The 52,637-nt window shown below is 45.6% G+C and carries 45 protein-coding genes and 1 other annotated feature; of the genes, 36 read left to right on the plus strand and 9 right to left on the minus strand.

Annotated elements, in window-relative coordinates; translation table 11 throughout:
• Positions 1-218: 218 nt before the first annotated feature.
• From HMPREF0240_RS24570 to HMPREF0240_RS01470, 3 genes are all read right to left on the minus strand, one after another.
• Positions 219-365 carry a hypothetical protein gene (locus HMPREF0240_RS24570; protein ID WP_198137759.1) on the minus strand — a complete coding sequence of 49 codons (147 nt, stop codon included), beginning with the start codon at positions 363-365 and terminating at the stop codon, positions 219-221.
• Between the two features lie 133 nt (positions 366-498).
• Entirely contained in the window at positions 499-1,233 is a 735-nt protein-coding gene (locus HMPREF0240_RS01465) for a response regulator (RefSeq protein WP_009001687.1), read from the minus strand.
• Positions 1,223-2,293 carry a DUF4118 domain-containing protein gene (locus tag HMPREF0240_RS01470; RefSeq protein WP_035312224.1) on the minus strand — a complete coding sequence of 357 codons (1,071 nt, stop codon included), beginning with the start codon at positions 2,291-2,293 and terminating at the stop codon, positions 1,223-1,225. Before HMPREF0240_RS01470 ends, HMPREF0240_RS01465 begins: the two co-directional genes overlap by 11 nt.
• A 282-nt stretch (positions 2,294-2,575) precedes the next feature.
• Between HMPREF0240_RS01470 and HMPREF0240_RS01475 the strand changes: the two genes are divergently transcribed.
• Complete coding sequence (locus HMPREF0240_RS01475) at positions 2,576-3,661, plus strand: aminopeptidase P family protein (protein ID WP_009001689.1); 1,086 nt, start codon at positions 2,576-2,578, stop codon at positions 3,659-3,661.
• A 1,178-nt stretch (positions 3,662-4,839) separates the two neighbouring features.
• On the plus strand, positions 4,840-6,822 hold the full coding sequence (locus HMPREF0240_RS01485) for a sodium-translocating pyrophosphatase (protein WP_009001690.1): 1,983 nt from the start codon (positions 4,840-4,842) through the stop codon (positions 6,820-6,822).
• A gap of 779 nt (positions 6,823-7,601) precedes the next feature.
• On the opposite strand, the gene HMPREF0240_RS01495 is transcribed toward HMPREF0240_RS01485, so the two are convergent.
• From HMPREF0240_RS01495 to murC, 4 genes are all read right to left on the minus strand, one after another.
• The gene (locus tag HMPREF0240_RS01495; protein ID WP_009001692.1) at positions 7,602-8,786 is read right to left on the minus strand and encodes a ribose-phosphate pyrophosphokinase; all 1,185 of its coding nucleotides are present in this window, start codon (positions 8,784-8,786) and stop codon (positions 7,602-7,604) included.
• Positions 8,759-9,787, minus strand: coding sequence for an ATP-binding protein (locus HMPREF0240_RS01500; protein WP_035312227.1), 1,029 nt, complete (start codon positions 9,785-9,787; stop codon positions 8,759-8,761). The genes HMPREF0240_RS01495 and HMPREF0240_RS01500 overlap by 28 nt, the downstream gene beginning before the upstream one ends.
• A 13-nt stretch (positions 9,788-9,800) precedes the next feature.
• On the minus strand, positions 9,801-10,898 hold the full coding sequence (locus tag HMPREF0240_RS01505; RefSeq protein WP_009001694.1) for a DnaD domain protein: 1,098 nt from the start codon (positions 10,896-10,898) through the stop codon (positions 9,801-9,803).
• Between the two features lie 313 nt (positions 10,899-11,211).
• The gene (murC, locus tag HMPREF0240_RS01510) at positions 11,212-12,588 is read right to left on the minus strand and encodes a UDP-N-acetylmuramate--L-alanine ligase (RefSeq protein ID WP_009001695.1); all 1,377 of its coding nucleotides are present in this window, start codon (positions 12,586-12,588) and stop codon (positions 11,212-11,214) included.
• A 214-nt stretch (positions 12,589-12,802) separates the two neighbouring features.
• Between murC and HMPREF0240_RS01515 the strand changes: the two genes are divergently transcribed.
• The 3 genes from HMPREF0240_RS01515 to spoVG all read left to right on the plus strand — a co-directional run bounded on the left by HMPREF0240_RS01515 (position 12,803) and on the right by spoVG (position 15,553).
• Positions 12,803-14,077, plus strand: coding sequence for a glucose-1-phosphate adenylyltransferase (locus tag HMPREF0240_RS01515; protein ID WP_009001696.1), 1,275 nt, complete (start codon positions 12,803-12,805; stop codon positions 14,075-14,077).
• Positions 14,074-15,192 carry a glucose-1-phosphate adenylyltransferase subunit GlgD gene (gene glgD / locus HMPREF0240_RS01520; protein WP_009001697.1) on the plus strand — a complete coding sequence of 373 codons (1,119 nt, stop codon included), beginning with the start codon at positions 14,074-14,076 and terminating at the stop codon, positions 15,190-15,192. The genes HMPREF0240_RS01515 and glgD overlap by 4 nt, the downstream gene beginning before the upstream one ends.
• A 73-nt stretch (positions 15,193-15,265) precedes the next feature.
• A complete protein-coding gene (gene spoVG, locus HMPREF0240_RS01525; protein ID WP_009001698.1) occupies positions 15,266-15,553 on the plus strand; it encodes a septation regulator SpoVG in 288 nt (95 codons plus the stop codon).
• 104 nt (positions 15,554-15,657) lie between these two features.
• On the opposite strand, the gene HMPREF0240_RS01530 is transcribed toward spoVG, so the two are convergent.
• The gene (locus HMPREF0240_RS01530; protein ID WP_009001699.1) at positions 15,658-16,338 is read right to left on the minus strand and encodes an RluA family pseudouridine synthase; all 681 of its coding nucleotides are present in this window, start codon (positions 16,336-16,338) and stop codon (positions 15,658-15,660) included.
• Positions 16,339-16,426: 88 nt separating this feature from the next.
• On the opposite strand from HMPREF0240_RS01530, the gene HMPREF0240_RS01535 reads away from it, so the two are divergent.
• The 8 genes from HMPREF0240_RS01535 (at position 16,427) to tuf (ending at position 26,876) form a co-directional block, all read left to right on the plus strand.
• Entirely contained in the window at positions 16,427-17,404 is a 978-nt protein-coding gene (locus HMPREF0240_RS01535; RefSeq protein WP_009001700.1) for a calcium/sodium antiporter, read from the plus strand.
• A gap of 9 nt (positions 17,405-17,413) precedes the next feature.
• On the plus strand, positions 17,414-18,790 hold the full coding sequence (locus HMPREF0240_RS01540) for a 5-bromo-4-chloroindolyl phosphate hydrolysis family protein (RefSeq protein WP_009001701.1): 1,377 nt from the start codon (positions 17,414-17,416) through the stop codon (positions 18,788-18,790).
• Between the two features lie 132 nt (positions 18,791-18,922).
• Complete coding sequence (locus HMPREF0240_RS01545) at positions 18,923-20,056, plus strand: toxic anion resistance protein (RefSeq protein ID WP_009001702.1); 1,134 nt, start codon at positions 18,923-18,925, stop codon at positions 20,054-20,056.
• A 140-nt stretch (positions 20,057-20,196) separates the two neighbouring features.
• Positions 20,197-20,405: a binding site (T-box leader), on the plus strand.
• 151 nt (positions 20,406-20,556) lie between these two features.
• Complete coding sequence (gene proS, locus HMPREF0240_RS01550; RefSeq protein WP_009001704.1) at positions 20,557-21,999, plus strand: proline--tRNA ligase; 1,443 nt, start codon at positions 20,557-20,559, stop codon at positions 21,997-21,999.
• A 275-nt stretch (positions 22,000-22,274) separates the two neighbouring features.
• Positions 22,275-22,694, plus strand: a complete 420-nt coding sequence (rpsL, locus tag HMPREF0240_RS01555) for a 30S ribosomal protein S12 (protein WP_009001705.1) — start codon at positions 22,275-22,277, stop codon at positions 22,692-22,694.
• 264 nt (positions 22,695-22,958) lie between these two features.
• A complete protein-coding gene (gene rpsG / locus HMPREF0240_RS01560) occupies positions 22,959-23,429 on the plus strand; it encodes a 30S ribosomal protein S7 (protein ID WP_035312228.1) in 471 nt (156 codons plus the stop codon).
• A 16-nt stretch (positions 23,430-23,445) separates the two neighbouring features.
• Entirely contained in the window at positions 23,446-25,563 is a 2,118-nt protein-coding gene (gene fusA, locus HMPREF0240_RS01565; RefSeq protein ID WP_009001707.1) for an elongation factor G, read from the plus strand.
• A 119-nt stretch (positions 25,564-25,682) separates the two neighbouring features.
• Positions 25,683-26,876, plus strand: a complete 1,194-nt coding sequence (gene tuf / locus HMPREF0240_RS01570; RefSeq protein WP_009001708.1) for an elongation factor Tu — start codon at positions 25,683-25,685, stop codon at positions 26,874-26,876.
• Between the two features lie 108 nt (positions 26,877-26,984).
• Here the strand turns inward: tuf and HMPREF0240_RS01575 are convergent, their stop codons facing one another.
• Positions 26,985-27,461, minus strand: coding sequence for a hypothetical protein (locus HMPREF0240_RS01575; protein WP_009001709.1), 477 nt, complete (start codon positions 27,459-27,461; stop codon positions 26,985-26,987).
• A 204-nt stretch (positions 27,462-27,665) separates the two neighbouring features.
• On the opposite strand from HMPREF0240_RS01575, the gene HMPREF0240_RS01580 reads away from it, so the two are divergent.
• The 23 genes from HMPREF0240_RS01580 (at position 27,666) to hxlB (HMPREF0240_RS01690) (ending at position 52,427) form a co-directional block, all read left to right on the plus strand.
• Positions 27,666-29,165 carry an alpha-N-arabinofuranosidase gene (locus HMPREF0240_RS01580; RefSeq protein WP_009001710.1) on the plus strand — a complete coding sequence of 500 codons (1,500 nt, stop codon included), beginning with the start codon at positions 27,666-27,668 and terminating at the stop codon, positions 29,163-29,165.
• A gap of 84 nt (positions 29,166-29,249) precedes the next feature.
• Positions 29,250-30,218 (plus strand): family 43 glycosylhydrolase, encoded by a 969-nt coding sequence (locus HMPREF0240_RS01585; RefSeq protein ID WP_009001711.1) that lies wholly within the window; start codon positions 29,250-29,252, stop codon positions 30,216-30,218.
• 22 nt (positions 30,219-30,240) lie between these two features.
• Positions 30,241-31,551 carry an ABC transporter substrate-binding protein gene (locus HMPREF0240_RS01590; protein WP_035312229.1) on the plus strand — a complete coding sequence of 437 codons (1,311 nt, stop codon included), beginning with the start codon at positions 30,241-30,243 and terminating at the stop codon, positions 31,549-31,551.
• 66 nt (positions 31,552-31,617) lie between these two features.
• The gene (locus tag HMPREF0240_RS01595) at positions 31,618-32,496 is read left to right on the plus strand and encodes a sugar ABC transporter permease (RefSeq protein WP_009001713.1); all 879 of its coding nucleotides are present in this window, start codon (positions 31,618-31,620) and stop codon (positions 32,494-32,496) included.
• The gene (locus HMPREF0240_RS01600; protein WP_009001714.1) at positions 32,496-33,311 is read left to right on the plus strand and encodes a carbohydrate ABC transporter permease; all 816 of its coding nucleotides are present in this window, start codon (positions 32,496-32,498) and stop codon (positions 33,309-33,311) included. Before HMPREF0240_RS01595 ends, HMPREF0240_RS01600 begins: the two co-directional genes overlap by 1 nt.
• Before the next feature lie 77 nt (positions 33,312-33,388).
• On the plus strand, positions 33,389-34,843 hold the full coding sequence (locus HMPREF0240_RS01605) for an alpha-L-fucosidase (RefSeq protein ID WP_035312230.1): 1,455 nt from the start codon (positions 33,389-33,391) through the stop codon (positions 34,841-34,843).
• Between the two features lie 166 nt (positions 34,844-35,009).
• A complete protein-coding gene (locus HMPREF0240_RS01610) occupies positions 35,010-36,743 on the plus strand; it encodes a histidine kinase (RefSeq protein WP_035312231.1) in 1,734 nt (577 codons plus the stop codon).
• Positions 36,740-38,212: a response regulator gene (locus HMPREF0240_RS01615; RefSeq protein WP_009001717.1), complete on the plus strand. Its 1,473-nt coding sequence runs from the start codon at positions 36,740-36,742 to the stop codon at positions 38,210-38,212. The genes HMPREF0240_RS01610 and HMPREF0240_RS01615 overlap by 4 nt, the downstream gene beginning before the upstream one ends.
• A gap of 287 nt (positions 38,213-38,499) precedes the next feature.
• Positions 38,500-39,228 (plus strand): DUF554 domain-containing protein, encoded by a 729-nt coding sequence (locus tag HMPREF0240_RS01620; RefSeq protein WP_009001718.1) that lies wholly within the window; start codon positions 38,500-38,502, stop codon positions 39,226-39,228.
• 104 nt (positions 39,229-39,332) lie between these two features.
• Positions 39,333-40,370 carry a LacI family DNA-binding transcriptional regulator gene (locus tag HMPREF0240_RS01625; RefSeq protein WP_242833284.1) on the plus strand — a complete coding sequence of 346 codons (1,038 nt, stop codon included), beginning with the start codon at positions 39,333-39,335 and terminating at the stop codon, positions 40,368-40,370.
• A gap of 306 nt (positions 40,371-40,676) precedes the next feature.
• Positions 40,677-41,159 (plus strand): RpiB/LacA/LacB family sugar-phosphate isomerase, encoded by a 483-nt coding sequence (locus HMPREF0240_RS01630; RefSeq protein ID WP_035312232.1) that lies wholly within the window; start codon positions 40,677-40,679, stop codon positions 41,157-41,159.
• Entirely contained in the window at positions 41,156-41,824 is a 669-nt protein-coding gene (locus HMPREF0240_RS01635; protein WP_009001721.1) for a ribulose-phosphate 3-epimerase, read from the plus strand. The genes HMPREF0240_RS01630 and HMPREF0240_RS01635 overlap by 4 nt, the downstream gene beginning before the upstream one ends.
• Positions 41,825-42,460: 636 nt before the next feature.
• Positions 42,461-43,477, plus strand: coding sequence for a LacI family DNA-binding transcriptional regulator (locus HMPREF0240_RS01640; RefSeq protein WP_009001722.1), 1,017 nt, complete (start codon positions 42,461-42,463; stop codon positions 43,475-43,477).
• A 14-nt stretch (positions 43,478-43,491) separates the two neighbouring features.
• Positions 43,492-44,055, plus strand: a complete 564-nt coding sequence (locus tag HMPREF0240_RS01645) for an SIS domain-containing protein (RefSeq protein WP_035312487.1) — start codon at positions 43,492-43,494, stop codon at positions 44,053-44,055.
• 92 nt (positions 44,056-44,147) lie between these two features.
• Positions 44,148-45,260, plus strand: a complete 1,113-nt coding sequence (locus HMPREF0240_RS01650) for an autoinducer 2 ABC transporter substrate-binding protein (protein ID WP_009001724.1) — start codon at positions 44,148-44,150, stop codon at positions 45,258-45,260.
• Between the two features lie 236 nt (positions 45,261-45,496).
• Positions 45,497-46,990 carry an ATP-binding cassette domain-containing protein gene (locus HMPREF0240_RS01655; RefSeq protein WP_009001725.1) on the plus strand — a complete coding sequence of 498 codons (1,494 nt, stop codon included), beginning with the start codon at positions 45,497-45,499 and terminating at the stop codon, positions 46,988-46,990.
• 18 nt (positions 46,991-47,008) lie between these two features.
• On the plus strand, positions 47,009-48,031 hold the full coding sequence (locus HMPREF0240_RS01660; RefSeq protein WP_035312234.1) for an ABC transporter permease: 1,023 nt from the start codon (positions 47,009-47,011) through the stop codon (positions 48,029-48,031).
• Position 48,032: 1 nt separating this feature from the next.
• Positions 48,033-48,995: an ABC transporter permease gene (locus tag HMPREF0240_RS01665; RefSeq protein WP_009001727.1), complete on the plus strand. Its 963-nt coding sequence runs from the start codon at positions 48,033-48,035 to the stop codon at positions 48,993-48,995.
• Positions 48,996-49,131: 136 nt separating this feature from the next.
• Entirely contained in the window at positions 49,132-50,085 is a 954-nt protein-coding gene (locus tag HMPREF0240_RS01670) for a ribokinase (RefSeq protein WP_009001728.1), read from the plus strand.
• Entirely contained in the window at positions 50,066-50,632 is a 567-nt protein-coding gene (gene hxlB, locus HMPREF0240_RS01675; RefSeq protein WP_009001729.1) for a 6-phospho-3-hexuloisomerase, read from the plus strand. Before HMPREF0240_RS01670 ends, hxlB (HMPREF0240_RS01675) begins: the two co-directional genes overlap by 20 nt.
• A gap of 54 nt (positions 50,633-50,686) precedes the next feature.
• A complete protein-coding gene (locus HMPREF0240_RS01680; RefSeq protein WP_009001730.1) occupies positions 50,687-51,172 on the plus strand; it encodes a VOC family protein in 486 nt (161 codons plus the stop codon).
• Between the two features lie 57 nt (positions 51,173-51,229).
• Entirely contained in the window at positions 51,230-51,865 is a 636-nt protein-coding gene (gene hxlA, locus HMPREF0240_RS01685; RefSeq protein ID WP_035312235.1) for a 3-hexulose-6-phosphate synthase, read from the plus strand.
• Position 51,866: 1 nt separating this feature from the next.
• A complete protein-coding gene (gene hxlB, locus HMPREF0240_RS01690; protein ID WP_035312236.1) occupies positions 51,867-52,427 on the plus strand; it encodes a 6-phospho-3-hexuloisomerase in 561 nt (186 codons plus the stop codon).
• Positions 52,428-52,637 lie beyond the last annotated feature (210 nt).

Below are 52,637 nucleotides of genomic sequence, written 5' to 3' on the forward strand. Positions count from 1 at the left end.
ATGGAAAGTGATTTTCCAAAATCACTTTCCAGGACAACTAAAGCCAGAAAGCATCAAGCTTTCTGGCTGAATGTTGTCTGTGCCCTCATGGACCTCTCTTTTTGTGTTAGTACTTCTCCGTAAGCGGGTTACTTCCAGCCCACCTCTTCCTTTGTCCCGCGGCGTCCCTCTCCCCGTCTCAGGCAGGCGTCCTTTTTCAAAACTCACTTCCCCGCCAATCAGTCCACAAGCTTATATCCAAAACGGATTCTGCGGTATATTTTCCATACGATTACTGCCGGAAAACTGACTGCGATATACAATGAGGTAAAGATTCCCACAGCTCCTCCTACTACCATTAATATAACCATTCCTATATTGCCCATATCTCTGTCGACTCCCTTTCCTTTATGAGTTATAATAAATTTTATGAACTCATTGTAAATGAAAAGGGGGCGTACAAAAAGAGTTTGGGCAATTTCTTAGCGGTTCTTTAACGTTGGTAATATGCAGTGCGGATCACTCGGCAGAAGGGGATGATGTAATATCAAATTCATCTTCTTTCATACGATAGCCAACCCCGACCTCGGTGTAAATATACTGTGGCTGGGCGGGATCCTTTTCCAGCTTTCGGCGGATATTTGCCATATTGACACGCAGTATTTTGTTGTCGCTGTCCGCGTAGGGGCCCCATACATTTGACAGAATGGCGGCATATGTTATGACCTTGCCTGAGTTCTGCGCGAGGTAGGCTACTATTTTGTATTCAATTGGGGTCAGATGGATCTCTTCCCCGTCTATGGTAAGTATGCGTTTTGAGAAATCCAGCAGCATGCTGCCGCATTGATATGGCCGGATGTACAGAGAACTTTCTGTATACAGGCGGTTGCTGTGGCGCAGGGAAGTGCGGATGCGGGCCAGAAGCTCCGATGTACCAAATGGTTTCGTGATATAATCATCCGCGCCCAGATCCAGAGCGGCTACTTTTTCTTTTTCTGCAGAGCGGGCTGAGATTACGATAATGGGGGTACTGGACCATGCCCGTACTTCTCGAATAATGGAACTGCCGTCAATATCAGGCAGGCCGAGGTCCAGCAGAATAATGTCCGGACATTGAGAGCCAATCAGGCTGAGTGCTTCTTTCCCGGTGTCCGCACACAGAACTTTATACTCGTGCTTTTTCAGAACTTTACTGACAAATGTCAGGATATTCTTTTCATCTTCAATAATCAGTACTGTAAATTTATGCGTCATATTCATACTCCCTCTCTTTTGGCAGTGTAAATGTAAATTCGGCACCATTTTCATGGTTGGAGGCAGTAATAGTACCGCTGTGCGCCGTAATGATAGTCTTACAGATGGACAGGCCGATACCGATCCCTCTGTAACTGTCGACTGTATTACAGGTATATTTTCCTTCAAATATGTAAGGAAGCTGCATTTCATCTAGTCCAATACCATAATCACGGATTTTGAAGCAGACAAAGTCCTCCTCGCTGGCTACGGTCAGATCTACTGGTTTCACGCTTTGCGAATGAACACAGGCGTTCTCCAGCAGGTTAATCAGCACCTGTTCAATCAGGGTTGCATCCATGGGAACCATAAGAAAATCCTGGGGCATACTCACGTGAATCTTTATGTCGGGATTCCGCTTCCGCATCCTGGTGATTGCCTCGGAAATGACCTCCTCTACAACCTCCGGCGATTTTTTTACTTTGCCCGAATCATCCTGGATCCGGGTAACAGTCAGCAGATTTTCCACCATGTTTAAAAGCCAGCCGGCATCCTCATTGATATTGGTAATAAGCTCAAGTTTTTCCTCATCGGCCAGGGTTTCATAATCCTCCATACATGAGGCTGAGGATCCTATAATGCTGGTGAGCGGAGTGCGCAGGTCATGGGAAACGGCACGCAGCAGGTTCGCACGGATTCTTTCTTTTTCTGTTTCTGCCAGCTTACGTTCCCTTTCGTCCAGAATTTCCTTTTGTTTCTTAATGCGGGTAGTGGTTGTGCTCGTTATAATGCTGACTGCAAGCATAACCAGAAATGTGACAGGATATCCGTCCAGGGTAAAGTCCATCTTAAAAAACGGATAAGTAAAAAATATATTAACCGCGGCTACACAGAAAATAGACGCACATATTCCATATACATAGCCATCCGTATTAAGTGCGATAAGAATCAGCGCAAGGATGTAGAACAAAGCAATATTTGCAGGATTTTTATTCCCGAGATGGAAGAATAAAAACGATAAAACACTCGAAACGGCCAGAAACATCAGTGTTGTCCCCAGGTTTTTTAATAAATTTTTCATCAATCTAAATCACCTCATTATCAAGCATATCATAATACAGAAAAAAATCCACAATAAATTTAAGAAGCGCGTGCGAAAACGGGGGCTGAAAGTATATACAGGTGGAAATACTGTCCGTACAGTAAACATATTGATACTGTTCAGACCGTACTGTGGACTATTACAAAATATTCCGGATATATTCGGCCCCGGACTTATTGACATGCCGTATAAATAGCCTTACAATTACAGTGGTATGTTAAAAAATTGCATAAAATATGCAGGAAAAAGGAGGATTTACTAATGGATACAGGTAAATTAAACAGAATACTTGGAGCTATGAAAGAAAAGGACATGCCGCAGATGATTATTGCGGATCCTTTAACTATTTTCTGGCTGACAGGAAAGATGATTGTTCCGGGGGAAAGATTATTAGCACTGTATTTGAATGTGAACGGGAACCACAAGTTGGTTATCAACGAGCTGTTCCCGCAGGAAAAAGATCTTGGGGTAGAACTGGTATGGTATAACGACGTGCAGGATGCTGTTGAGATTCTGTCACAGTTCGTAGAAAAAGATAAACCGATCGGCATCGATAAGATCTGGCCGGCAAGATTCCTGCTCAGATTACAGGAATTAGGCGCAGGAAGCAAGTTTATGAATGGTTCCATGATTGTCGATTACATCAGAATGATCAAAGATGAAAAAGAGCAGGAACTGATGCGTGAATCTTCCAGATTAAATGACATCGCTGTAGAAAGACTGATTCCGTGGGTTGGAAAAGGCATGACAGAAAAAGAGCTGAATGCCAAGATCCGTGAGATTTACAAAGAGCTGGGATGCGAAGATGTTTCCTTCGACCCGATCACAGCTTATGCAAAAGGAGCAGCCGATCCACATCATGTAACAGACGATTCCAAAGGAAAACGCGGAGACTGCGTAATCCTGGATATCGGCGCTTTCAAAGACAACTATGCATCTGACCTTACAAGAACCGTATTTATCGGTGAAGTATCCGACAGAGCTAAAGAGATCTATGATATCGTAGTAGAAGCAAACAGAAGAGGGATAGAGGCCGCTAAGCCGGGCAACAGAATGTGCGATGTAGACGCGGCATGCCGTGATTACATCACAGAAAAAGGCTTTGGACCTTACTTTACACACAGAACAGGCCATTCAATCGGACTCGAAGATCACGAGTTCGGCGATGTATCATCAGTAAACGAAGACATCATCAAACCAGGCCAGTGCTTTTCAGTAGAACCGGGCATCTATCTGCCTGACGAGGGAATCGGAGTACGTATCGAAGATCTCGTACTGATCACAGAAGACGGATGCGAAGTACTCAACCACTTCACAAAAGACCTGATCATCGTTCCAGAAGAGTAGAATCTTTGGGGAGCGGGGATATTGGAGAAGAGTCCGCCTGCCTGTGATGGGGAGAGGGATGTCTCCGGGACAGAAGGGATGATTTCTGGAAGTAACCCGCTTGCGGAGAAGTACAGACGTAAAATGAGCCGTCCATGAGGGCACGGACAACATCCGGCGGGAAAGCTTTATGCTTTCCCGCCTAAGTCGTCCTGGGAAGCGATTTTGGAAAATCACTTCCCATCCCTCATGGACGGCTCATTTTACGCCAGTACTTCTAAACCCGCGCGCTCTAAACTTCCAGAAATCATCCCTTCTGTCCCGGAGACATCCCTCTCCTCATCACAGGCAGGCTGTGCGCATCCGGACAGGAGTAAACCCTGCTCCGTCGGGGGGATTCGGAGAGGCAGCGGATTAAGTCGCGGATGCAGAACAAGTATCTGTGGGGAAGTTATAGAATAGGTCTTTATAATGTGTAGTTAACGAAATAGCATTTACAGTAAGAACTAACATTGTATAGCTATACAGAATTTCTATCCTAACTCAGGCGATGCAAGCAGACCTGCCTGTTCCAGGCCAGGTCCGCGCAGCCAGGACAAATCCGCTGCTCCCGTCCATGCGGCACACCCTTCAAACTCCAGATACACCTTCCGCCTTGAATGCCGAAGCTGTATGGAATCGTAAAGCGCCGGAAGGCGCCGGAAACGGAAAGGGGGTGGCTGGAAGCGTCTTGGGGCTGTTAGCTGGAGTTAAGCAAAAACGAAGGGAAACAAGGACAAAAAGTGTGATCACAAATCACACTTTTTCCTGACCCCAGCGTGCGAAGCCATCAGGGCTTCGGGCGATGTGGTCAGGTTGTCCTTGTTTCCCTTCGTTTTTGCTTTACTCCAGCTTACAGTCCCATCCCGTTTCCAGCCACCCCCTTCCCGTTTCCGGCGCCTTCCGGCGCTTTACAATTCCATACAGCGTCTCTCCACCACGATAATCTGATAATTGAAGGATCCAATAGAACTGTATTCATATAATTGTGGGAATTTACAGATTTTACAGAAAACAATATTAATTTTGCAAAACACATTGTTAATTCCTGCATTATTTGCTAGAATGAGGTCAGTAGTCCCGGTAAAGGAGGAGGTGTTGGAATTATAAATGCATACCGGGAAATTATTAGAAAAGGGATTGGTTTTAAGGAGGATGTTATGGAAACGTTATTGTATTTGGTTCCGGCAGTTGGAATCCTGACGCTGCTCTTTGCCGCATATCTGGCGGCTAAAGTTAGCAGAGAGGATGCCGGGAATGACAAAATGAAGGAAATTGCAGGCGCTATCAGTGAAGGCGCACAGGCTTTCCTAAAATCAGAATATAAAATTCTGGTTATTTTCGTTGTGGTGCTATTCATACTGATAGGCGTGGGCATCGGCAACTGGGTTACGGCAGTTTGTTTTGTGGTGGGTGCGCTTTTTTCTACACTTGCCGGTTATTTTGGAATGAATGTGGCAACAAAAGCAAATGTAAGGACAGCGAATGCCGCAAAAGAAAGTGGTATGAATAAAGCACTGTCTATTGCATTTTCAGGCGGAGCGGTTATGGGAATGTGTGTTGCGGGGCTTGGTGCACTGGGAGTGAGCCTGGTCTATATAATCACCCGCAATGTAGATATCTTATCCGGATTCAGCCTGGGTGCTTCTTCGATCGCGTTGTTTGCCCGTGTGGGCGGCGGTATTTATACCAAGGCAGCTGACGTGGGAGCCGATCTGGTAGGGAAGGTCGAGGCCGGAATTCCGGAAGATGACCCTCGCAACCCGGCAGTTATTGCGGATAATGTTGGCGATAATGTTGGTGATGTGGCAGGTATGGGTGCGGATTTATTTGAATCCTATGTAGGATCTCTCGTATCAGCACTGACTCTCGGAGCAGTAGGTGCTGCTGTATCAGGCGTAGTATATCCGCTTGTGATAGCGGCATGCGGACTGATTGCATCGATCATTGGCACATTTTTCGTAAAAGGAGATGATCATTCCAGTCCACAGAAGGCACTGACAAGAGGCAGCTATGTTTCTGCGATTCTTGTTATCATTGCAGCCATCGTGTTAAGTAAAGTGTTATTTGGCAGTTTCCATGCAGCTATTGCAGTTATCGCAGGGCTTGTCGTGGGAGTTATTATTGGAAATGTAACAGAGTATTATACCTCTGCTGATTATAAACCGGTTCAGAAGATCGGCGAGCAGTCAGAGACCGGACCTGCAACCACAATTATCAGTGGTATGGCGGTTGGCATGCAGTCCACTGCAATTCCGCTTCTCCTGATCTGTGTAGGTATTTTCGTGGCATTTAAAGCGGACGGTCTGTACGGAATTGCACTTGCAGCCGTAGGTATGCTGTCAACAACCGGGATCACAGTCGCAGTAGACGCATACGGCCCGATTGCAGACAATGCGGGTGGCATTGCAGAGATGTCCGGGCTGGATGAATCGGTACGTGAGATTACAGATAAACTGGATTCTGTAGGCAATACAACTGCGGCAATGGGAAAAGGTTTTGCAATCGGTTCGGCTGCACTGACAGCACTGGCGCTGTTTGTATCTTACGCCGAGGCCGTAAAACTAGAAGCCATCAACCTGCTGGATTATAAAGTAATCATCGGTGTCTTTATCGGAGGCATGCTGACATTTTTATTCTCCGCATTCACGATGGATTCCGTATCAAAAGCCGCATATAAGATGATTGAAGAAGTAAGGCGTCAGTTCCGTGAGAAACCAGGCATTATGAAAGGAACAGAAAAACCTGACTACACATCATGCGTAGCAATCTCTACAAAAGCGGCGCTGCGTGAGATGCTCCTTCCAGGAGTAATGGCAGTTGCAGCTCCGGTACTGGTCGGAGTTGTATTAGGCACCGATGCACTGGGAGGCCTTCTCGCAGGAGCACTGGTAACAGGTGTGCTCATGGCGATTTTTATGGCCAATTCAGGAGGCGCATGGGATAACGCAAAGAAATACATAGAGGAGGGACACCACGGCGGTAAAGGCAGTGAAGCCCACAAAGCAGCAGTTGTAGGAGATACAGTCGGGGATCCGTTTAAAGATACCTCTGGACCGTCTATCAACATATTAATAAAACTCATGACTATTGTGGCACTCGTATTCGCCCCCCTCTTCCTCTCCGTAGGAGGGCTCTTGTAGGGGAGTGGGGGTTTGGTTGTTTGGTGGACGCTGTGCGGAATTGGAATATGCCTCTTCTGGATGCGGAATTAGGGCATAAGTGCCGCTAATCAAAATCGGAGCCGGCATGTTGAACACCGCCGACACTCACGAGAATTCTGATGAATTCTCGCTGCGGGTCGGCTTGCATCCAGGCCTTGTGGGCCTGGATGCAGTTCACATGCCGGCTCCGATTTTGATGAAGCGGCACTAATGCCCTAAAAGACGCATCCAGAAGAGGCATATTCCAATTCCGCACAGCTGGTGCATCCAATAAAAAGTCAAAAACCCCCTTCCCTGGGGGAGGGAGCCTCGGGGGCAGTGGATCATCTTTGCTATGCGTCTGACCACTATCCCCAGCCGTTTTCCTACGCGTAGCCGTTTCCATCCGCCTCTCCGGCCGAAATCCCCCAGGAGGAAATATCGTCCGCCTTGATGCACGCAGCCTGCGGTAAGGAGAGCACAGGGCACCGGTTCGGAAGCATATGACGGTTTGCAGGGCGTAGAATAAGCTTACTGACACTTAAGAAAAAACAGCCTGATTTTATGGATGAAATTTGTTTACCAAAACAAATTTCAAGGAGAGCTGAGCTGCACAATCATCAAGATTGTGCAGTGAATCTCTCCGGTTCCATAAAATCAGGCTGTTTTTTCTTTAGTGTCAGTTAGCGAATGGATTGCCCAGCAAACCGTCATATGCTTCCGAACCGGTGTCCTGAGCTCTCCTTACCGCAGGCGCCCCCACACCAGCCACATTCCCCCTATATTTCCAACTTGGAACGATACTTATTGAGGACGTGCTGGATCCTTTCATTCGGATTGAGCAGTGTGCTGATAGATCCGTCATGGTTCAGTGTATCGATCAGCAATGCGATATATTTACTCATGTCGCAGTTGATATAGTAAGGGCGGGATAAGAGTTCCGGTGACTGATAGATTAAATTTGTCGTCAGAATTCCAGTGAGGATCCCGTCCTGGTGTGCTTTGTCAAACTTGTCCATTCCGCTGGTGAACAGTCCGAATGTTGCAGCAGCAAAGATCCGTCTTGCTTTTCGGCGCTTTAACTCGGTCGCTACTTCGATGATGCTGTCGCCGGAAGAGATCATATCATCGATGATGATAACATCTTTGCCTTCCACGGAGCTTCCAAGGAATTCGTGTGCTACGATGGGGTTGCGTCCGTTGACTATCTTTGTGTAATCCCGGCGCTTATAGAACATACCCATGTCAAGGCCCAGTACATTGGCCAGGTAAATGGCGCGGTTGGTACCGCCTTCATCGGGGCTGATGACCATCATGTGTTCATTATCAATCTGAAGGTCTTTTACGTTGCGCAGAAGGCCTTTTATAAACTGATAAGTGGGTGGAACGGTCTCAAATCCATTCAGGGGAATTGCATTCTGAACCCGGGGGTCATGTGCATCGAAGGTGATTATATTATCCACACCCATGCGCACAAGTTCCTGGAGTGCCAGAGCACAGTCCAGAGACTCACGGCCGTTTCTCTTGTGCTGCCGGCTCTCATATAAAAATGGCATAATGACGTTAATACGGCGGCCTTTTCCTCCGATCGCGGCAATGACGCGCTTCAGGTTCTGGAAATGGTCGTCCGGTGACATGTGGTTGATATTGCCCGTCAGGGAGTAGGTGATGTTATAATTGCATACGTCAACCATAAGATAGAGGTCCATCCCGCGAACGGATTCATTAATAATGCCTTTCGCTTCGCCTGAACCGAATCTCGGCACTGCGCTGTCTACAATGTAAGTTTCCTTTTCATAACCTGAAAATGCTACATCATCCTTGTGCTCAATGGCACTTTCTTTCCTCCACTTTACCAGATAATCATTGACCTTCTGGCCGAGTTCCTCGCAGCCTACGACCGGTATCAGGCCGAGTGCGCCTACTGGAATGTTTTCTAGAGTTCTTTCTGTGCGGTGTAACATGAGTGTTCCTCCCTGTTTTTGATTAATTTCTTTTTGATTCTGATATCGTCGCCAATCAGTTTTAGCATTGTATAATTACTGGTAATTCTGGAAAATGACCTCTCTGTGTATAGATCGGCCAGAGTGTCCAGAGACAGATTGGTTGATATAATGGTTGATTTGCGGCTGAGCAGCCGCTCATTAATGCAGGTAAAAAACTGTGACGCGACAAATGAGTTCGTGAATTCGGTTCCAAGATCATCTACGATCAGGAGATCGCAGTCAAATATATACTCATACATATTTTGCGCATCAATATTGTTTTTGTCAAATGTATTTTTTGCCAGAATAGAAAAAAACTTTGAAGATGAAAAATAGAGGACGGAATATTCTCTGTCCATCAGTTCTTTGGCAATGCAGTTAGAAAGAAAAGTTTTGCCTACTCCTACGTCGCCGTAAAGGAACAGGTTGTTGAATTCTTTTCCGAAGGTATCGGCGAAATGATGGCATAGCTGAAGGGCATCCTGTATCACCTGCATGGAAGAACGCCCCGTTTTACTGTCTATATAATTGTTAGAATAGTAATCAAGAGAAAAGGTTTTGAAGTTCTCCTGCTTTAGAACCTGCTTCAGATTCGACTGTTCATAAAGGATGCCGATGACTGCCTTTTTGAAACAGTGACACTTCTGGTTGCCGATATATCCGGTATCCTTGCAGTCTTTACAATCATAGATCGGTTCAAGGTAATCCTCTGAAAAACCTCCGGATTGCAGGAGCTCTTTTTTACTGCTTCTCAGAATTGCCAGTTCCTCTTTCAGAGAATCTATGGCCTTCTCATCTCCGTTCAGAAGCTTCCGTCCATATTGGACGGAGAGTATGGAAATGGAATCGTCAATAGACTTGAATTCAGGAAGCTTTTTATAAACTTCTTCATAATGCCTGGTCAATATATCGTGATTACGGAGCTGGCGCTGTTCGTAATCACGCATAATTGCCTGATATTGTGATTTTTTAAGTCCCACAATTATGCTCCTTCTAATTACTGTTTAATAGTTGCTCTTCCAGCGACTCCATGTCGTAAGAACGCCTTTCGAAGTTGTTGAGATTCTTGGAGACGGGCTTCTGTCTGGTGTCTGCAGACTTTTTGGAAGACTTGTCTTTCTGGAACGCCGCATCCAGGACTGCGATATCTTTCAGATGGCATACCTGATTTTCATTCCACTTTGTAAGGATTGAGTCAGCATATTCAAAACTGGGCTGATGTGTGGCTGTAATAGTTCGGCCGCAGGCCTCCTGAATAATATCAAGGGAAAATCCAAATTCTTCCGTCCATTTTTTAATGTAAGAAAGCTCAGATGCTGCCGGGCCTCTGTTCTTAATGCCGAATGCATTCAGAACGGTGTAGCAGTTCTTATTGTAAGCTGACGAATGCTGCCGGGCCTGTTCGATTGAAGTGATGCCGTTATCTGACCAGGAGAGGGCAACTTTCTGAATGTAGTGAATACTTTTATGGCCGTTCTCGACGCAGGACTCAATCAGATATTCGATCAAATCAGCAGACATACCCAGTGTCTCATAAAAATATGTAATCGCGTCCACATCGGTGCCGGACAAAGTTTTACCAAGATACTGCTCCGCTATGAACAGAAGAGACTTCAGCTCTTTCTGGGCTTTAAATGAAGTCAGCGGAATTGCCTTTGATTTCGGTGCAGCCTTGGGCACAGCAACGGGCTGTGGCGCAGGCGGGGCAGATGGTTTCGGTTCTTTGACTGCTGGCTTTGGAGCGGCAGCAGAACTTTTGAGGGCAGTTACTTTCCTGGATGCTGATGCTATGGAAGGTGTACGTTCCAGCTCAATTCCGATGATCTTGCCGTCCTCATCTTTTTCCAGACTTAAAAGCCCTTCAGATTCCCAAAATCTGAAGGCCCTGAGTATATCGTTCTCCGTATTGTTCAAACAATCAGCAATCGTTGAGATTGTGAGAGAAGAACAAGGATCATCGAGATGCCTCAGAAGGAACAGATATACTTTAACAAACTCACCGTTTGCCTGAATCATATAGTTATCAATGAAGTCGTTGGTGACCAGTGTCACATTTGTCTGAAATTTATTTTTCAATGTCAGTGTTTTCATAATTTATGTTTCCCCACCCTTCGGTTATCGTACCTGAGTATATCGGATAATCTGCGTGGCCGGCCGATGTTCCGCTTAGTGGGATGGTTAAGTCGGATTTGTGAGGCACAGCAGAGTATGCTGTGCTGGTTAAATCAGGCTTAATCAGGCCGCAGAGCGGGGCGGTCAGACGGTTGGCAGTGCATAATTAAATATACTCTAACTCTCATGCGTAAAGGTATTATAACACCTTATTGTTAAGGTACAAAGCACTTTTTCGTGGGTAAAACAGGGTTTTTTGTAGATAACTGTGTGGGGAAAATGTGGATAAGTTTTATTTTAGGAGTGCTTCCCCAATGTTTACAACATCTCCTGCCCCCATAGTTATCAACAGGTCACCAGGTTTACAGTTCTTTTTTAAGAAGTTTTCAATCTCCTCGAAACAGGGAAAATAGTGAGAATCGGTTCCGAGGTTTAAAAGTTCCTGTGCCAGATCGCTGGAGGAGATTCCCAGTGTGTCGGTTTCTCTTGCAGCATAGATATCCGCTAAGACAACGTGGTCTGCGTGGGACAGTGCTTCTGCAAATTCATGGAAAAATGCCTTTGTTCTGGTATAAGTGTGTGGCTGGAAAACACACCACAGGCCCTGGTGCGGATAGTGCTGTGCGGCTTTTAAAGTGGCGGCTATTTCCGTCGGATGGTGTGCATAATCATCCACGATTGTTGTGCCGTTTAAGGTTCCTTTATATTCGAAACGCCGGTCTGTTCCTGAAAAGGAGATCAGTCCCTTCTGTATCATGTCGGATGGGATATCAAGCAGCTCCGCAACTGCAATAGAAGCAAGCGCATTGGAAACGTTATGGTCGCCGGTGACAGAAAGGACAACATGTTCTGCCGGGATCCCTTTCCTGAGCAGGTCAAAAGAGACGCAGCCTTTATCATCGTAACTGATATTCTGAGCACTGTAGTCGGACTTGGGCGAACTGCCATAGGTAATGATACCACAGTTCAGACCACTGCAGATTTCTTCATAATTTTGTATATTTGAATTGATGACAAGCGTTCCGTCAGGCGGGAGCAGGGATGCAAACTGGTGAAAGGAATGACGGATATCCTCCAGGTCTTTAAAGAAGTCCAGGTGATCTTCTTCTATATTGAGAATGACGCTTATTCTTGGGTAGAAATCCAGAAAGCTGTTAGTATATTCACATGCCTCGGTGATAAAGGTTTCAGAATTTCCAACTCGTATATTGCCGCCGATGGCCTGTAATATACCGCCGACAGAGATCGTGGGATCCAGGTTTCCTTCCAGGAGAATGTGGGAAATCATGGAGGTTGTTGTGGTTTTTCCGTGTGTTCCGGAGACTGCAATGGGGTTTTTATAGTTTTTCATCAGCTGTCCGAGCAGTTCCGCTCTTGTAAGCATCGGTATCTTACGTGCAACAGCTTCTATCAGCTCAGGATTATCCCTGCTGATGGCCGCAGTGTAGACCACGCACTCAATACCATCTATAATATTGCCGGCCTTCTGTCCGTAAAATACCCGGGCACCTTTGTCTTCCAGCTGCTGAGTTAGTGGTGACTTTCTGGAATCTGAACCAGATACTGTAAATTCTTCCTTTAAAAGAATCTCAGCCAGACCACTCATGCTGATGCCGCCAATCCCTATAAAATGGATATGAATTGGTTTTTTGAAATTGATCTTATACATAAATTTATTCCTTCTCCTTTAAAAAAAATCAAATATTTGTCATAAACATTAACTGCTTTTTATATTATACTATATATGGGGAAATTTTAAAGATGTTCTTTTTGTGCAAAATTAACAAAAAGGAAAAACGTTCCGCTAAAAAATTGTAAAAAATGTGTGCGGAAGATAAAAGTATGCTATAATAAACCCAACTAACTAGAAATGAGGTGACGACATGATTAAAAAGGAAATGATTGCTATGCTGTTAGCAGGAGGACAGGGCAGTCGATTGGGGGTTCTTACCGCAAAAGTGGCCAAGCCGGCAGTGGCTTTCGGCGGAAAGTACCGTATCATCGATTTCCCACTCAGTAACTGTATTAATTCAGGTGTTGATACCGTGGGCGTTTTAACGCAGTATCAGCCTTTACGATTGAATACTCATATCGGGATTGGAATTCCGTGGGACTTGGACCGTAATGTCGGAGGGGTGACGATTCTTCCGCCGTACGAGAAGAGTACAAGCAGTGAGTGGTATACAGGAACAGCGAATGCGATTTACCAGAACCTCGACTACATGGAGACTTACAACCCGGACTATGTGCTGATTCTTTCAGGAGATCATATTTATAAGATGGACTATGAAGTGATGCTGGACTTCCACAAGGCGAATAAAGCGGATGTCACAATAGCAGCCATGCCGGTTCCGATGGAAGAAGCGAGTCGTTTTGGTATTGTCGTTACAGATGATGAGAGCCGGATCAAAGAATTTGAAGAGAAACCGGAAAAACCGAGCAGCAACCTGGCATCAATGGGAATTTACATATTCAGCTGGCAGGTGCTTAAAGATGCACTGCTCAAACTTTCCGAGCAGCCGAACTGCGATTTTGGAAAGCATATTATCCCGTACTGCCATGAGAATGGCAAGAGGATGTTTGCATATGAATACAACGGTTACTGGAAAGATGTCGGAACACTCAGCTCTTACTGGGAAGCAAACATGGAACTGATCGATATTATTCCGGAGTTCAACCTCTATGAAGAGTTCTGGAAGATCTACACCAACAGTGCCAATATTCCACCACAGTATATTTCAGAACAGTCCGTAGTTGACAGATGTATTATCAGCAATGGTTCGGAGATCTATGGAGAGATTCACAATTCTGTGCTTGGAGGCGGCGTTACTGTAGGAAAGGGAAGCATTATCAGGGATTCGATTATCATGAGGGATGTCATAATCGGAGACAACTGTGTAATTGACAAGGCAATTATCGCCGAAGGAACCAGGATTGGCAATGACGTCGTGATTGGGATTGGAAGCGAAGTTCCGAATAAAGAAAAACCGAGTGTTTACGGCGGCGGGCTTGCAACTATCGGGGAGAACTCAGTGATACCGTCCGGAGTACAGATCGGTAAGAATACCGCCATTAGTGGTGTTACATCCATAGAGGATTACAACGCTTTAGTACTTGCAAGCGGAGAGACATTAATAAAGGCAGGTGATCGTGTATGAGAGCAGTAGGTATTATTTTAGCAGGCGGAAACAACAGAAAGATGCTGGAGCTGACTTCCAGGCGTGCCGTGGCGGCGATGCCGGTAGCAGGCAGTTACAGAGCAATAGATTTTGCGTTGAGCAACATGGCAAACTCCCATATTCAGAAGGTTGCCGTTTTGACGCAATATAATGCGAGATCCCTGAATGAACATTTGAATTCATCCAAATGGTGGGATTTCGGAAGAAAGCAGGGGGGGCTTTTTGTATTTACCCCAACGATTACAGCGGAGAATGGATACTGGTACAGGGGAACCGCAGATGCGATCTACCAGAACCTGGATTTCCTGAAAAAGTGTCATGAACCGTATGTAATCATTACTTCAGGCGATGCGGTGTACAAGCTGGACTATAATAAAGTGCTTGAGTATCACATTGCGAAGAAGGCAGATATTACTGTTGTGTGCAAGGACCTGGAGGCCGGAGAGGACGCTACCCGGTTCGGTACTGTGCGCATGAATGAATCAGCAAGGATTGAAGAGTTTGAAGAAAAGCCGATGGTGGCTCACTCACATACGATTTCTACTGGTATTTATGTTATCAGGAGAAGACAGCTAATCGACCTCATCGAGCACTGTGCAGAAGAGGAAAGACATGATTTTGTAACCGATATTCTGATTCGTTATAAGAATCTGAAGAAAATTTACGGTTATAAGATAAACAGCTACTGGAGTAACATCTCAACAGTGGACGCATATTACCAGACAAATATGGATTTCCTGAAACCAGAAGTACGCAGCTATTTCTTTAAGGAACTTCCACCGGTGAATTCCAAGGTCAGTGACCTTCCGCCGGCGAAGTATAATCCGGGGGCGGTTGTAAAGAACAGCCTGATCGGAAGCGGAAGTATTATTAACGGAACCGTTGAAAATTCTGTGTTATTTAAGAAAGTATTTGTAGGCAACAATTGCGTAATCAAGAACTCTATCATCCTGAACGACGTTTATCTTGGGGACAACACTTACATCGAGAATTGTGTAGTGGAGAGTCGTGATACGATAAGAGCGAACACAAGGCATGTTGGTGAGAATGGTGTGAAAGTGGTAGTTGAGAAAAACGAACGGTATGCATTATAAAGGTTAGACTTATTGAATCTTATCTCAATAAGGCACATGACTAATGCAGGCGGAGAAAGGAGACTTGAACATTATGCAAATCACAGATGTGCGTGTGCGCAAGGTGGCAAAGGAAGGAAAATTGAAGGCGGTTGTATCTATCACGATTGACGACGAATTTGTTGTTCATGACATTAAGGTGATAGAAGGCGAGAAAGGTCTGTTTATCGCAATGCCAAGCAAGAAAGCTCTTGACGGTGAATACCGTGATATCGCGCACCCAATCAATTCCGGGACCAGAGAGCGTATCCAAAGTACGATTCTGGAAAAGTATTCTGAGTCAGTGGAAGAAGAGCCGGAAACAGTTCTTGGGGAAATGTAATCTTAGTTAATGTAAGGCTGCTGCAGCTCATGGGAGCTTGCAGCAGCCTGTTTTTTAGCGGTCTCATAGGGGTCTGACCCCTTTGGGGGTGATTGTTGCAATTTTCACAAAGAAACATTTTTAAGCGAATTTAGACGGTCTGTTTGAAAGTCCATTATTTTTCCGGTACGGGGGTGTTTGAATTTTAAACGGCAGGCGAACAGCTGGAGCTTCCTCGAAGCCGCAAGTGCCGGGGATTCTTTTCCGTATTTTTTGTCACCTGCGATGGGGGTTCCCATGTGTGCCATCTGTACTCTGATCTGATGGTGGCGCCCTGTTTCCAGGGTGATATCTGCCAGCGAGCAGTCGGGCGTGGAACAGGTTTCTATGATCTTATAATGGAGGCGCGCCTTTTTTGCTCCCGGAGTATCAGGAGTGCAGACCTGTGCAGTATTATTTCTGCCGTCCTTTACCAGATAATCTTCCAGATCCCCTTCCATGCAGACTGGAATGCCTGCGAGGAGCGCACGGTAGTGCTTGCCGAATCCGTATTGGGTGAGCTGGCGGTTCAGCTCCCGGGCGGCAGCAGGGGTTTTTGCAAATACGAGAAGCCCTTCTACAGGCTGGTCGAGGCGGTGAATGACTGCCAGATAAGGCTGCTGTTTCTTTTCGCTGTTTTTGTAGATATGGTTTTTCAGAATGCTTACCATATCGGGGGTTCCCACGCGGCTGCTTTGGGTCGGCACCCCTGCGGGTTTGGCACATACTATGATGTCCTGATCTTCATATAAGATTTCCGGGTTCATTTTATTTGCTCCTTTGCTGGTATATCCTTGACTTTTCAGAAAAATCTGACTACACTGATTATCGTATAAAAGAAAAGCGAGGTCAAGTATGATAACATATCTGCTGTTACTAATAGGTTTTTTTCTGCTGATAAAAGGGGCAGATTTTTTTGTAGACGGAAGTTCAAGCATTGCAAAAATATTGAGGGTGCCTTCCATTGTCATTGGTCTGACAATCGTTGCTTTTGGGACAAGCATGCCGGAAGCCTCCGTCAGCATAACGGCTGCCCTTCAGGGGAAAAATGATCTGGCAGTCAGCAATGTGATCGGCTCGAATATATTTAACCTGCTGGTTGTACTGGGGGCAAGTGCCCTGGTGCGTCCGATTCAGGTGAAGTGGTCAATACTGAAGAGAGAGTTTCCTTTTTCTATAATAATAACGTTAATTTTATTACTGGGTCTGACAGGGTTTCGTTTCAGCGGCATATTTGAACAGGGCAGAGAGTACGTACTTACAAGGGGCGTGGGAATCCTTCTCCTTGTATTGTTTATCGTGTTTGTCTGCTTTGCAGTGCTGGATGCTATGCGCTCCCGCAGGCAGATTGCACAGTCAGGTGAGCCGGTGGAAGAATATGAAGTCTTGACTCCACTTCGCAGTGTGGGGTATATTGTAATTGGAATAGCTGGCATAATTATCGGCGGCAACTTTGTTGTGGACAGTGCGACAGAGATTGCACTGAGTTTCGGGTTAAGCCAGACATTTATCGGACTTTCTATAGTAGCACTGGGGACTTCCCTGCCCGAGCTGGTAACTTCTATGGTAGCAGCCAAAAAGGGAGAAAATGATCTCGCACTTGGCAACGTGGTTGGCTCTAATATATTTAACATTCTGTTAATCCTCGGGGCTTCTGCGTCAATTATGCCAATAACTGTTAATTCTTTTGCTGTTCAGGATACGATGATCCTGATCGTAGCCAGCTTCCTGGTGTATGTGTGCTCTATCAGCAGAAAAGGGCTGTCAAAACTGGAAGGCTGTATGTTTGTGCTGTTTTATGCAGGATTTTTTGTATATATACTGACAAGGTAGGTGGAAAAGATGAGGAACCAGGATTGGGAAAGATTTGGAGAGGATATCCGCAGGACGGTGCAGGATGCTGTGGATTCCCAGGATTTTAACAGATTAAATCAGACAATTACAAATACTGTCAATAATGCCATGGATGGACTGGAGAAGGGGCTGCACACGATGGGGGACGCTGTAGGTGATGCAGTGGACAAGACTGCGCAGAACTTTAAAAATCAATCCTGGCAGAATGGCAGCCGGCGGTCCGGCGGAAATACATACAGGTATCAGGGGGACTCCGGACAAGGGAATGCAGACTATCGCTGGAACCCGGATTCCAGACAAAGACGGGAACAGAGACGGGACCAAAGAAGAGATCAAAGATGGCAGGAGCGCGCCAGGGGCGCAAGCTGGCAGTATCAGACCGCGCAGAACTCTCCGACTGTCCAGAAAAATTCCAGCCTGTTTGTCAGGACAACCGGTACGAAAGCCGGAGGGATAGTTCTGGCTGTGACAGGTTATACACTGGGGATTTCCATGCTCTTAATGTTGATACTTGTGCTGGTTGTGGGGATTACTGCGTATGATTTCAGCAGCAATTTCCGGGTGACCGCATGCGTAATTGGAGTTTTCATAGCGGCTGGTGTGATACTGGCAGGTGTCGGGACAAATCTTCTTAGAAAAGTGAAACGCTTCCGCGCATATATCCGGGAGATGGAAGGCAAAGACTACTGCGAGATCAAGGAACTGGCGCAGCGTTTGAGGAGATCTCCAAAGTATATCGCAAAAGATATTGAAAAAATGATAAACAGGGGATGGTTCCGGCAGGGTCATCTGGACAGCCAGAGAACCTGTCTGATCGTCAGTAATGAGGCATACACCCAGTATACAGAACTGATGCAGCGCATGGAAAAGCAGAAACAGGAAGAACGGCTGGAGAAGGCGCGTCAGGCAGAAGAGAACAAGAACCTGGATCCGCAGGTACAGGAAGTTATCAAAGCTGGGGACGAATATATTAAGAAGATTCATGAATGCAACGATGCTATTCCGGGGGAGGAGATTTCGGCAAAGATATCCCGGATAGAGACTCTTGTGGACCGGATTTTTGACCGGGTAGAGCAGAATCCGGAAAATGTACCGGATATCCGCCGTATGATGGAGTACTATCTGCCGACCACCGTCAAGCTTCTGGAAGCCTATGAGGAGCTGGATGCCCAGCCGGTACAGGGCGCGAATATTATTTCGTCCAAGAGTGAGATCGAGAAAACTCTGGAAACATTAAATGCAGCGTTTGAGAAACTGCTGGACAGTCTGTTCCAGGATACGGCATGGAATGTTTCAGCCGACATATCCGTTCTGAACACCATGCTGGCCCAGGAAGGACTTACAAAGGATGACTTTAAAAAATAGTAAGTTGCGAAAGAACCCCGCCAACAATTTTTAATGCATCGCACGTAAGTGACCAAAGCACGGTCACTAAGTGCTCATAGCTATAAAAAATAAGAGAGGTTAGATTCAGACTTACCAGATGGAGGAAGTAAAATGAACAACGAATTTGAAGGATTTGCAGCAACCCCTGAACTGACCCTGGAACCATTTCAGGAACAAAAACAGGTTGTAGAGACTGTGGAGAAGGAAGAAGTTGTTTTCGACGACAACATTCTGACAGAAGAAGAGAGAAGGGCTGTCGAAAATTTTGCCAATCAGATCGACCTGACCAACTCTTCCGTGATTCTTCAGTATGGGGCAGGCACACAGAAGAAGATGGCGGACTTTTCTGAGACAGCGCTGGAGAATGTAAAGACAAAAGATCTGGGAGAGATCGGAGATCTTCTGTCTGGTGTAGTGAAAGAGCTGAAGGATTTTGATGAAGAAGAAGAAAAGGGATTTTTGGGCATATTTAAGAAGACTTCCAATAAGATAACCGCTATGAAGTCAAAGTATGCGAAGGCGGAGACCAATATCAACCAGATATGTAAAGTTCTGGAAAACCATCAGGTACAGCTGTTAAAAGACATTGCGATACTGGATAAGATGTATGAAGTGAATCTTACCTATTTTAAAGAACTGTCCATGTATATACTGGCAGGCAAGAAAAAGCTTCAGGAGATCCGCACTACGAAACTGCCGGAGCTGCTGAACAAGGCGCAGAGAGATGGGCTGCCAGAAGATGCACAGGCAGCGAGAGATCTGGACTCTATGTGCAACCGGTTTGAAAAGAAAATACATGATCTGGAGCTGACACGTACAATTTCTATCCAGACTGCGCCGCAGATCCGGCTCGTACAGGGGAACGATACTCTTATGGTAGAGAAAATCCAGTCTACGATTGTAAATACCATTCCGCTGTGGAAGAGCCAGATGGTACTTGCACTTGGTGTGGAACATTCAGCGCAGGCAGCAGCGGCCCAACGTGAAGTGACAGATATGACGAATCAGCTGCTGCGTAAGAATGCAGAGAAACTAAAAATGGCAACTATTGAAACTGCAAAAGAGTCGGAGCGCGGCATTGTGGATATTGAAACCCTCAAGATGACGAATGAATCCCTGATCTCTACTCTGGACGAGGTAATGCATATCCAGCAGGAGGGGCGGCAGAAACGCCGGGAGGCGGAACAGGAGATGCTGCGGCTGGAAGGCGAACTGAAACAGAAGCTGATGCAGGTACAGGGTTAACATTTTGTCTGAAAAGAGTACGGGACGCCGTGGAAAGAAAAACGGCAGTATGCAGATCCAGGATTTGAGATATTTTATCCTGAGTTTTTCAAAAGAGAGCGCCTTGACAAAAAGGGCTTTTTCGAGTAGAATCACAGTTACTACAGGCGATGAACGGGATTAGTATATGCACGAAATGTCACAGAGAGGAAGCAATCAGGTGCGAGGCTTCTGCAGGAAATGCATAGAACCGGCCCGGGAGCTGCTGTGTGAAAACACGGCGTAGAACCGGCGTTAACGGTGTATGAGTGAACTGTGTCAGGGGATGCAGTTAATTAGGGTGGTACCGCCGAGACTTTCGGTCCCTTTTTGGAAGGGAAGAAGGTCCCGGCGTTTTTGTATATATTTATATGCTAAGAGGCGTTTCGGCTATAATCGGGCATACTGCAGCCGGGACAGATTACTTCCATTATATCAAATACGGGGCAGGGGCCCTGGAGAATGAAAAAGGAGACATAATAATGGCAAAGGAAAAGAAACTGGTAGAATCGATCACATCAAGAGACGAGGACTTTGCACAGTGGTATACGGATGTGGTCCGTGAGGCAAAACTGTGCGACTATTCAGGCGTAAAAGGCTGTCTGAATTATCTGCCCAACGGATATGCAATCTGGGAAAATATTCAGAGCGACCTTGACAAACGTTTTAAAGATACGGGGGTAGAAAATGTTTATCTTCCGGTACTGATTCCGGAGGCGCTGCTCCAGAAAGAATCCGACCATATAGAGGGATTTGCTCCGGAGGTAGCCTGGGTGACGCACGGCGGGCTGGAGAGACTGCAGGAAAGATTCTGCATCCGCCCTACTTCTGAGACGTTGTTCTGCGACCTGTGGAGTAAGACAGTGCAGTCCTACAGAGATCTGCCGAAGGTATGGAACCAGTGGTGCTCTGTACTGCGCTGGGAAAAGACGACGAGACCGTTTTTACGTTCCAGAGAATTCCTGTGGCAGGAAGGTCATACAATCCACGCAACTTACGAAGAGGCGGAGCAGAGAACTCTGACCATGCGCGACGTATACAGAGACTTCATCCAGGATGATCTGGCGATTCCGCTGCTTTCCGGACGGAAGACAGAGAGCGAAAAGTTTGCAGGTGCACAGGACACATACACAGTGGAAGCACTGATGCATGACGGAAAAGCGCTGCAGTCTGCTACAAGCCATTTCTTCGGAAGCTCATTCCCGGATGCATTTGATATTAAATATGCAGATAAGAACAACGAGCTGCACAGCGTATATGAGACATCATGGGGACTCTCAACCAGAATTATCGGCGCTATTATCATGGTACACGGTGATGACAGTGGTCTGGTACTGCCGCCGCGAATTGCACCTGTGCAAACTAGAGTGATTCCGATTGCACAGCACAAAGAGGGCGTCCTGGATAAAGCGAATGAACTGCTTGATGTACTGAAGGCAGCAGGCTACAAAGCCAAAATAGACGATTCAGAAAAGAGTCCCGGATGGAAATTCAGCGAGCAGGAGATGCTTGGAATCCCGACCAGAATTGAAATCGGGCCAAAAGACATTGAAAACAACCAGGTAGTAGTAGTCCGCCGCGATACAAGAGAAAAGATCGTCGTATCCATAGATGAGATTACAACAAAACTGGGTGAAATCCTGGAAACAATTCAGAAAGAGATGTTTGACAAAGCAAAAGCATTCCTGGATTCCCACATTGACAGTGCGGTGACCATGGAAGAGATGAACGAAAAGTTCCAGGAAAACCGTGGATTCATCAAAGCAATGTGGTGCGGTGATGAAGCATGTGAAGACGATATCAAAACCCAGACCGGAGGCGCATCATCCAGATGTATTCCGGATGACGAAGAGCATCTGTCCGATGTATGTATATGCTGCGGAAAACCGGCAAAGCATATGGTATACTGGGGCAAATCATACTAGAATCTCCGCGGAGGGGTCAGTCCCTTCTGCAAAGGGGTCTGACCCTTTTGCAGAGGGGTCTGACCCCTTTGAATATCAAGAAACAAAAAAGTTCCGTAAAATACTTAAAATCTATTGAAAATCCCTTGACTTTCCCGTAAAAACGTAATAAACTAATTTAGCGTGCATAAAAAGGCATTATTTTTTGGCGCGTAAATCAAGATAATTACGATTATCTGCAACCCCTTTCCACATAAGTGAGAAAGAAACGAAAGAATCATAGGAGGTGAAAAAGAATGCCAACATTTAACCAGTTAGTTAGAAAAGGACGTCAGACTTCTGAAAAGAAATCAACAGCACCGGCACTTCAGAAAGGATACAACTCTCTGCAGAAACGTGCTACGAATGTATCTGCACCACAGAAGAGGGGTGTATGTACAGCAGTAAAAACAGCTACACCTAAGAAGCCTAACTCAGCTCTGAGAAAAATCGCCAGAGTTCGTCTCTCTAACGGAATCGAAGTAACAAGCTATATCCCGGGAGAAGGACACAACCTTCAGGAGCATAGTGTTGTTCTGATCCGCGGAGGAAGAGTTAAGGACCTGCCAGGTACAAGATACCATATCGTCAGAGGTACACTTGATACAGCAGGTGTTGCTAAGAGAAGACAGGCTCGTTCTAAATACGGCGCTAAGAGACCAAAAGACGCAAAATAAATAAAAGCGGCTTTAAATGGTTAGTCTAATTAGCAAATTATGTAACTAAACAGTTAAATCGTATCACAAACAGAACTATGATTATCGTAGGTTGCGGATTTAAGCAGGGCGCTTAATGTAATGCAAAAGATTAAGCGCTGACTTCTATATACAGGTCCCGCGGCCACGAGCACATGAAGCGCGATTTCCATAGAAAGACACATGTGAGTACCGATGAATTAATCCCGGCAGAGACCGGAAATAATGATTAAGGAGGGAAGGACCGTGCCACGTAAAGGACATACTCAAAAAAGAGATGTATTAGCGGATCCAATATACAACAATAAGGTTGTTACCAAACTTATCAACAACATCATGTTAGATGGTAAGAAGGGTGTAGCACAGAAGATTGTATACGGAGCGTTTGAGAGAGTTGAAGCAAAGGCTGATAAGCCGGCTATCGAGGTATTCGAGGAAGCAATGAACAATATCATGCCAGTACTCGAAGTAAAGGCAAGACGTATCGGTGGTGCAACTTATCAGGTGCCGATCGAAGTAAGAGCAGAGAGAAGACAGGCTCTTGCACTTCGCTGGTTGACAACGTATTCTCGTAACAGAGGCGAGAAGACAATGGAAGAAAGGCTTGCAAATGAAATTTTTGATGCAGCCAACAACACAGGTTCATCAGTGAAGAAGAAAGAAGATATGCACAAGATGGCAGAAGCAAATAAAGCATTTGCTCACTACCGTTTTTAATTAGGAGGAAAAAATCTTGGCTGGAAGAGAATATCCACTAGAAAGAACCAGAAATATAGGTATCATGGCTCATATCGATGCTGGTAAAACAACACTGACAGAGCGTATCCTGTATTATACCGGTGTAAACTATAAGATAGGTGATACTCACGAAGGTACTGCTACCATGGACTGGATGGAGCAGGAACAGGAGAGAGGTATCACAATTACTTCAGCTGCTACAACATGTCACTGGACTTTGGAAGAAAATACAAAACCAAAGGCAGGTGCCCTGGAACATCGTATTAATATTATCGACACGCCGGGACACGTTGACTTTACTGTAGAAGTTGAACGTTCGCTTCGTGTGCTGGATGGAGCCGTAGGTGTATTCTGTGCTAAGGGCGGTGTTGAGCCTCAGTCAGAAAACGTATGGCGTCAGGCTGACACATACAATGTACCGAGAATGGCGTTCATCAATAAGATGGACATTCTGGGAGCTGATTTCTACAATGCTGTAGAGCAGATCAAGAACAGACTTGGTAAAAATGCTATTTGTCTTCAGCTGCCGATCGGCAAAGAAGATGAATTCAAAGGAATCATCGACTTAATGGAGATGAAGGCTTATATCTATCATGATGATAAAGGCGAAGACATTTCTGTGGAAGAGGTTCCGGACGATATGAAAGACGACGCAGAACTGTATCGTACAGAATTAGTCGAGAAGATCTGCGAATTAGACGACGATCTGATGTTAGAATACCTGGAGGGCGAAGAGCCTTCTGTTGAAGCACTCAAAGCAGCCCTGAGAAAGGGAACATGCGAGTGTACAGCTGTTCCGGTATGCTGCGGTACAGCATACAGAAACAAAGGTGTTCAGAAATTATTGGATGCAGTCATCGAATATATGCCGGCTCCGACAGATATCCCGCCGATCGAAGGTACGGATGAAGACGGAAACAGCGTAGTGAGACATTCATCTGATGAGGAACCGTTCTCCGCACTGGCATTTAAGATTATGACAGACCCGTTTGTAGGTAAGCTTGCTTACTTCAGAGTATACTCAGGTTCTATAAATTCAGGTTCTTACGTGCTGAATGCAACAAAAGGCAAAAAAGAACGTGTTGGACGTATCCTTCAGATGCATGCCAACAAGAGAGCTGAGCTGGATAAAGTATATGCAGGAGATATCGCAGCTGCCATCGGATTCAAGTTCACAACAACAGGTGATACCATCTGTGATGAACAGCATCCGGTTATCCTGGAGTCCATGGAATTCCCAGAGCCGGTTATCGAGCTCGCAATCGAGCCGAAAACAAAGGCGTCACAGGGCAAGCTTGGAGAATCCCTTGCAAAACTTGCAGAGGAAGACCCGACATTCCGTGCACACACAGATAAAGAGACAGGACAGACAATCATCGCAGGTATGGGTGAGCTCCATCTGGAAATCATCGTAGACAGACTTCTGCGTGAGTTCAAGGTAGAGGCTAATGTAGGTGCACCTCAGGTTGCTTACAAAGAGTCCTTCACAAAACCTGTTGATGTAGACAGCAAGTATGCAAAACAGTCAGGTGGACGTGGACAGTACGGACACTGTAAAGTTAAATTTGAACCTATGGATGTCAACGGAGAAGAAATCTACAAGTTCGACTCCAGCGTAGTCGGCGGATCTATTCCAAAAGAATATATTCCGGCTGTAGGCCAGGGTATCGAGGAAGCTATGAAGTCCGGTGTACTCGGAGGATTCCCGGTTGTTGGTGTTCATGCGACTGTATATGATGGTTCTTACCATGAAGTCGATTCAAGTGAAATGGCATTCCACATTGCCGGTTCTCTCGCATTCAAGGATGCCATGAGAAAATCTTCACCAGTACTTCTTGAGCCAATCATGAAAGTGGAAGTAACAATGCCTGAAGAATATATGGGAGATATCATTGGTGATATCAATTCCCGACGTGGACGTATTGAAGGTATGGATGATCTGGGCGGCGGTAAAATTGTCCGCGCATTCGTGCCACTGTCCGAGATGTTTGGCTATTCTACAGACCTTCGTTCCAGAACTCAGGGACGTGGAAACTACTCAATGTTCTTCGAGAGCTATGAGGCAGTACCGAAGTCTGTACAGGAAAAAGTATTAACGAATAAAAATGCCTAAATATCATAAAAAGGCTTGAAAAACCCGGGCTTTTGAAATATAATCAGAATTAGCCGAGTAAAAGCGAAAACCAATAAAATGCCTGTAAATAGGCTATATATTAAGGAGGATTATTCAAAATGGCAAAAGCTAAATTTGAAAGAACAAAACCACATGCTAATATTGGTACCATTGGACACGTTGACCATGGTAAAACAACATTAACAGCTGCTATTACAAAGACACTTTCTCAGAGAGTTGCTGGTAACGCAGCAGTTGATTTCGAAAACATCGATAAAGCTCCAGAGGAAAGAGAACGTGGTATCACAATTTCTACAGCTCACGTTGAGTATGAGACAGACAAACGTCACTATGCACACGTTGACTGCCCAGGACATGCTGACTATGTAAAGAACATGATCACAGGTGCTGCTCAGATGGACGGAGCTATCCTTGTTGTAGCTGCTACTGACGGAGTTATGGCTCAGACAAAAGAGCACATCCTTCTGTCACGTCAGGTAGGTGTACCTTACATCGTTGTATTCATGAACAAATGTGACATGGTAGACGATGAAGAACTTCTTGAATTAGTAGAGATGGAAATCCGTGAACTCCTTGACGAGTATGAATTCCCGGGAGACGACACACCGATTATCCAGGGTTCTGCACTGAAAGCTCTCGAAGATCCTTCAGGAGAATGGGGAGACAAGATCATGGAACTTATGGATGCTGTTGACAGCTGGGTTCCAGATCCGCAGCGTGATACAGATAAGCCATTCCTGATGCCTGTAGAGGACGTATTCTCTATCACAGGACGTGGTACGGTTGCTACAGGTAGAGTAGAGCGTGGAACACTTCACGTATCTGATGAAGTTGAAATCATCGGTATCAAAGAAGAAGTTAAGAAAACTGTTGTAACAGGTATCGAGATGTTCCGTAAACTTCTTGATGATGCTCAGGCTGGTGACAACATCGGAGCTCTGCTTCGTGGTGTTCAGAGAACTGAAATCGAAAGAGGACAGGTTCTGATCAAACCAGGTACAGTAAAATGCCACAAGAAATTTACAGCTCAGGTATACGTTCTGACAAAAGATGAAGGTGGACGTCATACACCATTCTTCAACAACTACAGACCACAGTTCTACTTCAGAACAACAGACGTAACAGGTGTTTGCGATCTGCCGGAAGGTGTTGAGATGTGCATGCCTGGAGATAACGTAGAGATGACAATCGAACTGATTCACCCAGTAGCTATGGAAGAGGGTCTTGGATTCGCTATCCGTGAAGGTGGACGTACAGTTGGATCAGGAAAGGTTGCTAAAATCCTCGATTAATCGTTGATTTACAATCATACAATCTAAATAAAATACCGCAGTCCTAGAGTAATCAGGGACTGCGGTTTTTTGCGTTCAAAATAACCTGTAAATGTCAGAAAGGGTCAATCAGCAGAGAACAATGATTTTTCTCGGTGTTGTCTGAGGCGGAATGCTCCTTGTCGTATTGCTGTAAAAAACAATCAGGTTGCGTCCCCCTATAGAACAGTTAAACCTCTGCCCATTTCCTGTTACTACATTGGTTGATGGGCCGATATTTAACTGCAGTGACTGATCTGCGGCCAGCAGATTTCTGTCAAAAAATCCATAGGCAATCTGTTCATTGCGCATTGCCACACTGATAACAGCCGCACGGTACTGAGGCGGAAAAATCAGCGGTACGGGCTGGTTAGGGTCATAAAAAGCAGTGACGCGCATACCTGGCAGCAAAAAAGTATTGTTAACAATGTAGGTATTGGGAGAAGCTACAAAGTTAACAGGACCATTGTCTGTCAGCAGGCTGATGAGCTGGCTGCAGCACTCGCCCGAAAAAGGCGTGATATTTCTGATCATGCCGGTGATTGGAGTAAAAGTTGTATTGGCCATATAGATAAATTCCTTTTTTATTAGTATATGCAAAAAATGTCTTGTTGCAAATCTTACATGTTGCTGTTGCTTAAATTACATTCTATAAATTCTAAATTTCTTATATAATTCCAAACATAGATAAATGATAACAAATATGGATTCGCATATGAGACGGCTTAAAAGAGTAAATACAGTGGAGTGCGATTAAGGGAGGACAGTGATGTGAATACAAAAATATTATTAAATACGGCATATACCGCAGGGAAAATTGACCCCAGGCTGTACGGGAGTTTTCTTGAACATATGGGGAGAGTCGTATATGGGGGAGTATATGAACCCTCACATCCGTTGGCGGACGAGGACGGCTTTCGGCAAGATGTCCTGGATGCCGTAAAGAATGCGGGGATTACACAGGTTAGATATCCTGGCGGCAACTTTGTTTCCTGTTATCATTGGGAGGACGGAATCGGTCCAAAACAAGACAGGCCCCATTGTCTGGAGCTTGCCTGGAGGGCAATAGAAACCAACGAATTTGGTACAGATGAATTCTTCCGATGGGCAAAAAAAGCGGAGATAACCCCAATGCTTGCGGTGAATCTGGGGAGCAGGGGGATCGAAGATGCGGTTCATTACTTAGAGTACTGCAACTTCCCAAAAGGCACAAAATATAGCGATCTCAGGCGGAAAAATGGAAGAGAAGAACCCTATAATGTAAAAATGTGGTGCCTGGGAAACGAGATGGACGGTTCCTGGCAGATCGGCCATAAAACCGCGGAAGAGTATGGACGCCTGGCGGCCGAGACAGCCAAAGTGATGAAAATCATAGACCCTGCCGTAGAATTGTCGGTATGTGGAAGTTCCCTGAATACAATGGAGACCTTTCCTCAATGGGAAGAAACAGTACTGGAACATACTTATGAGTATGTAGACTATATCTCCCTTCACCAGTACTTTGCAGGCCAGGAAAAAGGCACAAAATCGTTTCTGGCGCAGGCCGACGAGATGGACAGGTATATCAAGGACGTGGTTTCGGCATGTGATTTTGTGAGAGCAAAAAAACGCTCGGATCATAAAATCAATATCAGTTTCGATGAATGGGGCGTGTGGGCGTATCGGGCGCAGGAAGTGGCCGAACAGTGTAAAACGAATTCGTGGGAGCTGGCGCCGGAGATCAGCGAGATGATATACACTTTTGAAGACAGCCTGCTCTTTGGAGGGATGCTGCTTGCACTGCTGAAAAATGCAGACAGAGTAAAAATAGCATGCCAGTCGCTTCTTACAAATGTAAGCGCCATGATCATGACCGAAAAAAACGGAGGGATCTGGTATCAGCCAATCTACTATCCCTTCACCCATGTGGCGAACCACGGGAAGGGCGTAGTGCTGGACTGCCGTATTATAGAAGGCGAAAAAGAAGATTTGGACTATGCTGCCGTATATAATGAACCTGATTCGGAATTAGTCATATTTGCAATAAACAGAGATGACGCTAAAAAGAAATATATCAGTCTTGAAATGCAGGGACTTGAGTGCCGTCAAATAATCGAGCATGTAGTGATGGAATCAGAAGATCCAAAGGCTGTAAACTCTTTAAACCATACAGGTGTTAAGCCGCACAGGAATGGAAAGACAGAGAAAACCGGCAAAAAAGCAGATATAGAGCTGCCGGAATTATCGTGGAATATGATTCGGATTGAGGTACAAAAAAGCGGATTGTTATAAAACATCAGCAAATTAAATGGCAAAAAAATATGGAACAATGAGGCCGGCCCGGATACAGGCCGAACAATCAGAGGGAGGAAAGATGTGAACAGCAGCAGTTATCAAAATACAGAGTTTAACCAGCCTTTTATCAGGCAGAGAGCAGACCCATATGTCATGAAGGATAAAAGCGGCAATTACTATTTTACAGCATCTGTGCCGGAATACGACAGGATTGTATTAAGGCGTGCCAAGTCGCTGGACGGGCTTCAAAGCGCAGAGGAAACAACGATCTGGAGGCGGCACGAAAACGGAAGAATGAGTATACATATCTGGGCTCCTGAGATACACTATATTCAGGGAAAATGGTATATTTACTATGCGGCGGGAGATAAAGACAGCATCTGGGACATTCGCCCCTATGTGCTGGAATGCACAGGAGAGGATCCGCTGAAAGATAAGTGGATAGAGAGAGGCATGATAGAGGCGGCTGATGCATTTACATTCCAGGACTTCTCTCTGGACATGACGGTGTTCACTCATAAAGAGAGACTTTACTGTGTATGGGCTGAAAAGGTAAGCACCGGAAAGAAAATATCAAATTTATATATAGCGGAAATGGAGTCACCATTAAAATTCAAGACAGAGCAGGTACTTCTGTCATCACCGGATTATGACTGGGAGAGGATTGATTTTTGGGTAAATGAAGGGCCTGCGGTGGTGAAACGCGGAGGCAAAATCTTTCTCACATATTCCGCAAGTGCTACGGGTAAATGCTACTGCATGGGAATGCTGAGTATTGATGGAGAAGCAGATATACTGGATCCAGGAAATTGGGAAAAAAGCCGGCAGCCGGTGCTGTCAAGTGATTTCACAAAGGGGATATACGGTCCCGGACATAATTCATTTGTAAAAAGCGGGGACGATCAGGCAGAGATTATGTTTTATCATGCGAGGCAATATGATGAAATTCAGGGAGACCCTCTGTATGACCCGAATCGTCATACCTATAGAATGAAACTTGAATGGGATGATGAAGAGAAACCGGTGTTTCAATATAAAAATAATTATTAATAAAATACGAGGAGGAATGAAAATGAAAAAGAAAGCTTTAACGAGAGGAATTGCAGCGGTTTTAAGCACCGCCCTTTTGGGAAGTGCCCTCATTACAGGCTGCGGAAAGAGTGACGAAAAAGAAACGAAGACCTCTGAGGGCGGAAAGATTTCCGCACTGCTGATCCAGAGCCAGAATAATGACGGATTACAGCGTATGTTTGAAAAACTGGAAGAAGAGGAGAATATTAAAGTAGACGCACAGGTGATACCTGACGACCAGTACTTAAATATCCTGCAGATGAAGCAGGCTTCCGGGGAATTGCCGGATATTATCCAGTATAATATACCGCATCTTTATAATTATCTGGACCCGGAGACGGAGCTGTATGATTTTTCGGATGAAGCGTGGGTTGATGAACTCCTGCAGCCGGAGGTGTCACAGGTCGATGGAAAACAGTACGGATTTCCGCTGAAGGCGAACTCAGGATACCAATGTTTCTTATACAATAAAGATTTTTTCGAAGAAAATAATCTAAGCATTCCAGAGACCACAGAGGAATTCGATGCACTCTGCCAGCAGATCAAAGAGATGGGCGTCAGCCCGATTCTGCTTGCCAGTGATGCCTGGGTGCCTCAGATATGGATGACCAATGGATATGCACGTGCGCTGGGGTCAGACGAGGCTGCCGTAGAGATGACAGAGGCAGTATTAAATGGTGAGAAAAAGTTCAGCGACTACCCGGAAATGGCTGAAGTAATCGACAATCTGCTGGATATCAAGGAAAAAGGATACTTTAATGACGACATAGCAACCCTTTCATGGGATGATGCATGGGTAGAGTTAAGTGATCAGAAGGGCGCAATGCTCATGGGCGAAGCCTTTATGATTCCTTCTAACCAGGCAATGTTCCCGGATACCAGATTTGGGGTATTCAATGTGCCTCTTCCTTTTGACGAAAAAGACCAGATTAGTATTTCGAGCTATACAAGTGGATTTGCAGCTGGAAAAGACAGTGAAAACATTGAGATGGTGAAGAAGATGTTTGCGGCTTTTGCGACACCGGATTATCTGAACCTGTACTTTGAAGATGCCCCGGGACTGCCGGCCTTCGAAGGGGTGGAAGGCGGCGAACTTCCGGAAGACATTCTGGAATTATACCAGAAGCATATGGACGCCGGTACCTATGTTACAGAGATGAATCTGCATTGGGGCAGCATCGAACCTGTCTTTAGCGAAAAGCTCTGGACGTATTATCTTGAGGCACTGACAAAAGGAAATATGGATGGAAAAGCGGTACTGGATAATTTCCAGGCCGATGTAGAGAAGTACCTCAAGGAAAATGCAATGTAAAACAAATAGAGGCATGGGGATATCGGCACAAAAGCTCCGGTATCTCCGTGGCCAGGAGGTAAGACAATGATAAAAAAGAAACATGGCGGATATCCTTTCTGGCTCTCCATTCCTGCGATCGCAGTCTACTCGGTTTTTGTGATTATTCCGATTGTAATGAGCCTGGTGCTCGCATTTACAGACTGGAATGTAAACAGGTGGACATCGCCCTCTTTTGCCGGGCTGACCAGTTTTATAGAGATTTTAAAAGACCCGGTTTTTATGAAATCTTTGTTCAATAGTTTTCTGTATGCCATTGCAACAACCGTTTTAAAGGTCGTTTTCGGGCTTGCACTTGCATTGGCGCTGGTAAAGCCATTTAAAGGCAATACGATCTTCCGGACGATTTTCTATCTTCCATGTGTTCTCAGTATGACTGTCATAGGCGTGTTATTTACCGCTATATTAGCGAAGAACGGACTGCTGAATAACCTGCTGGAAATGCTGCACCTGACCTCATTTCAGAGAGAATGGCTGGGGCAGTATGGCACGGCGATGACCTGGATTATTCTGATCGAAAGTTGGATGTGGGCGGGATTTAATATGTTTGTATTTATATCGGGCCTTCAGGCAATCCCCCGGGATTATTATGAAGCCGCCAGTACGGAGGGCGCCTCCAGAATCAAACAGTTTACCAGTATTACACTGCCACTTATTATGCCTGCGATTACCGTAAATGTAACGCTGAACGTTGCGGGCGGGATGAAAGTATTTGACATTATATACGTATTGACGAATGGGGGGCCGGGGACAGATACACAGGTTTTGAGCACATATGGATTTAAGGCGTTCAGTCTGGGGTATCTGGGCGAATCAAGTGCGGCCAGCATTATACTTACGATATTGGTAATCATAGTCTCTTTTGCACTGAACGGATTTTTCAGGAAGAGGGAGGTAGAATTATAATGAAGAAGAAAAACAATGTACTGAAAATGATTCTGCTCATACTGATTACCTGCATTTACTTAATTCCGATTGTAATGATGGTGTTGGGATCTCTGAAACCAAAAGAGGAGGCGATTCGTTTCGATCTGAGCCTGCCCTCTGTGATAGAATGGTCCAATTATACATATGTACTTGAAAAGGGACATGTTTTAACCGGATATTTTAACAGCTTTATTATGACTGCTGCGGCCACTGTACTTGTACTGCTTTTTGGTGCTCTTGCAGGCATCTATGTGGGACGGAGCAGAGGCAGGGTGTCCACGGCGATCTATAATTACTTTATATTGGGGCTTACAGTCTCTTTCCAGATCGCGACCACATTCGCACTGTTAAAGTTTCTGAATCTATACGGTTCCAGAGTTGGCGTTGTTTTAATCTATGCCGCGATTCAGCTGCCATTTACGGTAATGACTTTTTCCAGTTTTATCAAAGGCGTGCCGCGGGAAATTGACGAAGCGGCAATGATAGACGGCTGCGGGCCGCTCAGGCTTATTTTTTTGATTATTATGCCAATTATGAAGCCGATCATGATAACTAACTTGATCGTGACTGCCATCCAGACATGGAATAATTTTATGATACCTCTGTTTTATCTGGATTCTTCGGAAAAATGGACCATACCGCTTATGGTATATAATTTCTTCGGACAGTATTCCAGAAACTGGAACTATGTATTTGCGATGCTGGTGATTACAATTCTGCCCGTGATTATCTTATATCTCTGCCTGCAGAAATATATTGTGGAAGGCATGACATCCGGAGCCGTGAAGGGTTAGTCTGTTATAAAAGAGCGGCGGAAACTGGATGGGATAGAGTGACAGGGTTTTATTTGAGAAAGAAAGGGAAAACGATAATGAATAGACAGGATTATTTAGAAAAAATAGAGAGAGTCATCAGTGAGGGGCCGTATCAGGATACCTGGGAATCCCTGTGCACACACCCGGTTCCGAAGTGGTACCGGGATGCCAAGTTTGGAATTTTCATACACTGGGGAATATACAGCGTTCCGGCATTCCGCGATGAGTGGTATTCACGGAATGTATACAGGAAAGGTTCTGCAGAGTACAACTATCATGTGGAAAACTATGGAGAATTGAGCGAATTTGGATACAAAGACTTTATTCCAATGTTCAAAGCAGAAAAATTTGACCCGGCTGCCTGGGCCAGGCTTTTTAAGAAAGCAGGGGCAAGATATGTGATGCCGGTAGGAGAGCATACGGATGGCTTTCAGATGTATGACAGCGAACTCAGTAAATGGAATGCAAAACAGATGGGCCCAAAGAGAGACGTACTGGGGGAATTAAAGGAAGCGGTTGAAGCGCAGGGTATGGTGTTTACGACCTCCTCACACCGTGCGGAGCACTGGTGGTTCTATAACCTGGGCAGAGAAATACCGGAGGCGGATGTAAATGATGAGGAATATGCGGATTTTTACGGCCCCGCAGCCGGTCCTACCCGGGCATGGGGGGATTTCATGGATAATCCGCCGGACAAAGAATTTCTGGAAGACTGGCTTGTCAGAACCTGCGAGCTGGTGGACCGCTATCGGCCAAAGGATCTTTATTTTGACTGGTGGATACAGACTTATGCATTTAAGCCCTATCTGAGGAAATTTGCTGCTTATTACTACAACCAGGCCGAAAAGTGGGGCGCAGATGTAGCGATTAATGCAAAGTTTGACGCATTTGTACACGGCAGCGTAGTAAAAGACGTTGAAAGAGGGCAGATGGGAGATATCAGCCCGGACTTCTGGCAGAATGATACCTCCGTGGCAAAGAATTCCTGGGGATATACAAAAAACAATGTGTACAAAGATGCGAAAGACATCCTGTGTAATCTGGTAGATGTGGTCAGCAAAAACGGATCGCTTCTTCTGAATATCGGACCAAAGCCCGATGGAACCATTCCGGAAGAAGACGAAAGACTTCTCCTGGAGATTGGAAAATGGATGGAGACGAACGGGGAAGCCATCTACGATACTAAGTACTGGAAAATATACGGAGAAGGACCGACAGCGGTACCGGACGGAGAGTTTACAGATACCCAGAGAGAAGAGTTCACATCAGAGGATATCCGTTTTACCAGCAAGGCCGATGTGGTGTATGCGATTGTCATGAAGTGGCCGGAAAACGGCATGGTTAAGATAAAGTCTATGGCAAGCATCAAATATCTGAGAACAGCGATACGCGACATCGAAATATTGGGGCAGAAAGTGAAACCGTTTTTCGAATTCCGGGATACGCTGGAAGTATCGGCCGATATTGAAACAGATGATAAACCTGTGGTATTGAAAATCTATATTGAATAGCAGGCAGATTGCACAGGATTTAAAAAGAGACGAAGCGTATACCTGAGGAAAAAGAAAGTGTGGTATGGCGGGGATATGAAAGCCCTGTCATACCACATATTGTTTATGCTATAATGAAAAGAAATGCCGGATTTAATGAAGTGCGGCGAAAGGAATTGAGTCCAGATTGAAAAAGTATAAATTTCAAAATAAAATTCTGATTACAAATAGCATTGTCCTGGTAGGAGTTGTTACTTTTTGTTTTTTGCTGTTTGCATTTTATTATATAAGTGAAAATAACAGGCAGTTCAGGGATAATACTGACAGGACCGCAGATTCTGTAGGCAGTATTCTGGAAAACAGCTTCTTTTTTGCGGATAATACAGCGGTCCAGGCGGGAAATAATCCGTATATAAAGGATGTTTTGAATAAGTTATATTTCAATACAGACCAAAGCAACTATTTCAGCAATGAGCATACGGAGGCCAATGCAATCCTTCAGTATCTCTACCCGTATCTGGTAAAAAAGGATTTGCTTTACCGCATTTGTTTCTATAATGAAAACGGAGATTTTTTGGCCTGTGGATCCAGTGTTACTTTAAAGGGAGTGCAGAATTATGTCTCTGAGAAAAGGATGGATAAGGTTACCGGGCGGCTTGCAGAGAATAAAGGAATCAGCACCAACCTGGTCTATACCGAGGACGTACTGCAAAATACGGAGTTTAAAACAGATGGTTATATTGCGGTTGTGCGCCCGGTCAGGGACAGCAATATACGGGACGGCCTGCCGCTTGGCTATCTGGAAGTCCATTTATCACTGAATGGTATTAAAGAACAAATTACCCCCCTGATTGGAAGTGGAAATGCAGCGATTTACTATCAGGGCAGGTCCATTTTACAAGTAGGGGAGGATCGGGGGGATGCAGGGGCATTTGCGGTCACCAAAGATATTGGGGACGGGTTTGAAATCCGGCTGAAAAGCTACAATGAAAATGGGAGACAGGTTGTACTCGTTACGATTATCATACTGTTCATCATCGCCACTCTCATTATTATATCCATGGTTTTAGTGCAGCGTAAGGTAGTGACAAGAATAACGAAGCCCTTAATATCGCTTTTTAATCTGGTTCAGACAACAGATCTGGATGATGTCTCCAGGCTGGAAGAAGAGCACTCCATAGATGAGATTCTGGAATTACAGCAGTCCTTTAACCATATGATGAAAAGTCTGCAGGCATCGGTCGAGGAGACGGTTGCCATGCGTACCGAGAAAGTGAATGCACAGATGCTTGCACTGCAGGCTCAGGTAGATCCGCATTTTATCCATAACACGCTGGCGATTATCTCATCGCTTGCAGATGAGGGGGAAAACCAGAAGGCAAAGGATGTCAGCAATATGCTCTCCTCTATGATCCGCTACAGCTCTGATTATACGAAGCAGGAGACGACTTTAAGTCAGGAAATAGACAACATTGTATCTTATTTAAAATTAGTAAAGTACAGGTATGAGGAAGATTTTGTCTATCAGATAGAATTAGAGGCCGGGTGCGGAGAAGTCCAGATCCCCAGGTTTATCATACAGCCGCTGGTTGAAAATGCTATAAGGCACAGCCTGAACAAAGCTGATTTTCCGTGGAAGATAGCGATCACCTGCTATCAAAGAGAAGAAAAATGGTACATTGAGGTAAGCGATAATGGTGCGGGGATTGAACCGGACAGTATTGAAGAGATCAAAAACCGGCTGGCCAAAATGAATGATTCCAGTATGGATGAACTGGTCAAAAACCTGAAAATAGGGGGATTTTCACTGATGAATATATTAATCAGAATGTATATCCATTATAAAGACGATATGGAGTTTGACATATACAGAAATAATGAGGATGGTACCACTGTAATGATAGGAGGCATGATTGAATGATAGAGGTATTGGTGGCAGAAGATGAAAGACCGATCCTGAGAAATATTGTGAAGGCAATCGAAGCGGCTGATTCGGATTTCCGTGTGAAATATGCTGCCTGTAACGGGAAGCAGGCAAAGGAATACCTGGATTCAAACCAGATCGATGTTGCTTTTCTGGACATCAATATGCCGATCTATGACGGGCTGTTTTTGCTGCAGTATATCCGCGATAATAATATGAATCTGATACCGGTTATTTTAACCGGTTACCGGGAGTTCGATTATGCAAAAAAGGCTTTGAAGTTTAATGCCTTTGACTATCTGCTGAAGCCGCTGGATGAGAAGGAGCTGGGGAACCTGCTGAATAAACTGAAAGTGGAAGTGGAGATAAAGAAGAAGCAGCAGCCATTTGATTCTTTTGGACAGATATCCAGGACGGTATTTGAAGATGGGGACGGTATGCAGAACAGCTGTTTTGTAGCAAGTTGTTTTTTAGGCGGTTACTCAAGGGGAAATCTGGACGATGAGACAAAAGTGAGACAGGAAGATACAGAGAGGTATCTTAAGAAATATATAGAAGAAAAAGTAGGTAAGAACCGTTTCTGGCTGGCAAAAGGGCATCGCGAATCAGAACGGATACTCTTTGTGAATGTAAATACGGATCGTTACAGAGAGCTGCTGGAAGGAATGGTAAGCTCTGCAGATACTTCGTTACTGCCGATCACCGTAGCTTCAGCCACCGGGCCGGCAGAGATAGCCGCGATCAGTGAGGTGTACAGGAACCTGTCTGAAACGGCGAAAGAGATTATGGAATTCGGAAAATCCTGCATTCTCTTCTCTGAAAAAATACGGCAGCCGGAAAAAGGTATCGATAAAGACAGGCTGGAAGTTATATTGGAGGGGATTCAACCTGATATCACTTTAGAAGCATTAACAAAAGTATTTGGACGTGTGATTGATTTGGCGGGAACGAAAAGAAAGAATCTGGAATACGGTATGAAAAGCTTTTTTATCCGTCTGTGCGAAAAAGTTCCGACCCAAATCAATTACCTGGACATCGAGGAAGAGATATTATTCATACTGGAAAATGAATTCAAATATGAGAAACTGGTTGAAAAGATAGAGGCAGTGGTGAAAGAATACTTCTATGTAAGTGTAGAACCCTCCAGGAACAAAGAAAGACTGGCGGAGGAACTGAAAATGTATATTATAAAAAGCTATCAGTTTCCGTTTTCCAGCCAGATATTAGAAGAAAAATTTGGCTACTCCGCATTTTACCTGCGCTCTGTATTTAAAGAATCATTTCAGGTGTCACCTAACGAATATCTGTTGAAAGTACGGATGGAAAGAGCATGTCTGCTGCTCAGACAGGGAGTGCAGGCAAAGGATGCGGCGAACGAAGTGGGATTTTCGGATCCGCTCTATTTTTCTAAAGTCTTTAAAAAGTTTACTGGCTGCAGTCCAAGTGAGTATATGGGGGAAGGATAGTACATGGTACCTGGGCATCCTGCAATTCAGTCTGAACGGGAGGCGGCGCAGCAGAAGCGAGTCGGATTTAATTCTGTGACCGCTCCGTGATAGAAAGTTAACGAGGACTTGAATCATGGCTGATTTACTTCTTGTAATTAATGGAAAATATATCCTGTTCATGGTATACTTATCCCTAAGAGATTCGTTAAGTATGTAGGAAAGGACGCGTTTTTATACATGGATTTTTTGTAATATAAAGATGCAGGGCTGGTGGAAATGTATTTCAGGCAGGATGGAGAATTTGCATGAAAGGGCTGGGAACGATAGTCAATGTTGCTGCTGTCATTGCAGGCAGCGGGATTGGCCTGCTTATTAAAAATGGGTTAAAAGAGCGGTTTCAGAGTATTTTGATGCAGGCGTGCGGTGTTGCGACCATTTTTATTGGAATGGGCGGTGCGCTTACGGGGCTTCTTAGGATTACACCGGATGGGGGGCTTGAGACACAGCACACGATGCTTCTGGTATTTTCTCTTGTATTGGGGAGTCTTTTGGGGGAGGCACTGAATATTGAACTGCATATGGAGCATCTGGGAGATACCTTAAAAGCCTTGGTTAATGCAAAGAAAGATACACAGTTCGTGAATGGATTTGTGACGGCGACACTGGTCATCTGTATTGGGGCGATGGCAATTGTAGGCTCCATACAGGATGGGCTGACCGGAGATTATACAATGCTTTTTGCCAAGGCGCTTCTGGATTTTGTGATTGTCATGGTGTTTGCATCCACTCTGGGAATTGGCGTAATGTTCGCGGCAATTCCGCTTGGAATCTATCAGGGCGGAATCACTGTCGGGGCGGCTTTGATATCAGGTTACATGAATGAGACGCTGATTTCTAATCTGTCCTGTATTGGTTCCGTGCTGATATTCTGCGTCGGTGTGAACCTCACTTTTAAAAAGATGATCAAGGTGGGAAATATGCTTCCCGCCATATTGGTTCCGGTTATATATCATTTTCTGTCATTTTTGCATTAAGTATCCGAAATTCCCTTCAAAGCATGGAAAACACTGGATTTTATAGGCTTCTATTATTGTATCCTCGGAAAAGTTGAGTTATAATCATAGCAAATGGAATATTTATGAAACCAATGAAACCGAGGTCTAGAGAGATGCCCAATATAACAATCAACGATATAGCCCGATGTGCAGGTGTATCAAAAGCAACTGTATCACGTGTGCTGAATCATCCGGACGTAGTTGATGAGAAAACAAGAAAAACGGTCCAGCGTGTGATGGAAGAAAAAAATTACCGTCCTTCCGTGACGGCGCGTAATCTGTCGAACAGGAAGTCCAGCACGATCGGAGTGATACTTCCGCAGGTGGACAATATGTTTTTTGGCGAGATGCTTCGCGGCATGATACATGTAGCGGATAAAAATGAACTGACCATCATGTGTTTTAACTCGGACGACAGTAAGAAAAAGGATCTGCAGACTCTGGAAATTCTGGCCGGACACAGAGTTCGCGGACTGATATATGTACCGGTGGTATCTTATGAAGAAAAGCAGGAGAGAAAGGTGCTCAACCGATACCTGCATACGTTGGATGCGCCGGTAGTAATTGCGGACAGGAATATAGACCTGCCCGTGGACGGTGTGTTTTTCGATGACAATTCGGCAATGTATGAGGCAACCAGGGCAGTGATCGAGGCAGGGCATACCAGGATTGCGATTATTAACGGAACGCAGGAGCGGGTGCTGGGCAGACTGCGTCAGAGCGGATTTGAAAGGGCGCTGGAGGAGGCCGGACTACAGATACCGGATGAATATATTATGCTCGGGGATTATAGCATACAGAGCGCCTATATGATGACAAAGGAGATGATGAAGCTGCCGGTACAGCCGACAGCAGTTATAACCTGCAATAATGATACAACGAAAGGCTTTCTGGAGGCTGTGTATGAGTGCGGGAAGTCGATACCGTCAGATTATAAGAATATATCTCTGGATAAGATGGAGATGCTGAATATTCTGGGAATTCCGTACAATTACATCGAGCGAGATGCGTATCAGATGGGGCAGAAGGCGATGGAACAGCTGATTAACCGTATAGCATTTCCCGACAGGGCATACCGGCATATTATTATTGAATCCCCGTTTGTTAAGCAGAGTTTATAAAAGAATATAAATGAGAACATGAATAAACCATCAGAGACGGTTTGTGCAGATTATACAAGTAAGATTATAATGCACGGCTGTTAGCTGATGGTTTTTTGTATGATTTTATGAAATTAGAAAATAAAAAGCAAGTTCATTGACAAACAGTGCAGAAAAGAGTTATATTTAAACCATATTGTAACCGGTTACAAAGAAAAATAAATGATATAAAATAGAAAAACCGCATAAATACAGCAATATTGGTTTAAATATACTAGTAATTATAAAGCGGTTACATAAATATCCGTTAGAGCAGGAGGAATAGTCTTGAAAATTATTATGGGCGCCGATCCGGCAGGTTTTGAACTGAAGAATGCGATTAAGGCAGATTTGCTGAAAAAGGGTTACGACATCACAGACATAGACCCGGAAACTCCTGTGTTGTTTCAGGATGCAGCAGTTGCAGTTGCCCGGGGAGTACAGAGTCGGGAGTATGACAGAGGCATAGCAATATGCGGTACGGGCATGGGTGTCAGTATCATATGCAACAAGCACAGAGGCGTGTATGCTGCCCTGTGTGAAAGTCTGTATCAGGCCAGAAGGGCTAAGGCCGTGAACAATACGAATGTATTGTGCATGGGCGGTTTTATCATAGGAAATGAAATGGGTATAGAAATGGCCAATGCCTGGCTGGAAGCGGAGCATATGTCCGGTCTTACGCCGGAGATGGCCAGAATTGTAGAAAAAGAATATGATCAGTTGGTGGAATTTGAAAATACGGTATATACAGCGAAGGAGGAGCAGCGGTGAAAAAGATATCCCCATCTATGATGTGCGTGGAAATCGACAAACTGAATGAATATCTGAAAATATTTGAAGAAGAAAAGATAGAATACCTTCACATTGACATAATGGACGGTGAATACGTGCCCAATTATACTCTGGGGACCGATTATGTGAAACAGCTTCGTAAGGCGACCGATATCCCGCTGGACGTTCATCTTATGATAAACAGTCCGGAAAGAAAGATAGAATGGTTTGATTTTCAGGAGGGTGAATATGTGGCTGTCCATGCGGAGAGCACACAACATCTGCAGAAGGCTCTTCAGGCCATCCGGGCAGCAGGTGCGAAGTCCATGGTTGCGATTAATCCGTCCACAAGAGTAGAGGATCTTCAGTACGTCCTGGACGATATGGACGGTCTGCTTGTCATGACTGTAAATCCGGGATTTGCCGGACAAAAGGCGATTCCCCAGACCATACAGAAGATCGAAGACTGCAGAAATTATCTGGATGCGAGAGGATATCAGCATATTGAGATCGAGGTAGATGGAAATGTGAGCTATGAACTGGCAGGGGAGATGTCGAAAAAACATGCGGATATCTTTGTGGCCGGGTCCTCCAGTTTCATGAACGGAATAGATGGAATGAAGGAAGGGATTCGGCGCATGCGGCGGGTTATTGATGCGGGGTGAGGATAGTGCGGACGCCGCTGGAATCGGAGACAGGGCTGGCTGGAAACGGGACAGGACTGTAAGCTGGAGTAAAGGAAAAATGAAGGAAAACCGGGACAACCTGGGCACATCGCGCGAAGCCTGATGGCTTCGCGTGCTGGGCCCAGGAAAACTTGTAATTCGGAATTACAAGTTTTGTCCCGGTTTTCCTTCATTTTTCCTTTACTCCAACTAACAGTCCTTTTACGCTTCCAGCCAGCCCTGTCTCCGGTTCCAGCGGCTGGGTGCATCCAAACGGCAGTTTAAGAGCCGAATGCGTGGGGGGATCCTGGGCGGAGAAGCGGATGGGTGTTGGAATTAACCGGGGAGTTTGAGGGGGAGATGAGTCATGTTAAGAACAGGCGTTTTTCGACAAATTTTTCAGAAACCGCTTTCTTTTTGGGAAAATATGGATAATATGGGATGGAAAAGGAGGAGAGGGGGAATGATTAAAATATGTCAATTATTTTGTGAAAAATATACAAAAAGAAGGTATGAAATACATTAAAAACGACGAAACTATGAATGAATTGTGCTGAGGGGTTGACGGGGGAAAAGTTGTGTGTAATAATTAATTTACTGAAACCGGTTACAAACATTCAGCGGAGGAAATGGAAAATGCCTAAAGAATTTACGATTAATGACATTGCAAAAGAGGCGGGCGTTTCAAAGGCGACGGTGTCGCGGGTGTTGAATGAATCAGCTTCCGTGAGGACGGAAACTAAAGAACGGGTTCTGGAGATTATGGAGAAGCGTCATTTTTCTCCTTCGGCTACGGCCAGGAACCTGTCGAGGCAGAGCTCGAACACGATCGGTGTGATAGTGCCCGAGGTTGATAACCCGTTTTTCGGGGAGATGCTAAGAGGGATCACGGAGATCGCAGACAAATATAATTATACTTTAATCTGCTGCAATTCAGATGACAGTGCGGATAAGGATAAGAAAGCGCTGCTGATGCTGAAGGAGCACAGAGTGAGAGGGCTGCTCTATACACCGGCGGTTGATTATACTACCAGGGAACAGCAGCGGGAGATCAACAAGCTTTTGAAAGATCTGAATGCCCCAATCGTAATTATGGACCGCCAGACGGACAGTCTGGAAGAGTATGACGGCGTCTTTTTTGATGATGAGAAGGGGCTGTATGAGGCGACGATGGCTCTGATAAAAGCAGGGCACACAAAGATCGGCCTCTTGAATGCGACGATGGACAGGGTACTTGCCAGAGTCCGTTACAAAGGATATGAGAGAGCGATTCATGATGCGGGAATTCCTCTGGAGAAGCGTTACATATTCGAAGGAGATTACCGGATGACCAAAGCGTACAAGCTTTCCAAAAGGCTTCTTACTATGGAGGACAGGCCTACGGCAGTGCTGACCTGCAATAACAGAACCAGCCTGGGATTTCTGAAAGCTCTTTATGAGAGAAATGAGCGTTTGTCAAGAGACATCGCGTGTATTGGGCTGGACAGAATAGAAGCATTCGATGTGATACATAATAAGTTCAACTATATTGAGCGGGATGCGAACCAGATGGGCCGTCAGGCTATCCGGCTGCTCAATGACAGAATAGCATATCCCGAAAGGCCGCTGAAGCAGATTATTCTGACTCCGGTCCTGAGGATTCAGGAATTATGAGAATGGAGGTAAATATGGGAGACAGATTTAAAGAATTATCAACGATGGCTATGAAAGAACTGACAGAAGTATTTGACAGGATGGATGATTCCAATGTAAGGGAACTTCTGGAGATGATAAAGAAGACAGACAGAATCTTCCTGCTGGCTGCGGGACGGGAAGGCCTTTCTACCAGGTCATTTGCAATGAGGCTGATGCATCTGGGGAAGAAGTCTTACTGGATCTGGGACGACACAACACCGTCCATAGGGAAAGGGGATCTGATGATCTGTGCATGCGGTTCTGCCAACGTAGGACATGAGAATTATATAGCACAGATGGCAAAGGACAACGGTGCCACACTGGCATTGATCACTCCTTCCAATGAAGGATATATAATTCCAATATCGGACCTGGTAGTGAATGTTCCGGCAGCGGCATATAAAGCCGTTGGTGAATTTGTTCCTACAGAGCAGCTGATGGGTAATCTTTTTGAACAGGCACTCTTCATTCTCTACGATGTATTGGTTATGATGCTCAGGGAAGAGATGGGAATCAGCAGAGAAGAGATGGTCAGCAGACACCGGAATGTAGAGTAGAGTCTGCGCCAGGTATTATGAAAGCCCATAATGGGGCCATGCGGAAGCATGAGCGATCACATAAATTTTTTCAAAAAAGGAGGAAAAAAGTTATGAAAAATCTCAAGAAATTTGTCGCAATCATGGCAGCGGCAGCAATGACACTCTCAATGGTGGCTTGCAGCAGCGAAAAAACCACCACATCCTCAGACACAAAGAAGGAGAACAAGGAGACGACAACAGAAGACAGCGGAAGCACCGATTTGTTTGATGTTGCAAATTACAAATCAGACAAAGACAAGTCTGAATGGACGATCGCAGTTGTAACAAAAGATAACACTGCTAACTGGTTCAAGCGTATGGAAGTCGGCGTTAATGAATTCGGTGAAGAAACCGGCATCAACGTGATCCAGAAAGGACCGGCTAACGCAGATGCAGCTTCTCAGGTACAGGTTATTGACGATTTGATCAACCAGGGCGTTGACGCACTTTGCGTAGTGCCGATCGACCCGGGCGCAATTGAAGCATCCCTGAAGAATGCAATGGAGCAGGGAATTGTAGTTATCACACATGAAGCTTCTAACCAGAAGAACACATTATTCGATACAGAAGCATTTACATCGAAAGACTTCGGTGCCGCAATCATGGACGCTCTTGCAAAAGACATGGGCGAAAAAGGCAAATATGCATTAATGGTTGCTTATACAACATCCACAACTCATATGGAATACGCAAATGCTCAGTACGAACGCCAGAAGGAAGCATATCCGGACATGGAACTGATCAACGACGGTGCAATTCCATCAGCAGAGTCAGAAGAATCTATTGATACATCATATGAAAGAGCAAAAGAAATCCTGAAATCTAATCCAGATCTGAAAGGCTTCACAGGTGTTGCATCTACAGACTGCCCGGGAATCGCTAAGGCTGTAGAGGAACTTGGACTGGATGTTAAGGTTGTTGGTGTAGGTACACCAAACGAATTCAAACCATATGTAGAGTCAGGCACAATTTCCACAATCAAACTTTGGGATCCAAAAGATTCAGGATATGTAATGTGTAAAGTTGCTTCCATGATTCTTGCAGGCGAAGAAGTTGGCGAAGGCACTGACCTTGGAATCGACGGATACAACAAGATCACAATGGTTGAAGGCGACAACAGATGCCTCATCGGCCAGGCTGACCTTACAATCACAAAAGACAATATCAACGACTACGATTTCTAAACAATAGAAATCAGGTTTGCCGTATGGTAAGTAAATGTTTACCCGGGGGCACTTCGTAACACATGCCCTGCGGGCGGGTCCGCAGCAAACTGCGGAATAAGGTATTGGAAAATCAATAATAATCGCACATCTTACATCCGTGTGGGGTGTGCGGTTTTTTTCCAGACTGGGGTAACGTAAGTGAAACGTGGTGGATTATTTACGTTACCCCAGTGAGGACAGAAAGGCAGGGTGACATGATGGGAAGTGAAAATATCCTTTGTGTAAAAGGAATTAAGAAATCATTTGGCGGTGTCCATGCCCTCAAAGGTGTGGATCTGACAATAAAGCGGGGGGAAACGCATTGTCTGGCAGGTGAAAATGGATGTGGAAAATCTACTATTATTAAAGTCATTTCCGGTTTCTACAAACCGGACGCAGGTTCTATAGAAGTGGATGGAACAGGGTTTCCAGTCATGACTCCTGCAGAAGCCATCAAGGCTGGAATCCAGGTTATCTACCAGGACTTTTCAATCTTCCCGAATCTGACAGTAATCGAAAACCTGGCATTTAACCAGGTGCTGGCGAATAAGAAAAAGCTGGTCAATAAGAAGGAATTCCGCAGAATTGCAGAAGAAGCAGTAAAGAAGATTAATTTTGATGTGGATCTGGATGCACTGGTTGAGACGCTTCCGGTAGCAGATAAGCAGCTGATTGCAATATCAAGGGCACTGCTCGATAATGCAAAGCTGATTATCATGGATGAGCCGACAACTGCATTGACCAAGAAGGAAGTAACACGGCTCTTTGAAATTATTTCGGATTTGAAAGAGAACGGCGTAACGATCCTCTTTGTATCTCACAAACTGGATGAGGTATTCGAAATCTCCGACAGCATTACAATCCTCAGAAACGGCGAGAATGTGATCACCTGTCCGACCAAAGAGATGACGGAAGAAAAGTTCGCGTATTACATGACGGGGCGTCATTTTGACACGCAGGTTGTAAAAGAGGTAAATGAGAACAAATACGGCGATGTGGTTATGGAAGCAAAGAATCTCACCGCTCCAGGATTCGAAGACGTAAGCTTTGAGCTGCATCAGGGCGAGATCCTGGGTGTAACAGGACAGCTGGGATCCGGACGTACAGAGCTGTCCCTGGCATTGTTCGGAATGCTGAAGCCGACAGGCGGACAGATACTGGTGGATGGTAAGGAAGTAGAGATTAAAAGTGTCTCTGCGGCGCAGAAACTGGGGATTGCCCTGGTTCCTGAAGACCGTCTTACAGAAGGCCTGTTCCTTCCCCAGTCAATTATCAGAAATATTACAGTCAGCAAGATGGACCAGCTGGCAAATAAAGCAGGCATCCTGAGCAGCAAAAAAGTTGAGGCGGAATCCGCAAAATGGGTGCAGGATATCGGGGTTGCAACCAAGAACCACGAATTCCCGGTACAGACACTCTCCGGCGGAAACCAGCAGAAGGTTGTGCTCGGCAGATGGCTTGCAAACCACCCGAAGGTATTGATTCTGAACGGACCTACAGTCGGTGTGGATATCGGTGCGAAGTATGATATTCACAAGCTGCTGAGAGAGCTGGCCGCAGACGGCATGGCAATTATCGTTGTATCGGATGATGCGGCAGAAGTAATGGCAACCTGTGACAGGGCACTGGTTATGCAGGCAGGGCATGTGACCGGCAATCTGTCGGCCGAGGACCTGAATGCCGGTACGCTTGCACAGGCTACGGTCTAGGGAAGGGGTGAAGTGCAGATGAATAAATTTTTTAAAAAGATGGTAAAGCAGACAGAATTCTATGTATTTTTGATTATCGTAGTTCTGTCACTCGTAATACAGGCGAGATCCGGATTGTTTTTCGCCAATAACAATATTGTAGACCTGCTCCGTTCCATGATAGTTCCGTCAATCTATGCGATCTGTGCACTGCTGGCTTTTGTCAGCACGGGACCGGATGTATCCTTCCCGCTGATTGCGGCGCTGAGCAGTTATCTGGCTCTGATCGTTACCAACAAAATGGGGCTGGATGGCGCACCATGGATTATTACATTTATCATAGGCATCCTCTTTGGATGTATCATGGGTGCACTGAACGGAATCATTATTGTAAGATATAAGTTTCCAAGTTTGATCGTAACACTGGGAACCAGCTCCATATTCAGCGGAATTCTGCTGGGGGCATTTGAGGCGGAGAGAATGGATCTCCCGGCAAACCTCGCGGCATTTGGCAAAGCATCTCTTATTACAGTAAAGAATGCAAAGACCGGGCTTGGTTCTACGCTGCCCATGACATTTGCGATTATGATTGTAATTTACATCATTGCGTATCTGGTGCTGAACAAAACGGTTGTTGGACGTGGTGTGTATGCAATCGGAGGCGATGAGATATCTGCTGAGAGAGCGGGCTTTAATGTAAAGGGAATCCGTTTTGGAATCTTTGTTGTAAACGGCGGTATTGCTGCTGTAGCAGGGCTCTGTTATGCGGTAATGTCCATGAGATACCTGCCTACGGAGTATGCGGGCGGTGAGATGATTGTTATCGCAGCCATTATCCTGGGAGGTACCAGAATGACCGGAGGTATCGGTACTTTAAAGGGATGCCTGCTCGGAACAATGCTTCTGACCATGGTATCCAACAGTCTGATACTTCTTGGAATCTCAGTTTACTGGCAGAAAGTATTTATTGGAGCCATCATTATTATTGGTACGGCAATCTCTGCGATCCAGAGCCATGCGGGTGCCAAGGTAAAGACCAGGTTAAAGAAGGAGGCGGCATAATATGAAAAAAATGGACAGTAACATCAAACGTTTGTTAATAATACTTGTTGCTTTCATCGTGATAGCCTGTGTTACAAAGCCAAATGAGTTTATTAAAATAGGGAACTTCCAGACAATGGCTAAACAGCTCTCCGAGTATGGGCTGATGGCAATCGGTGTCGGAATCTGTATGATATCCGGCGGAATCGACCTGTCTACCGTATATATTGCAAATCTCTGCGGTATTCTGGCCGGGCTGATGATGCAGGGGAACGGAAGTATTGCAGTGGCAATCCTCGTTGCACTGATCGTCGGAATGATCTGCGGTGCGTTCAATGGATTCCTTGTATCTTACCTCAAGATACCGGCAATGCTGGCTACGCTGGGTACTTACCAGCTGTTTATGGGAATTGCGATCATATTCTCCGGCGGAAGTACGGTGAGTGGTATTCCGGAAGGATATACCGGCTTTGCTACAACAGCGCTGTTTGGATATATACCACTCTCATTTGTTGTATTCCTGATTCTGATTGCGGTTGTGACATTTATCATGAGCAAGACCAAATTTGGAACAAGAGTATATCTTGTGGGAACGAATGAAAAAGCGGCCAAGTTCGCGGGTATCCACTGTAATGCCGTATTGATCCGCACTTATATGCTCTCCGGACTGGTGTCCGCAGTGGCAGGCCTTCTGAGCCTTGCAAGAATCAATTCTGCAAAAGCAGACTTTGGAAGCAGTTACACCATGCAGTGTATCTTGATCGCAGTGCTGGGCGGTGTGAATCCCAACGGCGGATTTGGTACCATTCCTGGTATCGCGATTGCGGTAGTCATACTTCAGATGATGTCATCCTATCTGAATATGTTCCCGAGCATCAGCAACTACTACAGAGATCTAATCTGGGGCATAGCCCTGATCGGCGTTCTGATTATTAATTTCGTCCTAGACAGGAGAAGAACTCAGAGGCTGAGTAAGATCAGCTGATAAATTCGTTACTGTTTACTGGCTTGCCTGTGAACAGTAACATAAATTCTGCGGGTGCCTCAAATGTATTTTGCAGTGAGGCCCCGCAGTTATCAGTTAAAGGGTAACAATAATGCGAATCGTTCAGGAGGGTGTAATGGAGAAACCGAAAATATTAGTAGTGGGCAGCATGAACATGGATCTTTTTGTGGAGGGGGCGAATACCATCCCGAAATTCGGAGAGTCCATTATGTGCGGAAATTATGGCTACGCTACGGGGGGAAAAGGCTCTAATCAGGCCATCGCGGCTGCTCTTCAGGGCGCGGAAGTTACGATGGTAGGACGTCTCGGTGAAGATACCAACGGGGAATCCCTGACAAATGAAATGAAAAAAGCCGGGGTCCATACAGAGTATATAGTGACAGACAAAGAAAAACAGACAGGACTTGCTCTGATGCTTCTGAATTCTGACGGACGCTATGTCTCTTATGTGGCGCTGGGGGCGAATGGAAATATATGTGCAGGGGATGTGAAAGCAGCGCTGGATGCCGAGAAGTTCGATATGGTAATTATGCAGCTGGAAATGCCGCTGGAAACGGTTTACCGTACATATGAGCTGGCAAAAGAGCGGAATATTCCCGTCTTTCTGGACGCGGGGCCGGCAATGAACATCCCGCTTGAAAGGCTGCAGGGGCTTTATATTTTATCCCCGAATGAGGCGGAGACGGAGGCACTTACGGGAATCAATCCCGATACAGAGGAAAAGGCGGTCGAAGCTGCAAAATGGCTGTACGGCCAGGTGCATCCCCGGTATGTGGTCCTGAAACTTGGCTCCCGCGGGGCTTTGCTTTATGACGGTGAGACTGCGGAGCTGATTCCATGCTTCAAGGTAAAAGCGGTAGATTCTACTGCGGCGGGGGATACGTTTGGCGCGGCACTGGCAATCCGGCTTTGCAAAGGGGACCGTATGCAGGAGGCTATCCGTTTTGCACATGCGGCAGCAGGTATCTGTGTGTCCCGCATGGGTGCACAGGTATCCATTCCAAAGGAGGCAGAGGTGGAAGAATTTTTAGAGAAGGAAGGCAGAACCGATGGAAAAGATACAGTATAAGGAAATGCATGATGTGATTATAGATGAGTGCAGTCGGGCAATGGATGCCATAGATGCGGAGAATGTGCTCCGCTATATCGAGATGATCCAGAGCGCTGAAAAAGTGTTTTTTGTCGGCGTGGGGAGGGTTCTTCTGTCATTGGAAGCAATGGCGAAAAGATATGCCCATCTCGGTATCCGGGCCGTAATTGTAGGTGAGATAACTGAGCCCGCTATTACGCCGAAGGATGTCCTGATCGTAGGCTCCGGCAGCGGGGAAACACTGTTTCCGGCCGGAATAGCGAGAAAGGCAAAAGCGGCGGGGGCAAAGGTGATTCATATTGGAAGCAATCCGTCCAGCGGGCTTCGGGATGTTGCGGATCTGTTTCTTCGGATTCCGGTGGAAAGCAGGGCTAAGATGGAAGATGAGATTCACTCCAGGCAGCCCATGACATCTCTGTTTGAACAGGCACTGCTGCTCTTTGGGGATACGACGGCCATGATGATGATTGAAGACAGAAACATTGACCTGGAGGGACTCTGGGAATATCATGCTAATCTGGAATAAACGGAAGTTGGTTGAAGCTGAGCAATAAAAATTAAATTATAGGAGGTTCATGCGATGAAAGGATTAATTAAACAGATAGCTATTCTGGTGGAGGACGTGGATAAGGCAATGCAGAATTACTGGGACATTCTCGGAATTGGCCCATGGGATGTACGCCATTTTCGTCCGGAGACATGCCATGATTTTTATGTGAACGGAGAACTTCAGACAGAAGGCTTTGATTTTATCTGTGCTGTCTGCTGGCATGAAGACATCGAACTGGAACTGATTCAGCCGATCGAAGGGCCGAATGTATATTGGGATACACTGAAAAGGAAAGGTTCCTGCCTGCATCATTTCAAAGTGGTCATTCCGGATGATGACGAGCTGAAGGCTTATGTGGAAGAGCTGGAAGCAAAAGGAATGAAGGTTATGCAGACAGGATGGATTGACAACGACGTACATTATTATGTAGACTCAGAGGAGCAGCTTGGATTTATACTTGAACTTGGAAACGGCGGAAAGATCGGCGAGCCGGATTACCGCTATCCGGCTCAGTAGAATCATTAACCAGGCCGTATCATTACCGTAAATGAGCATTCATAAAAGGAGAAGAGCATGAAATTACAATTAGCACTGGATGATTTGACAATGGATGAAGCACTGGAGCTGACGGCAGCGGTGCAGGAGCATATTGACATCATAGAGATAGGGACTCCGTTTGTTTATCAGGAGGGAATGCGTGCAGTTCAGATATTTAAGGAACGCTTTCCCGATAAAGAGGTGCTGGCGGATATGAAAATTATGGATGCCGGATATTACGAGGCAGAAGAAGCTCTGAAAGTGGGAGCGGATTATGTGACAGTTCTGGGCGTTACCGATAACCTTACCATTAAGGGATGCATTGAAGCGGCTGAGCATTACGGCAAAGAGATTGTAGTGGATATGATCTGCGTCCCGGATATGCCAAAACGTATACGCGAGCTGGAGGAACTGGGTGCACATGGACTGGCGGTGCATGTGGGCACGGATCAGCAGGCCGCAGGCCGCAGGCCGATTGATGATCTGCGTGTCATGGCAGAACACTGCCGGAACGCGAAGATATCAGTAGCCGGCGGCATCAGCGCCGGTACAACTCCGGAATATGCGGCTTTGAAACCCGAAGTGCTGATTGTCGGAAGCGGAATTGCACATGCGGCAGACCCCGCAGCAGCGGCAAAGGAAATCAAGGACAGTATGAAGGAGTGTGAGTAGGATGGCAGAGGCAGTAATCTTAAAAAAAATACTGGAAGAACTGATGGAAAATGCGAAACAGATCCGTCAGGAGGAGCTGGAACAGTTTGCAGATAAGGTGCAGGATGCAAAACGGGTGTTTGTAGCAGGCGCCGGGCGTTCCGGGTTTGTGGCAAGAGCCTTTTCAAACCGTCTGATGCATCTTGGCCTGACCGTTTACTTTGTGGGAGAGCCGACGACACCGTCCATCCAGAAAGGGGACCTGCTGATTATCGCTTCAGGTTCGGGTGAAACGGGCAGTCTGAAAGTCATGGCAGAGAAGGCGAAGAAGCAGGAAGCAATGGTGGCTACGATCACTATTTTCCCGCAGGCGTCTATTGGGAGCATGGCAGACGCGGTTATCCGGGTTCCGGGTGTGACACCGAAAAGCGAACTGGAGAGTACGGCCACATCTGTACAGCCGATGGGAAATGCGTTCGAGCAGACAACATGGCTGATCTGCGATAATATCATCATGATTTTGATGGAGCGTATGGGGAGGACTGAGGAAGAGATGTTCTCTCTGCATGCAAATCTGGAGTAGGAGTTGTAAGGGGAACATTGTTTGGCTGGAGGGGACGCTGAGAAGCCGGGAAGCCTGACCCCTGCCGGGAGCATAGATGCCATTTTAAAAATCCGCTCCGTTTACGTAAGAGGCTCTAAAGGAACAAACATAGAAAATGGCGGGCCAGCGGCATGCAACCCGAAATTCGATAATTTCGGGTCTTAGGCCGCTTCAGAATTTGCCGTGAGA

The organism is Clostridium sp. D5 (genome assembly GCF_000190355.1).
Classification (GTDB): domain Bacteria; phylum Bacillota; class Clostridia; order Lachnospirales; family Lachnospiraceae; genus Faecalicatena; species Faecalicatena fissicatena_A.

What these genes read in the sequence shown, in the direction of transcription:
- HMPREF0240_RS01620 (WP_009001718.1), top strand. Translation starts at nt 38,500, where the DNA reads ATGAAAGGGCTGGGAACGATAGTCAATGTTGCTGCTGTCATTGCAGGC.
- HMPREF0240_RS01615 (WP_009001717.1), top strand. Translation starts at nt 36,740, where the DNA reads ATGATAGAGGTATTGGTGGCAGAAGATGAAAGACCGATCCTGAGAAAT.
- HMPREF0240_RS01495 (WP_009001692.1), bottom strand. Translation starts at nt 8,786, where the DNA reads ATGTTACACCGCACAGAAAGAACTCTAGAAAACATTCCAGTAGGCGCA.
- HMPREF0240_RS01660 (WP_035312234.1), top strand. Translation starts at nt 47,009, where the DNA reads ATGAATAAATTTTTTAAAAAGATGGTAAAGCAGACAGAATTCTATGTA.
- HMPREF0240_RS01515 (WP_009001696.1), top strand. Translation starts at nt 12,803, where the DNA reads ATGATTAAAAAGGAAATGATTGCTATGCTGTTAGCAGGAGGACAGGGC.
- hxlB (WP_035312236.1), top strand. Translation starts at nt 51,867, where the DNA reads ATGGCAGAGGCAGTAATCTTAAAAAAAATACTGGAAGAACTGATGGAA.
- hxlB (WP_009001729.1), top strand. Translation starts at nt 50,066, where the DNA reads ATGGAAAAGATACAGTATAAGGAAATGCATGATGTGATTATAGATGAG.
- HMPREF0240_RS01575 (WP_009001709.1), bottom strand. Translation starts at nt 27,461, where the DNA reads ATGGCCAATACAACTTTTACTCCAATCACCGGCATGATCAGAAATATC.
- HMPREF0240_RS01465 (WP_009001687.1), bottom strand. Translation starts at nt 1,233, where the DNA reads ATGACGCATAAATTTACAGTACTGATTATTGAAGATGAAAAGAATATC.
- HMPREF0240_RS01640 (WP_009001722.1), top strand. Translation starts at nt 42,461, where the DNA reads ATGCCTAAAGAATTTACGATTAATGACATTGCAAAAGAGGCGGGCGTT.
- tuf (WP_009001708.1), top strand. Translation starts at nt 25,683, where the DNA reads ATGGCAAAAGCTAAATTTGAAAGAACAAAACCACATGCTAATATTGGT.
- HMPREF0240_RS01475 (WP_009001689.1), top strand. Translation starts at nt 2,576, where the DNA reads ATGGATACAGGTAAATTAAACAGAATACTTGGAGCTATGAAAGAAAAG.
- HMPREF0240_RS01625 (WP_242833284.1), top strand. Translation starts at nt 39,333, where the DNA reads ATGAAACCAATGAAACCGAGGTCTAGAGAGATGCCCAATATAACAATC.
- hxlA (WP_035312235.1), top strand. Translation starts at nt 51,230, where the DNA reads ATGAAATTACAATTAGCACTGGATGATTTGACAATGGATGAAGCACTG.
- HMPREF0240_RS01470 (WP_035312224.1), bottom strand. Translation starts at nt 2,293, where the DNA reads ATGAAAAATTTATTAAAAAACCTGGGGACAACACTGATGTTTCTGGCC.
- HMPREF0240_RS01655 (WP_009001725.1), top strand. Translation starts at nt 45,497, where the DNA reads ATGATGGGAAGTGAAAATATCCTTTGTGTAAAAGGAATTAAGAAATCA.
- murC (WP_009001695.1), bottom strand. Translation starts at nt 12,588, where the DNA reads ATGTATAAGATCAATTTCAAAAAACCAATTCATATCCATTTTATAGGG.
- HMPREF0240_RS01670 (WP_009001728.1), top strand. Translation starts at nt 49,132, where the DNA reads ATGGAGAAACCGAAAATATTAGTAGTGGGCAGCATGAACATGGATCTT.
- HMPREF0240_RS01605 (WP_035312230.1), top strand. Translation starts at nt 33,389, where the DNA reads ATGAATAGACAGGATTATTTAGAAAAAATAGAGAGAGTCATCAGTGAG.
- HMPREF0240_RS01650 (WP_009001724.1), top strand. Translation starts at nt 44,148, where the DNA reads ATGAAAAATCTCAAGAAATTTGTCGCAATCATGGCAGCGGCAGCAATG.
- HMPREF0240_RS01545 (WP_009001702.1), top strand. Translation starts at nt 18,923, where the DNA reads ATGAACAACGAATTTGAAGGATTTGCAGCAACCCCTGAACTGACCCTG.
- rpsL (WP_009001705.1), top strand. Translation starts at nt 22,275, where the DNA reads ATGCCAACATTTAACCAGTTAGTTAGAAAAGGACGTCAGACTTCTGAA.
- HMPREF0240_RS01530 (WP_009001699.1), bottom strand. Translation starts at nt 16,338, where the DNA reads ATGAACCCGGAAATCTTATATGAAGATCAGGACATCATAGTATGTGCC.
- HMPREF0240_RS01540 (WP_009001701.1), top strand. Translation starts at nt 17,414, where the DNA reads ATGAGGAACCAGGATTGGGAAAGATTTGGAGAGGATATCCGCAGGACG.
- HMPREF0240_RS01665 (WP_009001727.1), top strand. Translation starts at nt 48,033, where the DNA reads ATGAAAAAAATGGACAGTAACATCAAACGTTTGTTAATAATACTTGTT.
- HMPREF0240_RS01535 (WP_009001700.1), top strand. Translation starts at nt 16,427, where the DNA reads ATGATAACATATCTGCTGTTACTAATAGGTTTTTTTCTGCTGATAAAA.
- HMPREF0240_RS01505 (WP_009001694.1), bottom strand. Translation starts at nt 10,898, where the DNA reads ATGAAAACACTGACATTGAAAAATAAATTTCAGACAAATGTGACACTG.
- HMPREF0240_RS01600 (WP_009001714.1), top strand. Translation starts at nt 32,496, where the DNA reads ATGAAGAAGAAAAACAATGTACTGAAAATGATTCTGCTCATACTGATT.
- HMPREF0240_RS24570 (WP_198137759.1), bottom strand. Translation starts at nt 365, where the DNA reads ATGGGCAATATAGGAATGGTTATATTAATGGTAGTAGGAGGAGCTGTG.
- HMPREF0240_RS01485 (WP_009001690.1), top strand. Translation starts at nt 4,840, where the DNA reads ATGGAAACGTTATTGTATTTGGTTCCGGCAGTTGGAATCCTGACGCTG.
- HMPREF0240_RS01595 (WP_009001713.1), top strand. Translation starts at nt 31,618, where the DNA reads ATGATAAAAAAGAAACATGGCGGATATCCTTTCTGGCTCTCCATTCCT.
- proS (WP_009001704.1), top strand. Translation starts at nt 20,557, where the DNA reads ATGGCAAAGGAAAAGAAACTGGTAGAATCGATCACATCAAGAGACGAG.
- glgD (WP_009001697.1), top strand. Translation starts at nt 14,074, where the DNA reads ATGAGAGCAGTAGGTATTATTTTAGCAGGCGGAAACAACAGAAAGATG.
- HMPREF0240_RS01590 (WP_035312229.1), top strand. Translation starts at nt 30,241, where the DNA reads ATGAAAAAGAAAGCTTTAACGAGAGGAATTGCAGCGGTTTTAAGCACC.
- spoVG (WP_009001698.1), top strand. Translation starts at nt 15,266, where the DNA reads ATGCAAATCACAGATGTGCGTGTGCGCAAGGTGGCAAAGGAAGGAAAA.
- HMPREF0240_RS01680 (WP_009001730.1), top strand. Translation starts at nt 50,687, where the DNA reads ATGAAAGGATTAATTAAACAGATAGCTATTCTGGTGGAGGACGTGGAT.
- HMPREF0240_RS01645 (WP_035312487.1), top strand. Translation starts at nt 43,492, where the DNA reads ATGGGAGACAGATTTAAAGAATTATCAACGATGGCTATGAAAGAACTG.